The sequence below is a fragment of the Saccharothrix sp. DSM 118769 genome, assembly GCF_052936295.1.
Window position 1 is genome coordinate 1,470,859 of record NZ_CP193627.1, and the last position, 56,948, is coordinate 1,527,806.

Here is a 56,948-nt window from a genome sequence, read left to right on the forward strand (position 1 = left end):
CGGGGCCGGGCTCGACGTGCGGGTCGTCGACCTGGACATCGCCGTGGCGGGCTCCTCGCTGCACGCCGACGGCTACCGGGGCAAGGCGCGGGTGGTCGTGGACGAGCGCAAGCGGACCCTCGTCGGCGTCACGTTCGCCGGGCCGGACGTGGCCGAGATGCTGCACGCGGCGACCATCGCGATCGTCGGCGAGGTGACCGTGGACCGGCTGTGGCACGCGGTCCCCGCCTACCCGACGATCAGCGAGGTGTGGCTGCGGCTGCTGGAGGCGTACGGCCTCTAGCCGGAACCCGCTGTCACCGCAGGGGAAGCGCGCATATTCACCCGAACGGCCACAGCGGGTACACCGTGGGTCATCACACCGTGGTCGGGCTGCGCCGACTGCCGTACGAGCCTTGCCGCCATCCTGCGTCTCTTCCGCAGAAGTGCGACCCAGCGTCATTACACTGCGCTGGTGACCCGAGGAACCGTGGCTCTCGCGATCGGCGCGGTGCTCTGGTGCGCCTTCGTCATCGCCACGACGTTCCTGCCCGGCGGCCCCTCTTGGGCGCCGATCGCGGTCCACCTGCCGGGGTTCCTCGTCGTGCCGGTCGTGCTGCACACGCTGCTGCGCGCGCGGTCGCACGCCCTGCTGTGCCTCGCCCACGTGCCGCAGCCGGTGCTGCTCACCGGGTTCGCGGTGGCGGTCGGCGGGTGGCTGTTCTCGCTGGGCGCGCTGGCGGGGAAGCCGGGCACGGAGTCGGTGAGCGCGGTGGCGGGCCTGGTGATCGTGCTGCACGTGGCGTTCGGGCTGATCGCCGTCGGCATGGCCCGGACGGGCCGGTAGGGCCCCTACTGCTGGACGGCGGGCAGCCGCAGCGCCTGCTCGGCGAGCCGGCCCAGCTCGGCGTCCGCCGCGTCCGAGTCGCCCTCGACCCACACCGCCTGGGCGATGCGCACCTGCGCGCCCTTCGCCACCGCGCGGATCGCGGAGCGGTCGAACGACGCGGGACCGCCCGGCCACCCCCTGCCCTCCTTGACCAGCGCGGTGACGCCGCCCGCGCCCGCCGCCGAGGCCACCGCGTGCAGCTCGACCGCGCGCGAGGCGTCGGGCAGGCTCAGCTCGGCGAGCGCGACGCCGACCTTGCGGCCGTCCACCGAGGTCTCGTACTGGGCGCGCCGCAGCTGCATGCACACGTGCCCGCCCAGCCACGCCCGGACGTCGCCGAACGCGTGCGCGGCGCAGTCCTCGGCGCGGTCCGCGCCGCGCGGCGAGAAGCTGCGGCCGTCGACGACGACCGTGGTCGGCTGCGGCGTCCGGTCGGCGGGCCCGCTGTGCTCGGCGGCGTCGCCCGACGACAGCGTGACGACGAGGCCCGCGACCAGCAGCGCGACGACCACGACGGCGGCCGCGTAGGGCAGCCACCGGCGGCGCGGCGAGGCCGGCGCGATCCTCGGCAGCAGCATGGTGCTCGCCGAGGCGAGGTCGGCGGCGGCGTCGGAGAAGCCCTCGGCGACCAGGTCGCGGCGCGCGGGCGGCACGCCGGTCGGCGCGAGCACGGCGAGGAGCTTGGCCGCGTGGTCGGCCGAGCAGGGCCGGTCGCTGGTGGCCAGCTCGCGCGCGGCGGCCAGCAGGGTGGTGGGCTTGGGGTGCAGCACGCGCACGCCCCGGTTGAGGTCCGCGGACGGCTGCACGACGTGGCCGACGTACGGGCCGACGGCCACCACGGTGGTCACCGGCAGCGGCTCGCCGCGCATGTCCTGGATGCGCTTGGCGACGGCGGTGGTCGCGGCCAGGGCCTCGCCGGCCGGGCTGAGCACGCCGTCCGTGCGGGTCAGCTGCCAGCCGTCGATCGTCCACGGGCCGTTGAGCGGCGCCTCCAGGCGCACCGCCGGGTCGGGCAGGTCGACGCCGACCACCACGAGCACCCCGCGCGGCAGCACGACGACGGCGTCCAGCTCGCGCGGGCAGTCCGGGGGGCGCACGCCGAGCAGCGCGACGCCGCCGAGGACCGCGCCGCCCGTGCCCCACGTGCTCAGGGCGGCGCGCACGTCCGCGCCGACCGCGGACGGTTCGCTCCCGAGCCGGATCAGCCGCACAAGACCACACCGTTCCACACGGGCGGACACGGTAGCGCCGCAGGGGGCCGGCCGGCTGCGCGCGGACCGGGTGTCGGCCGTCCGTGACGGCCGTCACCGGGCGCCCGGTGATCACGCGGGCGTGTCGGGACGATCTCGGAAGGTGACCCCCGACGCCCCCGGAAGGGGCGCGGTGTCCGCGATTTAGGGTCGAAAGTCCTGTATCCGCACCGCCCGCACGAGGAACGGGCTGGTTCTTCTGGCGGACCGCCGCCGCACCGGGCAGAATGGCCGGGTCGGGAATTCACGAGATCACCACTGTTCTCGAGAGGTCGTAGGGGAAGACGTCCCTCGTCGAGTAGCGGAGGTCAGCTGTGAGCACCCGTGGCAGCACCAGTGGCGTGGTCTACGTCCACTCGTCGCCGTCTGCGGTCTGTCCGCACGTCGAGTGGGCTATCTCGGGCACCCTCGGTGAGCGAGCGGACCTCAAGTGGGCGGCGCAGCCCGCCGCACCAGGGCAGTTGCGCGCCGAATGCAACTGGACCGGCGACGCCGGCACCGGGGCCAGACTCGTGTCCGCCCTCAGGGCGTGGCCGATGCTCAGGTTCGAGGTGACGGAGGACCCGAGTCCGGGCGTGGACGGCGTGCGGTACTGCTTCGTGCCCGTGCTGGGCCTGTGGCACGCCCGCACGAGCGCCAACGGCGACATCGTCGTGTCCGAGGACCAGTTGCGCGCCCTGGCGGCGCGCAGCCGCGGTGGCGAGTCGTTCGCGCACGGCGTGGACGAGATCCTCGGCGCCGCCTGGGACGACGCGCTGGAGCCCTTCCGGCGCGCGGGGGACGGCGCCCCGGTCACCTGGCTGCACCGCGTCGGGTGAGCCGCCGGCTCGCGGCACCGCTCGCCCGGTGCCGCGAGGCCGGTCGTCCCCGCCCCGGCGGGACCCGTCCGGAGCAGCGCGCCCCCGGCCTTCCGGTCCTCTGTGGACGGAACGGCGGCTAGCCGGCCGCCGGTGCGGGCTGCCAGGCCGCCATCAGGTCCCGGTAGAGCGGCGAGGAGGCCATCAGCTCGTCGTGGCCGCCCAGCAGCGGCGGGCCGCCGTCCATCACCAGCACCCGCTCCGCCCGCAGCGCCGACGACAGCCGGTGCGCGATCACCACCAGCGTGCCGCCGCGCTCCGCGAAGGCCCGCTCCACCACGGCCTCCGCCGCCGGGTCCAGCGACGACGTCGCCTCGTCCAGGATCACCACGTCGGCCGCCGACGCGTGCACCCGCGCGGCGGCCAGCAGCTGCGCCTCGCCGGCCGACAGCCCGCCGCCCGCGTGCCCGACCTGGCCGGACAGCCCGCCCAGCCGGGCCAGCACGTCGGCGGCGCCGACCGCGGACACCGCCTCCAGCAGCGCGGCGTCCGACGCGTCCGGCGCGAGCAGCGCGAGGTTCTCCCGCACCGTGCCGGTGAACAGGTACGTCTCCTGCGGCACCAGGGCGATCCGCCGGTGCCGCACCTCCGCCACCACCGACCGCACGGGCGCGCCGCCGAAGAGGACCTCGCCCCCCTGCTGTTCGACGAGGCCGGTCACCAGGCCCGCCAGCGTCGACTTGCCGATGCCGCTCGGCCCCACCACCGCGAGGTGCGACCCCTCCGGCAGCACCAGGTCCAGCGAGCGCACTACGGGTTCGGCGCCGGCGCCCCAGCCGAACGTGACGCCGCGCAGCTCCACGGCGTGCCCGGCGGGTTCGGCGTCACCGCCCACCACCCGGGGCGGGGGGGCGGCCTCGGCCAGCCGCCGCAGCGCCACCACCAGCCGCAGCACCACCGTGCTCGTCGTGTCCGCCAACCGCCGCAGCGCGGGCTGCACGCTCGTGCTCAGGTACACGACCGCGGCCAGCACCCCGCCCGCCGTCAGCTCGCCCGAGCGCACCATGCCCGGCGCGACGACCAGCAGCAGCACCAGCGGCGCGAACCCGCCGAGCGCGATCACCACGCCGCGCAGCGCCGTCGACCACGCCATCCGCACGGTCGCCGCCGCCTGCCGGTCGACCTGCTCCACCACGTCGGCCAGCGCGTGCCGCGCGCCGTCGACCGCCACCACGTCCCGCACGCCCAGGAACACCGTGCCGGCCACCGTCGCGGCGGTCTCGTCGGCCATGACCAGCCGCCGCTGGCGGCGCGCCAGGGACGGCAGCAGCAGGCCGAACAGCACCAGCGCCGCCACCACCGGCAGCACCACGAGCCAGGCCAGGGACGACACCGTCGCGGCCAGCCCGACCAGCGCCGCCGTCGTCGTCACCAGCAGCGCGCGGGCCTGCACCAGCACGCCCGCGGTCGCGTCGCGCACCACCTCGACGTGCCGGGTGATCCGGGCGACGGCGCTCGCGTCCGGCTGCCGCGCGTGCGTGCCGCCGTGCAGGACGCCGCGCACCACCTGGCGCACCAGCGCGTCCCGCAGCGGCTCGACCACCGCGCCCAACCGGGTGAACACCTGCCGCAGCCCGAACCCGCCGAGCACCGCCAGCGCCGCGAACGCCAGCAGCCAGCCGACGCCCACCCACGGGCGCCCCGCCGCGAACCCGCGGTCCACGGCGAGCCCGACGAGCCGCCCGCCCAGCAGCGCCGGCACGCCCTCCAGCACCGACCAGCCGAGCAGCACCGCGATGCCGCGCCGCTGCTCGCGCAACGCCCGCAGGTAGGTCATCCGAACACCGCCCGGTACTCGTCGTCGTCCCACAGGTCCCGGTGGGCGCCCGTCGCGCGCACCCGACCGCCGTCCAGCCACACCACCAGGTCGGCCCGCCGCGCGGTCGACGCCCGGTGCGTCACCACGAACCGCGTCCGCCCCGGCAGCGCCGTCTCCACCGCCGTCTCCACGGCGTTCTCCGTCACCACGTCCAGGCTCGCCGTCGCGTCGTCCAGCACCAGCACCGCCGGGTCGCGGACGAACGCGCGGGCCAGGCCCAGCCGCTGCGCCTCGCCGCCGGACATCGGCGCGTCCGGCACCGGCGTCGCGTAGCCGGCGGGCAGCCGCACCACCACGTCGTGCACCTGGGCGGCGCGGCACGCGGCCTCCACCGCGCCGTCGTCGAGGTCCGTGCCGTAGCGGACCGCGTCGGCGACCGTCGCGCCGACCAGCGCGGGCCGCTCGAAGGCGTAGCCGACCGACCCGCCGCGCCGCACCTCGCCCGAGGACGGCGCGGCCAGCCCGCCGACCACCGCGGCCAGCGCCGACTTGCCCGCGCCCGACCGGCCCACCACGGCGACGAACGCGCCCGCCGGCACGGTCAGGTCCACGTCGTGCAGCGCGCCCGGCACGCAGACCCCGCGCAGCGACACCTCGCCGGGCGGCGCCGAGCCCGGCGGCCCGGCGGCCGGGACGGGCGTGTCGAGCACCTCCTCCAGGCGCGCCGCGGACGCCCGCGCCCGTTGCAGGGCGGTCAGCAGGGCGGTCTGCCCGACCACCGTCATCCCCAGCGCCACGTACCCGAGCGCGGCCAGCACGTCGCCGACGCTCAACCGGCCCGCGACCACGCCGAACCCGGCGGCGGTCAGCACGGCCAGCTCCACGGCGGGCAGCAGCAGCCCGGCCCGCCAGATCATCCGCGCCTGGGTGCGCCACATGCCGACGCCGGCGCCCGCCAGCCTCGGCAGGGGCCGCAGCACCCGCTCGGCCTCCTGGTCGGCGCGACCGGAGGCGGCGATCGTGCGCAGCCCGCCCACCGCGTCCACGAGCCGCGCGGACAGCTCGCCGGACACCTCCTGGTAGGTCGCCACGTCCTCGGCGGTCAGCCGCAGGTGCGAGCGCACCAGCAGCGCCGCCAGCGGCACGCTCAGCAGGAACACCGCGGCCAGCCGCCAGTCCAGCAGCGCCAGCGCGACGACCGCGCCGACCGCCGTGAACACCGAGATGCCCAGGTTCACCGCGAGCACCGGGACGCCGCCCGCGATGGCGCAGTCGCCGGTCACCCGGCTCACCGCGTCGCCCGCCTCGAACCGCGCGGGGTGCCCGATCGCCAGCAGGTGCCCGGTCAGCCTGGCCCGCAGCCACGCCGCGCCGCGCGCGGTGATCGAGGCCGCCAGCACCACGCCGATCGCGTCGCCCACGAGCTCCACGCCCGCCAGGCCGGCCAGCCGCAGCACCGTGCCGCCGTCGAGCCGCCCGGCCAGCGCCGCGTCCACCGCGGCGGCCAGCGCGGTCGGCAGCAGCAGCCCCGCCGCGGTGGCCAGCAGCGCGTTGAGCGCCAGCAGCAGCCAGCGCGGGTCGCGGCGCACGACCGAGGACAGCAGCATCCGGGTCTCCTTGGGAGGGCGCATCATGTGTGCGGGGGCCCGACGGCGCGAACCGTCGGACCCCCGCGGAGGAGAAGTCCGGTGAGCGGCGCACTTCGCCTGCGCCGCTCACCGGGCACCACGTGGTGGCGTGATCAGCAGAGGATCAGGCTCACGGTGGAGTGGCTGCACGGGAGCAGCAGCGAGGCGTTGGACGCCGTGGTCGAGCCGCCGCCGCTGCTGCCGCCGCTGGCCATCGCGTTGGACTGGGCCTCGGGGGTCTCGAGGTCCTGCATGTCGAGGATGAAGTCCATGACTTGCTCCTTGCTCTCGGGAGTTCGGGGACAGGGGTGGTGCTACCGACCCGCGAGGGCCGGGGCTGTGAGGAACGGCAGCACGGGGGTGCCGTCCAGTGCGGAGCCGAGCGCCAGCAGGACGCCCGCGCCGCCGGTGGCGAGGTCCATCGACAACCGGCGCAGCTGGATGCCGGGGAACGCCAGGCCCTCCTCGTAGGGCACGGCGTGCCACGCCAGCGCGGCCAGGTGCCGGTCCAGGGCGGTCCGCGAGCCGCCCGCGTGGGCGAGCGTGGCCAGCAGGCCCGCCCGGCCCAGCATCAGCGCCGGGTGGATCACGAACTCGCCGGTCGTGCCCGCGACCAGCTCGGGCAGCCGCTCGACGACGGGCAGGCCCGGCGCGGCGAGGCGGAACTCGTTGAGCACCAGCGCGATGCCGGCGCTGCCCACGCCCACGTAGGGCAGGGTGCGGAAGTTGCCGTCGCGGACCTGGGTGGAGCCGTCCAGCGCGGTCATCGTCTCGGCCAGGTCCCGTTCCAGCGCCCGCACGCCCGCGTCGAGCCAGCGGTCGTCGCCGGTGCGCTGGTGCAGCCGCAGGAAGAGCAGCGCCGGGCCGGACCACCCGTGCTCCAACCCGGCGCGGGCCTTCGGGCCGGGCGGCTCGGCGGAGGCGAGCGCCGCGTCCAGCCGTTCGCCCAGCTCCAGGGCCTGCGCGGCGAACGAGTCGTCGTCGCGGGTGGTCGCGAAGTGCAGCAGGTTGAGGCCGATGCCGGAGAGGCCGGCGCTGTAGCCGTGGTCCTCGGTGTCGGGCAGCACCTGCGCGTAGGAGCGGACCAGCTCGCCCGCCAGGTCGTGGTGGCCGAGGTTCTCCAGCACGTGCGCGACGCCGTGCGCGCCGGTGAGGAAACCGGGCTCCTTCGGCGGCTCGCGGCGCACCGCGTCCAGCAGCCAGCGCTCGTGCTCGGGGAACCGGCCCTCGCCGGTGACGTCGAGGGCGTGCAGCACGCCCGCCGCGCCGTAGGCGAACCCGGTGCCGCCGACCTCGAACTGCTCCACGTCGCCGGGGAACAGCCGGTCGCGGCGCTCCGGCGTGGCCGAGGCGAGGACGGCCGCGGCGATCATCTTGCGCACCACGGGCCAGTCCGGCTCGGGCACGTCCAGCGCGGTCGACGCGGGCCCGGCGGGGGCGCCCACCCGCGGCGCGAGCCCGTCGAGGATCTTCGCGCAGTACTCGTCGGGCAGGCCGAACCGCCGCCTGGCGAACTCCACGTGCGAGGCCAGCTTCACCGGCGACAGCTCGACCACGGCGTTGAGCGGCAGGAACACGTACAGCCGCAGCGCGGCCAGCGCGTGCTCGTCGATCTCGAACCCGGTGCGGTCCGGCGGGGCCTGGAAGCCGGGCGCGCCGAGCGTCGGCCGACCACCGGTTTCCACGCCGAACGCGAGCTCGAAGTCGATGAGCGACACCGAGTCGTCGTCGTCCACGAGCACGTTGAGCGGGTGCAGGTCGCAGAACACCACACCGCGCCCGTGCACCTGCTCCACGATGCGCTCGACCTCGGCGACGACCCGCAGCGCCCGCGCGGTGTACGCGGTGATCGCCTCGTCGGTCACCTCGTGGTGGGTGAGCGGGTAGTTGTGGCCGAGCCACTGGCCCAGCGGCACCCCGGGCACCTTGCCCATCGCGACGAACTCGTGCTCCCACGCCGTGAAGTGCTCGTGCACCTCCGGCACGCCCGGGATGCCCGCGACGCGGGTGAGGACCTCGTGCTCGCGGCGCAGCCTGGCCACCGCGTCCACGTTCTCCCGGTCCAGGCCGGCGTGCGGCCGGGCCTCCTTGAGCACGACCGGCCGGCCGTCGGACTTGCGCTCCGCCTCGTACACGCCGCCGCCGTTGGAGAAGTGCAGCGAGGAGGTGACCCGGTACGGGAACGAGTCGGCGTCGCCGGCGCGGCGCGCGGCCAGGTGCTCCTCCAGGCACGCCGGGAGGGCCACCCACTCCGGCGTCCAGAACGTCGGCTTGCGCTGGTCGGGCACGAGCGCCCCGTCCGGGCCCTTGATGGCCAGCACGCGCTTGCCGTCCCGCTCCAGCCACTGCTCGACGAACCCGCCGTAGCGGACGAACAGGGGGCCCGAGCCGTAGCGCAGGTCGCTGAGGATGTACGCGCCGGGCTGCCCGGCCAGGATTTCCGACAACTCGGCGAGGACGATCCCCAACTGGTCGTCGTCGGCCGGGTAGATCGTGATGAGCTTGCCGCTGCCCTCGCGCGGGGCGTACTTCGAGTTGCGCGCCAGCACGATCGACCGCGTGCGCAGGTATTTGAACGGGATGCGCCGCGCGGTCAGGTACCCGAAGGACTTCAGCAGCACTTCGCCCGCGTTCACCACGGTCGCCGAGACGTGGATCTTCCAGCCCTGTTCGGGCAGCTCCACGCCGTCCGGGTGCAGGTGGCGCCAGATGTTGCGGTCGCCCTGCGACCAGCCCGGGGGCAGCTCGGGGAGCGCCCGTGAGAAATCGTCGTCGGCGGTTTCCGCGTGGCTTTGCACGTCGTAGAACAGACGGTCCGCGAAGCAGTAAGCCTCGTAGCGGAGATCCACCGGAATTCGCCTCCCGGACGTTTCGTGAAGGTTTCTTCGACCGGCATATTCCCGCACGCTTGTCACCAGAGTGCCAATCCACCAGATCGGGGAGGTCGTGCGTCCGTTCGTGAAGGTCACTTCGGGCGCAGATGAACTGCGGGTGTCCATAGGGTGTCCAGGAACACCCGGACGCCATGTTTAGCTCTGGCCGGGTGAGTCGGCGCGGTGGTGCCGTCGCTAAACGGCACGCTCGCGTTCAAATGTCCGCCCGGCGTCCTACCAGGCGTTTCGAGGTGGTCCCGACTGAATCGCGGTGATCGTCACCGATCTTTGCGGAATGCTCCCAACGGGGGACGTCCGCGCAATTCCCGGGCTTGATCCGCCGATGGGGTGCGCGTGCTGCGGGAAATGTCCATCGGACTCGGACGGAGATCCGCACCGTCGCGTCCCAAACCGCAGAACGGGGGGTTCGCGCTGCGACGTCCGGGTGACGCCGGGAACCGTCGGCGCGGTGTGGCAGGCTCGGGACGTGTCCTGGCGCCTGCTGCTCCCCCTGGTACTCGTGGTCGCCGCCGCGACCGCCGGCGTCGGCGCGGCGGCGCGCGAGGTGTACCAGCGGCCCGAGGTCGTGCCGGCCGACCAGGTCGCCGCGCCCGGCACCGGGAGCTCCGGGCCGGTCCCGCGCAGCGCCCAGCCCGGCAGCGGCACCGTCCAGCTCAGCGTGGACGCCTACCAGCACCCCGAGGGCGAGCACGTCCGCGAGGTGCTCCAGCGGTTCTTCGACTCGATCAACAACCACGACTACGAGCAGTGGACGAGGACCGTCACCGCCCGGCGGGTCGGCGCGACGCTCCGCCCGCGCTGGACGGCGGACTACGAGACCTCCGCCGACGGCTCGATCCTCGTGCACCGCATCGAGTCGGGCGGCCCGGCCAGGCTGCGCGTGATGATGGCGTTCACCAGCACCCAGGACGTCACCAGCGCGCCCCTCGACCTCCCGGCGGACTGCATCAAGTGGCGCGTGGTGTACCCGCTGGCGCGGGAGGGCGGCGCGTGGCGCGTCGACCTGGGCACCGAGGGCTCCTCGTCCCAGTACGAGGCGTGCTGACCCCCGTCCGGCCCGCCCGGCCCCGGGCACGGCGATGGGGTCGCCCCCCGACGTGAGCGACCCCATCGACACCTGTGTTCCCCGCGCGCGGGCTCCCTAGAGCGGGATGTTGCCGTGCGCGCCCCGGCCGGCGGGCGCCGCCGCCAGGGCCTGCGCCAGCTTGCGCCGGGTCTTCGTGGGCTCCACGACCTCGTCCACCACGCCGATCGCGATGGCCCGGTCCACGCCGCCCGCGATGCGCTCGTGCTCCTCGACGAGCTTCGCGTGCAGCGCCTCGCGCTCCTCGTCCGGCACCGCCGCGAGCTTCTTGCGGTGCAGGATGCCGACCGCGGCCTTGGCGCCCATCACGGCCACCTCGGCGATCGGCCACGCGAACACCGCCGTCGCGCCCAGCGAGCGCGAGTTCATCGCGATGTACGCGCCGCCGTACGACTTGCGGGTCACCAGGGTCACCCGCGGCACCACGGCCTCGCCGAACGCGTGCAGCAGCTTCGCGCCGCGCCGCACCACGCCGTCCCACTCCTGGCCGACGCCCGGCAGGTAGCCCGGCACGTCCACCAGCACCAGCAGCGGCACGCCGAACGCGTCGCACATCCGCACGAACCGCGCCGCCTTCTCCGCCGACAGCGAGTCCAGGCAGCCGCCCTTGCGGATCGGGTTGTTCGCGATCACGCCGACCGTGCGCCCGCCGAGCCGGCCGAGGCCGACCACGACGTTCGGCGCCCACTTGGCCTGCAACTCCTCGAACGAGCCCTCGTCGAGGATCGCGTTGACCAGCGGCTTCACGTCGTAGGCCCGCTGCGGCTGCTCCGGCAGCAGCGCCCGCAGGTCGTCCCCGTCCGGCACCGAGTGCAGGTCGAACACGCCCGGCTGGGCGAACAGGCCGGTGATCCGGCGGGCACGGGCGTAGGCGTCCGGCTCGTCGGAGGCGATGACGTGCACCACGCCCGACTTGCGGCCGTGCGCCTCCGCGCCGCCCAGGCCGTCCATGTCGATCTGCTCGCCGGTCACCGAGCGCACCACGTCCGGGCCGGTCACGAAGACCTTGCCGGCCGGGGCCATGATCACCACGTCGGTCAGCGCGGGCCCGTAGGCGCCGCCGCCGGCCGCCGGGCCGACCACCACGGAGATCTGCGGCACCCGGCCGGACGCGCGGATCATCGCGGCGAACATCTGGCCCATGCCGTCGAGCGACTCCACGCCCTCCGGCAGCCGGGCGCCACCCGAGTGCCACACGCCGATCACCGGGGTGCGCTCGCGCACCGCGGTGTCGATCGCCTCCACGATGTGCCTGCACCCCTCGGACCCCAGCGCGCCGCCCATCCGGGTGGCGTCGCTGCAGTAGGCCACGACCTTCGCGCCGTTGACCCGGCCGCGCACGGCGAACATGCCGCTGCCGTCGCGGGGCCTCAACGGGGCGATGGAACCGGGGTCCAGCAGTTGCGCGAGCCTGACCTCCGGGTCGCGCGGGTCGGGTTCACCGTCCGCCTCCGGGTTCGCCGGTCGGGACGCAAGGGCAGTCATCGTGGTGCTCCTCGTGGATCAGCTCTGGTGGGCCGGCTCAGGCTTGGGTGAAGACGAGCGAGACGTTGTGCCCGCCGAAGCCGAACGAGTTGTTGACCGCCGCGACGAGGTCCACCTTGCGCGGCTCGCCGGTGACGACCTCCAGCTCGACCCGCGGGTCCTGGTCCTGGAGGTTCAGCGTCGGCGGCACGATGCCGTCGCGGACCGACAGCAGCGTGGTGATCGCCTCCACCGCGCCCGAGGCGCCCAGCAGGTGCCCGTGGTGGCCCTTCGGCGCGGTCAGCACCGGGTGGTCGCCGATCGCCCGGCGCACGGCCAGCGGCTCGATCACGTCGCCCACCGGGGTGGACGTCGCGTGGCAGTTCACGTGGCCCACGTCCGCCTTGTCGACGCCCGCCGTGCGGATCGCCGCCGCGATGGCGCGCGACTGGCCGATGCCCTCCGGGTCGGCCGCCGTGATGTGGTGGCCGTCGGAGCTGGTGCCGACGCCCGCGAGCTTGCCGTAGACCCGCGCGCCGCGGGCCCGGGCGAAGTCCTCGCGCTCCAGCACCAGGATGCCCGCGCCCTCGCCGAGCACGAACCCGTCCCGGTTGACGTCGAACGGTCGCGACGCGGCCGTCGGGTCGTCGTTGCGGGTGCTCATGGTCCGGGCCTGGATGAAGCCCGCCATGGTGATCGTGGTGATGCACGCCTCGGCGCCACCGGCCACGACCACGTCCGCCTCGCCGGACTTCAGCATCCGCCACGCCCAGGCCAGCGCCTCGGCGCCGGACGCGCAGGCCGACACCGGCGCGTGCACGCCCGCGCGGGCCTTCAGGTCCAGGCCCACGTGCGCGGCCGGGCCGTTGGGCATGAGCATGGGCACGGTCAGCGGCGAGACCTTGCGCAGGCCGGACTGCTCGATGAGGTCGTCCTGGTCCAGCAGCGTCATCGCGCCGCCGATGCCGGTGCCGATCACGACGCCCAGCCGTTCCAGGTCGACGTCGCCCTCGGCGATCCCCGCGTCGGCCCACGCCTGGCGGGCGGCCACCACGGCCACCTGCTCGCAGCGGTCCAGCCTGCGGGCCTCGACGCGGGGCAGCACCTCGGTCGGCTCGACCGCGAGCGGCGCGCCGATCTTGACGGGCAGGTCGAAGCGCTCCACGAAGCCGGCCGTCAGCGTGCGGACGCCGCTGCGCCCGGCCAGGAGAGCGTCCCAGGTGGAGGCGACGTCGCCACCGAGCGGGGTGGTGGCACCCAGCCCGGTGACGACGACGTCGTTGCTACCACTCATGCGTTGCTGGCGATGTAGTTGACCGCATCGCCCACGGTCTTGAGGTTGGCCAGCTCGTCGTCCGGGATCTTCACGCCGAACTTGTCCTCGGCCTGCACGGCGATCTCCACCATGGACAGCGAGTCGATGTCCAGGTCGTCCACAAAGGACTTGTCAGCCGTCACGTCGGCCGCCTCGACACCGGCGACCTCCTCGACGATCTCGGCGAGCCCCTTCTGGATGTCCACGTTGCTCACTGAAAAACCCTTCTTTCGTGCTCGGCCCGGCTGGTTTGCCCACCGGAGTTCTGGTTAGCGGTCACGGCAGCCGGACGACCTGACCGGCGTAGGACAGGCCGGCCCCGAAGCCGACGAGCAGCGCCACGTCACCGCTGCGCACCTCACCCGCCGCGCGCATGTGGTCCAGCGCGAGCGGGATCGACGCCGACGAGGTGTTGCCGGAGTCCACGATGTCACGGGCGATCACGAGGTCCTCGCGCGCACCCTTGGCGCGCAACCGCTTCGCGATGGCCTCGACGATCCGCAGGTTCGCCTGGTGCGGCACGAAGACGTCGACGTCCGACGGCTCCAGGCCCGCCACCTCGATCGCCCTCAGCGCGATCGGGGCGATCTGCGTGGTCGCCCAGCGGAAGACCGACTGGCCCTCCTGGAAGATGGACGAGTCGCGGTCGGCCACCTGGATCATGTCCGCCAGGTCGCCCGCGCTGCCCCACGTCACCGGGCCGATGCCCGGCTCGTCGGACGGGCCGACGACCGCCGCGCCCGCGCCGTCGGCGAAGATGATCGCGGTGGACCGGTCGTTCGGGTCCACCCAGTCGGTGAGCTTCTCCGCGCCGATGACCAGCACGTTCCGCGCGGTGCCCGCCCGGACCAGGTCCGAGGCGGTGCCCAGCGCGTAGCAGAAGCCGGCGCACGCGGCGTTCAGGTCGAACGCGGGCGCGGCCTTCACGCCGATCCGGTCGGCGACCTGCGCCGCCGCGTTCGGGATCTGGGACGGCATGGTGCAGGTGGCCACGATGACCGCGCCGATGTCGGACGGGGCGAGCCCGGCGTCCGCGACGGCCTTGGCGCCCGCCTCGACCGCCATGTCGGTCAGCTTCTCGTCGGGCTTGGCCACCCGGCGGTTGGCGATGCCGACGCGGTCGCGGATCCACTCGTCGGAGGTGTCCATGCGCTGCGCGAGGTCGTGGTTGCTGACCACGGTGTCCGGCTGGTAGCTGCCCAGGCCGGTGATGCGGGTGCCGACCGGGCCGGTGGGGAGGGAGAAGGTGGTCACCGCGACGCACCCGCTCCGGCCGACGCACCCGAGGGGGTCAGCAGTTCCACGACCTGGTCGAGCTGTGCGGGGGTCTTGAGGCCCAACGTCGGGGTGCCCTTCAGTTCGCGCTTGGCCAGGCCGGTCAACGCGCCCGCGGGCGGCAGTTCCACCACCGCGGTCACGCCGCGACCGGCCAGGGTTGCCTGGCAGGCGTCCCACCGCACCGGGCGGGTCACCTGGGAGATCAGTCGGCCCAGCACCTCGGCGCCGTCGGTCAGCACGGCCCCGTCGGCGTTGGACAGCAGCGGCAGCACCGGGTCGGTGGCGGTGATGCCGGCGGCCTCGGCGCGCAGCGCCTCCTCGGCGGACGCCATGTACCGCGTGTGGAACGCGCCCGCCACCTGGAGCCGGCGGACCTTCGCCCGACCGGGCGGTTCCGCCACCAGGGCGTCGAGGGCGTCGAGCGGGCCCGCGGCGACGACCTGGCCCGCGCCGTTGCGGTTCGCGCCGACGAGGCCCAGCTCGTCCAGGCGGGCCAGCACCTCGTCCTCCTCGCCGCCGAGCACCGCGACCATGCCGGTGGGGGTCCGCGCGCAGGCGGCGGCCATCTCGGCGCCGCGCACGGCGGCCAGCGCGACCGCGTCGTCGGCGCTCAGCACGCCCGCGACGGCGGCGGCGGCCAGCTCGCCGACGGAGTGGCCCGCGACGACGGTGTCGGCGGGCAGCTCGACGCGTCGGCGCAGCTCCTCGTGGGCCAGCAGCGCCAGCGCCACGACGAGCGGCTGGGTGATCGCGGTGTCCTTGATCTCCTCCGCGTCGGCGGTGGTGCCCAGGCGCTCCAGGTCCAGGCCGGTCGCCGCGGACCACGCCGCGACGCGCTCACGTGCCCCGTCGAGGTCGAGCCACGGGGTGAGCATGCCGGGTGTCTGGGACCCCTGTCCGGGGGCGAGGAGCGCGATCACCCGCTCACTGAACACTCTGCGGGCCGTTCGGGGGCATGCCGCCACGGACGAAACCCGGGACCCAGCGTTGTGGGGTTCCTACAAATGTGACTCGGAGATGACCGTCCAACGACGTCGCGTGTTGTATATGAAGACGCATACCACCCCAAATGGGATGTGCGTTTCCGATCACACCCGGTCGGGGGTCACCACAACCCGCGAGCGCGGGCCAGGCGCCCCACGGACAGGGCGATGCGCAGCACCAGCGCGTCACGGGGGTCGTTGGCGTTGCGCCCCGTGAGCTCGGTCGCGCGCCGCAGCCGGTAACGCACCGTGTTCGGGTGCACGAACAGCTTCCGCGCGCACGCCTCCAGCACGCCGCCCACCTCCAGGAAGGTGTCCACGGTCTCCAGCAGCGCGCCGCTCGCCTCCTCCAGGGGCCGCGCCACCCGGTCCACCAGCTGCCACTCGGCCTCCGGGTCGCCCGCCAGCGCCCGCTCCGGCAGCAGGTCGAGCGACCGCACCGGGCGGGGCGCCGCGGGCCAGCCCACCACCGCCCGCAGCCCGGACAGCGCGTCGCTCGCGCTGCGGTGCGAGTCGGCCAGGCTCGTCACCGTCGGCCCCGCCACCACCGGCCCAGGGCCGAACGCCTCGGACACGCGGGCCAGCGCGTCGGCCCGCTCGGTCTCCCCGCCCAGCACCACCACCAGCCGCGAGCCCTGCACGCTCAGCAGCACCGGCCGGCCGATCCGCGCGGCCCGGCTGCGCACCTCGAAGACCACCGCGGGCGGGTCGTCCGACGGCGGGTTGCCCACCAGCACGGTCGCCTCCGCCGCCGGGTCCCAGCCCAGCGCGGTGGCCCGGGAGAGCAGCGACTCCTCGGCGTCGCCGCGGACGATGCCGTCCACGACCAGCGCCTCCAACCGGGCGTCCCACGCGCCGCGCGCCTCGGCCGCCGCCGCGTACGAGGTGGCCGCGGAGAACGCGATCTCCCGCCCGTAGCGCAGCACGCCCTCGCTGAGCAGGGCGCGCTCGGCGTCGTTCCCGGCGAGCTGCGGGAGCTGCCGCTCGAACAGCTCCAGCGCGATCCGCACCAGCTCCACGGTCTGCCGCAGGCTCACCCACCGCGAGATGTCCTTCGGCGCGGCCCGGAACGCCTCGGCGGTCAGCCTGATCGCCTGCTGCGGGTCGTCCAGCCACGACACGAACCCGGCCACGCCGTTCTGGATCAGCAGCAGCACGCCCGCGCGCTGGTCGGCGGGCATCCGCCGGAACCACGGCAGGCGCTCCTCCATCTCGGCCACGCTCGCCGCGGCCAGGTCGCCCGACGCCCGGCGCAGGGTTCGCAACGTGGCCCGCGACAGCGCGGTGGGACTGCTCATGCGCCCACGATCGCACGCCGGCCGGGACCGCCCACGAAGGAGTGACTCGCCCTGACGGCGCACGCCGGCGGTCCTACGTTCGGTGGCAACCGGACCGGTGAGCGAAAGGGGTGTTCCCGTGCGCAGGTACGTGTCAGTCGGAGTGGTGGTCGCCGCGGTCCTGGCGACGACCGTGGTGCCGTCGTTCGGGACACCGTCGGGGACACCGGAGCCGCCGGGCGCGGCGGCCCCCGACCCGCTCGCCGAGTTCCACGCGCAGCGGCCGACGTGGTCGCCGTGCGAGCAGGTGCTGGAGTGCGCCGAGGTCGTGCTGCCGCTCGACTACCGCAACCCGCGCGGGGAGCGCATCTCGCTGGTGGTCAGCCGCAGCCGGGCGACGGAGCCCGCGCGGCGGCGCGGCGTGCTCGTGGTCAACCCCGGCGGACCGGGCGGCTCCGGCCTGGCCATGCCCGCCTACCTGCTCAGGACCGAGCTGGCGCGCGCCTACGACATCATCGGCTTCGACCCGCGCGGCGTGGGCGGCTCGACCGCGCTGAACTGCCGCACCGTCCCGTCGATCGCCTCGGTCGACAGCCGCCCGGGGGACGGCGAGTTCCCCAAGTGGGCCGCCGAGGCGCGTGCCGCCGAGGACGCCTGCCGCGAGGCCGCGGGCGGCATCCGGCCGTTCGTCAACACCCCGAACACGGCCCGGGACGTGGACGTCATCCGGGCCGTGCTGGGCGAGGAGAAGATCAACTACCTCGGGTACTCGTACGGCACCTACCTGGGCGCGGTCTACGGCACGCTGTTCCCGGACCGGCTCGACCGCAGCGTGCTCGACTCGGCCGTGCACCCGGAGTGGATCTGGCGCGAGCAGTTCCGCGCCCAGGCGGTCGCCCTGCGGCGCAACGTCGAGGCGTGGGCGGGCTGGGTGGCCGGGCACCACGACCGCTTCGGGCTCGGCACGACCGCGGAGCAGGTGCTCGTCGGCCTGGAGGGCGTGGCCGAGTCCCTCGCCGCCACCCCGGCGGGCGTGCAGGCGCGCACCCACTTCGACGCCGCGGTCGGCGTCGGCACCCGCTACCGTCCACTGTGGGCGGACATGGCCGACTCGGTCGCGCGGCTCAAGGCGGGCGAGCCGGCCGCGGCCATCGAGCCGATGACCCGCAGCGCCGAGGACGACCTCGTGTCCGGCGTGTTCACCACGGTGCTCTGCGAGGCCGACTGGCCGACCGACCTGGAGACCTACTACGAGGACATGCGCGTCTTCCGCGACCGCTACCCGTACGGCTTCGGCGTGGTGCGCGCGGCACCGATGAACTGCACGTTCCGCAGCTTCACCCCGCCCGAGCGGCCGGTGCGCCTCCACCGCGACGGCTACCCGGTGGGCGTGGTCGTGCAGGCCGAGGGCGACACGCAGACCCAGTACGAGAGCGGCCCGGCGATGGCCGAGGCCCTGCGGCACAACCTCGTCACCGTCGTCGACGAGGGCCGGCACGGCATCTACGGCACCGGCAACGCCTGCGTGAACCGGGTCGTCGACCGCTACCTGCTCGACGGCGTGCTGCCGGCCAGCAGCTCCACCTGCCCGGGTGCCCCGCGACCGGACCCGGCCGCCGCCGTGGCGCCGCAGCACGCCCAGGACTACCTCGACGCGCTCGCGCTGGGCCCCGCCCGCCGCTGATCGGACGAGGCCCCACGCGAAAACCCCCGGCGCGAGAACCTCGCGCCGGGGGTTTCCCTCTCCCCGGTCCCCACCGGTGACTCCACTCTGGACCGTTCCGGCGGAAAACGCCACGTCAGTCACTCTTTCGTGCCACCACTTCAGGTTGCCGGGTGAACGTGACCGGACGCGTTCCCGGAACGGACGACCGGAGGCCGGTCCCGGCACTCCCGGTCACGTGACGCGTCCGACCGTGTGGTTTTCCCCGCCGGGGGAACAGGCACGCCCCCGGCGGTGTTCACGCGGGTGAGAAGACATGCGCTCCGGGGCTCGGTGGAAGTCCGAACCGGCGGTGACAGCCCGCGACCCGCCCACCAGGGCGGTTGACCCGGTGGGATTCCGGGGCCGACGGTGAAAGTCCGGATGGTAGGCGCGCGTGCCGTCGGCGTGCCCGCGCGCCGTCGCCCCGGACCGGCCTGTCGGGGATGGAGGACGCGGTGCACGTCTTGTTGGAGCACGGCTTCACTGTGTTCGGCCAGAAGGTCTCCTGGGCCGAGTTCACCGGGCAGGTGTTCGCGCTGGTCGTGGTCTACCTGGCGCAGCGCCGCACGATCTGGACCTGGCCCGTGCAGCTGGTGTCGGTCTCCCTGCTGTTCGTGGTCTACCTGTCCGCCCAGCTCGGCGGCACGGCCGCGCGGCAGGTCGTCATCGCGCTGATCACCCTCTACGGCTGGTGGGCGTGGACCCGCCGGCGCGACCCCGTGTTCGGCGTCGTCGTCCGCAGGGGCACCGTCCGCGAGCGGGTCGCCGTGGGCGTCGCGTTCGTCGTCGGCACGACCGCGTTCGCGCTGGTCCTCGACGCCCTGGACGCCAGCTGGGCGCCGTGGCCGGACGCCGCGATCTTCGTCGGCACGGTGCTGGCCTTCACCCTCCAGGGCCTCGGCATGGTCGAGTTCTGGCTGGTCTGGCTCGTGGTGGACGCGATCGGCGTGCCGCTGCAACTGGGCTCGGGCCTGTACTTCAGCGCCTTCGTCTACACGATCTTCGCCGTCCTGGTGGTCCGCGGCTGGCTCGACTGGAACCGCGCCGCCAAGCAGACCGCGGCGCGGGCCGTGAAGACCGCCTAACGGCCCTCCTGCACCCCGCGGACCTCCTCGGCGAGCCCGTCGAGGAGGCTGTCCACGGCGGTGGGGTTCTGGAGCGCGAGCCGGAACCGCTGGCGCATCACGCTGGTCAGCTCGTCGTAGCGCGCCGAGGTGGGGCGGCTCCTCGCGTCCCGCACCGCCTCGGCGACCAGGCCCGTGTCCTCCTCCCGGTACAGCGCCTCCAGGCTGGGCGCCCACCCGGCGGCGCGGTAGAGCATGCGCTGGGTGGGCGTGCCGGTGAGGAACCGGATGAACGCCCGCGCGGTCGCCTGGTTCGCCGAGCAGCGCGACACCGCCAGGTTCCAGCCACCCAGCGCGCTGGGCCCCGGCAGTCGCGTGACCTCCCACTTGCCGACCACCGCCGAGTCCCGGCCGTCGTCCAGCCGGGGCCGCACGTAGGGCCAGTTGCGCATGAACAGCGCCCGGCCGGACTGGAACGCGACGCGGCTCGCCTCCTCCCGGTAGTCCAGGGCCTCGCGCGGTATCCAGCCCTCCGCGAACCCGCGCGCCAGGACGTCGACGCCCTGCTTCGCGCCGGGCCCGTCGGGCCGCAGCGGGTCGCCCCCGTGCGCCCAGACGGCCTCCAGCGCGTTGACCGTCACGCCCTCGTACTCGGCGAACTGGCCCACGTAGCCCGCCAGGCCGTGCTTCGGCCCCAGCTCCGACGCCAACCGCTCCAGCTCGGCCCACGTGCGCGGCGGCTCCTCGCCCTCCCGGTCCAGCACGTCCTTCCGGTAGTACAGGAGCCCGGCGTCCACCCGCCACGGCACCGCCCACAGCCGGTCCCCGTCGCCCCGCGCGCTCACCAGCGCCTGCTCCAGCATCCCGTCCGCGCCGAACTCGTCGGCGGGCAGCGGTTCGAGGTAGCCGGACCCGCCGAACGCCGCGGTCCACACCGAGTCCAGGTTCATCACGTCGTAGCACTGGGCGTCGTAGCGCGGGTCGCGCACGCCCGCGAGGTCCTGGGACCGCGCCATCAGCTGGGCCCGGTGCACGTCGGTGGACTGCGCCATCTCCTTGAACGTCACCGGCTCCAGCGGGTGGGCGGCGTTCCACGCCGCCACCAGCCCGGTGACCTGCTCGCCGGCCGAGGTGTCCAGGCCGTCGACGAACGTGATCGCGCCCCGGCCGCCCCGCGGCTCGCCGGAAGGGCCCGTGCAGGCCGTCAGGAGCAGCACCAGGGCCACGAGCGACCTGATCACGTCACACCCCCCAAATCCCCCGTGCGACGGTCTCCAGGGCGCTCTGGGGGTCCGCCGAGGCGTCCACCTCGGCGCAGTCCCCGTCGTGGGCCTTCGCGGCGGCGTAGAGCGCCGTGGAGACGTCGCAGGCCCCGTCGCCGAACCCGACCGCGACGACCCGGACCGGCGCGCTGGTCCCCGGTGCCTGCCGCGGCGCCGGGGAGGCCGCCAACAGCACCACCGCGCCCGCCTCCCGCCGCACCGCCTCCTCCAGGGAGCCCGGCCCCGGCGCGACCGCGTCCAGGCGGTCCCCCGGGCCGAGCAGGCCCTCCAGCGAGGCCGCGAACGCCACCGCGTCCGGCGAGCCGTCCGAGACCACCGCCACCGCCACCGGCGCCACCGCGGCCGCCCACGCCCGCCGCAAAGCCTCGCCGTCGCCCACCTCGACCACGTCCGGGGGCGGTCCGGGCCGCGGTTCGCCCACCAGCCCCGGCGCGCCGTTCGCGTCGCGGAACCCCTCGCGCCGGAACGCGGCCTGCGCCCCGTCGTCGCGCAGGTGGGCCTCGAACAGGTCCACCACGCGCTGCCTGCGGGGGTTCTCGGGCAGCGCCGCCCACCTCACCGCGACGAACGGGTGGTCGAGCACCACCAGCCCGCCGCCCGGGTAGAGCAGCCGGCAGCCGCGGGTGCCCGCCACCTCCTGCTCCGGCGCGACCAGGACCACGTCCCCCGTGCACGGCGGCGTGCCCGCCGCGCCGCGCCGGACCAGCCCGCGCAGCGCCAGCGCCGCACCGGGCGCGGTGGGGGGGACGCCGCCCAGCCGCCCGTGCACCAGCGCCGCGACCGCCGCCACGCCCGCGCCCTCCGACGCGTCCGGCGCGGCGACCCGGTCGACGGCGGACCACCGCACGTCCCGGTCGCCCTCGCCGATCCGCTCGGCCAGCTCGGGGGAGGCGCCGACCACCACGGGCGAGCGGGCGATCGGGGGCCGCCGGTCCAGTCGGACGCGCACGTCCGGGGAGCGTTCCAGCGCGGCCAGCACCCGGTCGACCTCGAACGACGCGTCCGGCAGCCACACGTGGGGCTGCGCGCCCTGCTCGGTGAGGTCCTGCCCGCCCTCCCAGCCGCCGGCCAGCGCCGCCGCCGCGCCGTGCGCCGACGAACCGGTCGTGACCTGCACGCTCGCGCCCTTGCAGCCGCGCTCGGTGAACCCGCGCGACTGCTCCTCGAACTCCACCGCGGTGTTCGTGACCGCCGGTTCCTTGTCCCGCGAGGTCAGCACGACCAGCTGCACCGGCGCCGGGCACGGCGGCACGACCGGCGGCGCCGCCGCGGACGCGTCCGTGACGGCGATCCCCAGCAGCACCGCGACCAGCCCCGCGGCGGCCCGGCGCGGGGTCGGCCGCCTGCGGCGGTGCCGGGAGCGGTGGCGGGACCCCGGTGCGGCGACCGGCGCGGCCACCGGCCCGGTGACCCGCAGCCAGGCGTGGTCGCGGACCTCCTTCACCCGGACCTCGACCCGCCGGAACGACCCGGCCGGCACCGCCGGGTCGTCGCGCACCACGTCCTCGTGGAAGCGGCGCGACAGGATCAGGGCCAGCACGTCGTCGGTGCGCTCCAGGGCCCGGCGCAGCGGCTCGGCGTCCAGCAGCCGGAACGCCAGGTTCACGTCGCCGCCGACCACGCCGTGCTCGTCGTGCCGCACCTCGCCCGCGGTGATCGCCACGCGCAGCCGGATCGAGGCGTCCTCGTGGTGCGTCGCGTTGTGCCGGCGCAGCTCGCCCGCCAGCGCCTCGGGGAGCAGCCGCACCAGGCGGCTCTTGGCCACGTCCGGCGGGATCAGCACCAGCACGCCGTCGCCGCGGTCCTCGTGGTGCGTCGCCGCGAAGTCCAGGCCGCACGCGTCGAAGGCGCCGACGAGCGCGGCGTAGAGGCCGCGCCTGGTCTCGCCCTGGCCGTTGGACGCGCGCCGCCCGAAGGAGGACACGTCGACGGCCAGCACGGTGCGGTGCAGGGCGTGCTGCGGCGTCCCCATCAGCCCCCTCGTCGGATGCCGGCGAACCCGCGCAGTCTATGGGGTTGGTCACACCGATCGCGGGAGGTTCGCGGTGGTCCGCTGGTCGGCCGCATTAATGCGGTGCGGGGACGCCGGAGGGGCGGGGACGCCGGAGGGGCGGCCCCGCGCGGGACCGCCCCTCCGTTCGTCGTGCCGCCCGGTCAGGCCAGGCCGGCGTCCGAGGTGGACGGGCCCGCCGCGGCCACGTCGTCGATGCGGTACTTGCGCGCCGCCTCCACGACCACGTCCCGGGACACCTCGCCGCGCCTCGCCAGCGCGGCCAGGGTGGCGACCACGATCGACTCGGCGTCGACCAGGAAGTGCCGGCGCGCCGCCGGGCGGGTGTCGGAGAAGCCGAACCCGTCCGTGCCCAGCGTCGTCATGTCCGTCGGCACGTAAGGCCGGATCAGGTCCGGCACGGCCGTCATCCAGTCCGACACCGCCACGACCGGGCCCTCGGCGTCGGCCAGCGCCCGCGTCACGTACGGCACGCGCGGCTCCCGGTCGGGGTGCAGCAGGTTGTGCCGGTCCGCCTCGACCGCGTCGCGGCGCAGCTCCGAGTACGACGTCGCCGACCACACGTCGGCCCGCACGCCCCACTCCTCGGCCAGCATCCGCTGCGCCCGCACGGCCCACGGCCCGGCCACGCCCGAGGACAGCAGCTGCGCCCGCGGCCCGTCGCCGCCCTCCGCGACCCGGTACCGGTAGAGGCCCTTGAGCAGGCCGTCCACGTCCAGGTCCGCCGGCTCGGCCGGCTGCTGGTAGGGCTCGTTGTAGACGGTCATGTAGTAGAAGACGTTCTCGGCGTCCTCGCCGTACATCCGCCGCAGGCCGTCCTTGACGATGTGCGCCACCTCGAACGACCACGCCGGGTCGTACGCCACCACGGCCGGGTTGGTGTGCGCGAGCAGCAGCGAGTGGCCGTCGGCGTGCTGGAGGCCCTCGCCGGTCAGCGTCGTGCGGCCCGCCGTGGCGCCCAGCACGAAACCCCGCGCCATCTGGTCCGCCGCCGCCCACAGGCCGTCACCGGTCCGCTGGAACCCGAACATCGAGTAGAAGATGTAGATCGGGATCATCGGCTCGCCGTGCGTCGAGTACGACGTGCCGGCGGCGGTGAACGACGAGGTCGAGCCCGCCTCGTTGATGCCCTCGTGCAGGATCTGGCCCTGCTCCGACTCCTTGTACGCCAGCATCAGCTGGGCGTCCACGGAGGTGTACATCTGCCCGTTCGGGTTGTAGATCTTCTGCGCCGGGAACATCGAGTCCATGCCGAACGTGCGCGCCTCGTCCGGGATGATCGGCACGATCCGGTTGCCGATCTCCGAGTCCTTGGCCAGGTCGCGGACCAGCCGGACGAACGCCATCGTGGTGGCGACCTCCTGCTTGCCCGAACCCCTGCGGATCACGTCGTAGACCTTGTCGCCCGGCAGCACCAGCGCCTTGGACTTGGTGCGCCGCTCCGGCACGAACCCGCCGAGCTGCTTGCGCCGCTCCAGCAGGTACTGGATCTCCGGGGAGTCCTTGCCGGGGTGGTAGTACGGCGGCAGGTACGGGTCGAGGTCCTTGTCCTCGATCGGGATGCGCAGGCTGTCCCGGAAGAGCTTGAGGTCCTCGTGGGTCATCTTCTTCATCTGGTGCGTGGCGTTGCGCGCCGCGAAGTGCGGGCCCAGGCCGTAGCCCTTGATGGTCTTGGCGAGGATGACCGTCGGCTGGCCGTGGTGCTCGACCGCCGCCTTGTAGGCCGCGTAGACCTTGCGGTAGTCGTGGCCGCCGCGCTTGAGGTTCCACACCTCGTCGTCCGACATCGGCGTGACCAGGTCCTTCGTCCGCGGGTCGCGGCCGAAGAAGTGCTCGCGGACGTACGCGCCGTCGTTGGCCTTGTACGTCTGGTAGTCGCCGTCCGGCGTGGTGTTCATCAGGTTGACGAGCGCGCCGTCGCGGTCGGCGTGCAGCAGCGAGTCCCACTCGCGGCCCCAGATGACCTTGATGACGTTCCAGCCCGCGCCGCGGAAGAACGACTCCAGCTCCTGGATGATCTTGCCGTTGCCGCGCACCGGGCCGTCGAGGCGCTGGAGGTTGCAGTTCACCACGAACGTGAGGTTGTCGAGCTGCTCGTTCGCGGCGATCTGGAGCAGGCCGCGCGACTCCGGCTCGTCCATCTCGCCGTCGCCGAGGAACGCCCAGACGTGCTGGTCGGACGTGTCCTTGATGCCGCGGTCGCGCAGGTAGCGGTTGAACCGGGCCTGGTAGATCGCGTTCATCGGGCCGAGGCCCATGGACACGGTCGGGAACTCCCAGAAGTCCGGCATCAGCCGCGGGTGCGGGTACGACGGCAGGCCGCCGCCCGGTCCGGCGTGCGAGAACTCCTGGCGGAAGCCGTCCAGCTGGTTCTCGGAGAGCCTGCCCTCCAGGAACGCGCGGGCGTAGACGCCGGGGGAGGCGTGGCCCTGGATGAACACGTGGTCGCCGCCGCCGGGGTGGTCCTTGCCCCGGAAGAAGTGGTTGAAGCCGACCTCGTAGAGGCTCGCGGAGGACGCGTAGGTCGAGATGTGACCGCCGACGCCCACGCCGGGGCGCTGGGCGCGGTGGACCGTCATCGCCGCGTTCCACCTGATCCACGCGCGGTAGCGGCGTTCCACCTCCTCGTCACCGGGGAACCACGGCTCGCGCTCGGTGGGGATGGTGTTGACGTAGTCCGTGCTGGTCAGCGAGGGGACGCCGACGTGGCTCTCCCTGGCCCGTTCGAGCAGGCGCAGCATCAGGTAGCGGGCGCGCTGCTGCCCGCCGCCCTTGAGCGCGGCGTCGAACGACTCCAGCCACTCCGCGGTCTCCTCCGGGTCGATGTCCGGGAGGTGGGCGGCCAGACCGTCACGGATGACGCGTACCCGCTCGGGGGGGTTCTGCGGGGCCAAGGGATCTCCTCGTTCCGATGTCTTCTCGGCTCCCATCGTCGTCTCGTGGACACGCTCCCGTCACCGCTACCGGTGAGTAGTTCTGGATCGTGTCCCTCGCGCGCGCGAATAGGAGGTATGTAGAGCGTGCCTCATGGGGTGAGGGGCCCGCACCCTGGGGTACCCGATGCGGCGTGTCTTCGCCCTTACGGTTGCGCGTGGCGGGGCTGACAGTGTTCGCTGTCCGCGACTGGTAGTGACATCCGCGCGGCAGTCGTACCCCGACTGCCGCTGTTGTGTACTTGGAGGAGTGGAAGCCGTGGTCGCCGCGGAAGACGCCGGCAAGATCGGTGTCGCCGACAGGCTCGGGATCGAACCGGGCACCGTTGTCCAGGAGATCGGCTGGGACGAGGACGTCGACGACGACCTCCGTGCGGCGGTCGAAGAGCGGGTCGGGAGTGATCTGCTCGACGAAGAGGCCGACGAGGTCGTGGACGTGGTCCTGCTGTGGTGGCGCGAGAGCGACGGCGACCTGGCGGACGCCCTGATCAACGCGACGACACCGCTGGCGGACGAGGGCCTGATCTGGGTGCTCACGCCGAAGACCGGCAGGTCCGGGCACGTCGAGCCGAGCGACATCGCCGAGGCGGCGTCCACCGCCGGCCTCGCGCAGACCTCCAACATCAACCTCAGCGGCGACTGGTCGGCCACTCGCCTCGTGACGCCGAAGTCGGTCAAGGTCAAGCGCTGAGACCCGCATGACCTAGGCTCGTGGACGGGCTCCCGTGCGTTCGGGGGGCCCGTTGCCGGGGTTCTGCCGAGGAAGGGGCCGACGTGGTCGAGGTGGGTGGACCCGCGCCCGACTTCACGCTGAACGACCAGAACAGGCAGCGGGTCGCGCTGTCGTCGTTCCGCGGGTCCAAGCACGTCCTGCTCGTGTTCTACCCGTTCGCGTTCAGCGGCACGTGCACCGGCGAACTGTGCCGGCTGCGCGACGACCTGGCCGCCTACGAGGGGGAGGACGTGCAGGTGCTGGGTGTGTCGGTGGACACACCGTTCAGCCTGAAGGCGTGGTCGGCGGAACAGGGCTACGGCTTCCCGCTGCTGTCCGACTTCTGGCCGCACGGGGAGGTCGCCCGCGCGTACGGCGTGTTCGACGAGAAGTCCGGCATGGCGGTCCGCGGCACGTTCCTCGTGGACGTCGCCGGGGTGGTCCGCTACACCCAGGTGAACGCCCCGGGCGAACCCCGCGACCAGGAGGCGTGGAAGAGGGCCGTGGCGGCCTTGCCCTAGGCTCCAGGACCGCCCGGGTGGGCATCCGGCCGCTCCGGGGCACCCCGGGGGTCGGGAAGGGCGCGTAGCTCAGCGGAAGAGCACTCGGTTTACACCCGAGCGGTCGCAGGTTCGAATCCTGCCGCGCCCACCACGTCGGTACGGGGTGCACCCCCGAGGCACGCCCTCGGTTCCGCTCCCCTCGTCGGCGGCTTCGTACCGCAGCGCTGTCGCGCTCGTGCTTCGCAGCCCACCTGTCCCCCCGGTGGGCGGTGGGTCCACGAAAGTTCCCCGCACATCTGCGGAGGAACGGCGTTGTCCGGTGGTGCACCATTCGCATGCGGTCGTGTCGGGTGCGGAACGGCTCCTCCGTCGAGGACGAACGCCGGGCAAGCGCCTGCCCGTGCATCATGCGCGATGACCCGGAATCGTATTCCGTCGACTATGCACCTGTTCGTGCAAAAATGCGGAAGTAACGTTCGGCGGAAGTGTCTCGACAGTCCAGCGAAATCAACGCCGATCATGCGGGGATGCGTGTGTTACGAGGCTTCTTCAAGTTGGCGTCGGCCGGGGTGCTGCTGGCCCTGGTGCTGATCGACGCGGTGATGGTGGCGTCGGTGGTCCGCCACGGCGGCCACGGTGCCCAGGACCTCATCCTGCTCGTCCTGCTGACCGCCGTTTGCCTGGTCTTCTACACGGCGTGGTTCCACGTGCGCCCTTTCAGGGCCGGGCCGGAGGAGCCGTTCGAGTTGCACGAGGTGCCGCAAAGCAGGGCGACGGTGTTGTTGGAACAGGCCGAGCAGTCCACTGACGTCACCGCGAACCAGGCGAAGATATTCGCGTCGGCCATCATCCGGCCGGCGACGTTCCGCCGACGGGTCGTCGAGGAGTTCACCCCGGATCGGCGGACCCTGCGCAAGGCGGCCACCGTCGACCTCGACATCCCGAAAAGACTGGGGAGCATGGATGGCACCGTCTACGTCCCGGTCGTGCTGAACCAGAAAGGGGAACTCCTGGACGACTTCCACATCCTGCACGCCAATGACGAGGAGACGCAGTGGTTGTCGTACCGGCAGTACCTGAGCCTGGCCACCAAGGTCCTCCACATCTTGCTGCTGTCCGCGCACGGGTTCCACCAGGGGCAGGTGCTGCCCAACGGTGCCCGGCAGGCGGAACTGCTGGCCGTGCAGGCGATCGTCAGGCGCCGGGACACGAGGTCCGACACGCCCCCGGACCTCAGCGCCGCCGAGGAGATCCTGAAACTGCCCGTCGCGAACGAGAAGGTCCGTCACATCGCCGTGCTCTTCGTGCAACAGCTGATCACGCACTTCGCGATCGTGGCGTGCATCGACGAGGCGGGGGAGATGCGGCGGCACCGCTTCAAGTACACCTTGACGCTCACCCCCGGTGTGAAGTTCGGGAGCGACAAGTCGAAGCGGCGTTGGTCGTTCTCGGGATTCGTCCGCATCGTGTTCGGCGCGCGTCCCGTGGAGTTGAACCTGGACATCGCGAACGCGGCGACCTGCGAGAGTTACCACCTGCACGTCCACGCTCCCGATGACCTGTACCTGGCCCACCAGAGGATCGAGGGCGCGGGTGACATCCTGAAGCGTTCGGCGGACTCCGCGCCCACCCGGCCGCACTGCCGCTTCCGTCGTCGTCTCGGTCAACCGCACGCCCACTTCTACACCCGCTACATGCCGACCTTCAGGGAGGACGAGAGGCCGGTCGTGCGGTTGCGGTTCTTCGAGGTGCCGCCGGGGTCGATCCTGAGGGCGACCATCACGGCACTGGCGGGATTGGTGATCCTGTGGCTCGTCGGCTTCGTCAACTCCCGGTTCCCGGACCCCGGCACCGACGCGCCCGCCTTCCTGCTCGCGTTCCCGGCCATCGCCGCCACGTGGCTCGGCTTCGACGCCCCCTCTCGGAAGCTGCTGGAGGGAACCCTGTCGGCTCGCGTGTCGCTGGTCGTGACAGCGGCGCTCTCGATCGCCGGCACGGCCGTGTTCATGCTCCACAAAAGTTTCGGGTCCACGCGTGAGTGGCCGCGGGTGTTCGGCGGCAACTCCATCTTCTGGGTCACCGATCTCGGGTGGGCGATCATCGTCTGTCTGGCTCTGGCGAACGCAGTCCGGATCACCTACCAGTGCGTCATCCGAACGTGGGAATATTCTTATCTACTTACGAAAAAAGCGGAGTAGTGTATACAAATGACAACTTTCGTGTTACGATCGCGCCGAAGTTCCGGGAAAAATCCTGTCGGGGGGATGGGAAGGGATGTGATGGAAAGCAAGGCGACGCACAGTGGCGAAAATGAATCGGTCTCACGATTTATCGAACCGGTGAGGTGGCTCATGCTGCAGTTCTCCCGATTAATCAGCGCGGGTGCCCAGTCCGATCACCAACCGTCAGGCTATTTCGTGCCGGCGCACACGTGGACGTCCCCTCCTGGTGTTCCGACCCTGTCGGCCAGTGACATGTACCAAGGGCTCGATGAGATCGACGACGTCTACCGGTCGTCTCCCGAGGCGTCCCCGACCCCGACGCAGACACCGGCGAGTTGACGGACCGCAGTCCGGGCGCGAAGGCGCGCGGACGCTGAAGACGGTTGTCGGCGGTCGTGGGGATGCGCACCTCCCGCTGCCGAGATCGGCGGCGCGGTACCGGTCGAGCGTGGTTTTCCGACGACTCCCGCTGAGCCGCGCCCTCCACATGCTTCGGCTCTTGATCCGTCCGACCCCGGGAAGTGGCGGTTGGCGGCATCACCCCCGGACCGGCGCGCCGCAGGTTCGGGTGTCGGCACGTCTTGCCCTGCCGGCGGTCGGGTTGTGTCGAAGACCTGTTCGGGAGTCACCCGAACGATTGATCATTGAGTCCGATCCCGCTGTTCCTGCGGACCACCGGTCCTCCGGGAGAGGTGTTCCGCGCACCTCCGGCCGGCTCATCCGACGGGCCCCGTGCCGATCGCGAGCACCCTTACCTCGGGAATCTCCGTCGAACGGGTCCTGCCCGCGTCGCGGGCTCCGGGACGGTCCGGGCCCCGGTGGGGCTTCGGGTGCCGATCGCCCTACCATCCGGGACTTACGCGGACCGCGGGCGCCACGTGATGATCCACGGCCATGTGCTCATTCGAGATCCGCGCCGAACTGCCGGTCGGGTTGCCCCGCGACACCGGTGAGGGGATTCGCCGCGCGGTCGTCAGCCTGTTGGAGCTGTGGGGCGTGGGTGGTCGCGAGGACGACTCGCACGTCCTGCTCGTCGAGGTCGGCGTGCCCGCCGGGGTGGTCCGGTGAACGGTCGGGTGCTGCTCCCCGTCACCATCCGGCTCTCCGGGGAGGCGGGGGTGAGCGCGGTCGAGCTGGCGCTCGTCGACGTGCTCGACGCGTTCGGCCTGGACGTCGTCGGTGCCGTGCCGACGCCGGTCGGGGCGTTCAGGGTGGCGCGGTGCCGGCGGCCCGGGTCGGGGGTCCAGGCCCGCGCCGCGGTGGAGCGGATCGGGTGCGCGGTGCGCGGGGTGGTGGCGGGGGTGCCGGGGCTCGGTCGGGTCGTGCGGCTGGTGGAGGAGCTGGCGCGGTCGGAGAGCGGGTGCGTGCGGGTGGGGGAGTTGGTCGTGCTGAACGCCGGCGGGACGTTCGTGGCCCGTTCCGCGTGGTCCCGCGTGTCCGTTCGGCGCGGCTGAGGCTGCATCGGGCGCAGCGGAGGGTGCCCGCCGTTCCCCATTTGTGACATTCCCCTGTACCGGGGTGTTCCTAGCCCGTAACTTGTCGCCATGTCGCCCAGGGTCGTCGCCGCGGTGATCGGTGTTGCGTTCTTCCTGGCCGGGCTCCTGATCATGCTGCTGCCCCTCGACACCGACGCGCCCTCGGGCTTCCCGGTCTCCTGCGGCAACAGCGTGGGCATGGCCTACGACGAGGTCGCGGTCGAGGCCGAGGGGGCCGCGTTCGTCGAGATCTGCTCCCGGCTCCGGGTGGAGCGGTTGGCGTGGGCCGCGCCCGTGACCGTCGTGGGGCTGCTGCTGGTCGTGGGGGCGGCGGTGGTGCGTCGGCGGCGCTTGTAGCTACCCGTTGGTAGGGTCCGACCCGTGACGTGGATGGTGTACGGGGTCAGCGGTTTCACCGGGACGTTGGTCGCCGAGCTCGCGGTGGCGCGCGGGGAACAGCCGGTGCTCGCCGGGCGCTCGGCGGACAGGGTCCGGCCCGTCGCCGAGCGGCTGGGGCTGGAGTACCGGGTCTTCGACCTGGCGGAGGCCGCCGGGGCGCTGGGGGACGTCGACGTCGTCGCGCACTGCGCCGGGCCGTTCTCGGCCACCTCCGCGCCGATGGTGGACGCGTGCCTGGCCACCGGGACCCACTACCTCGACATCACCGGCGAGATCGACGTCTTCGAGGCCGTGGCCGCCCGGCACGAGGAGGCCCGGGAGGCCGGGGTGGTGCTGCTGCCCGGCGTCGGGTTCGACGTCGTGCCCACCGACTGCGCCGCGGCGATGCTCAAGCAGGCCCTGCCGTCCGCCACGCACCTCGACCTCGCGTTCGTCGTCCAGGGCGGGGCCAGCGCGGGCACGGCGCTGACCGCCGTCGAGGGCTCGGGCGGCGGCGGGCGGGCGCGGGTGGACGGGGTGATCCGGGGCGTGCCGCTCGGCCACCGCAGGCGCACGGCCCACTTCCGGGACCGGGCGCGGGACGTCGGGGCGATCCCGTGGGGCGACGTGAGCACCGCCCACCGCTCGACCGGCATCCCGAACGTCACCACGTTCACGACGGTGCCCAGCCTGCTCGGCAAGCTCCAGCCGTTCACCGCGCCGCTGCTGCGCACGCCGGTGGCGCAGAAGCTCGGCAAGGCGCTGGCGAAGCGGATCGGCGGACCGGACGCGGGCACGCGGGCGCGCACGCGCAGCGAGGTGTTCGGCGAGGCGTGGGACGACGACGGCAACCGGGTGCGCGTGGCGCTCACCGGGCCCAACGCCTACGACCTCACCGCCGACTCGGTGGTCACGGCGGCCCGGCGCGTCTCCACCGTCCCGGCGGGCGCGCACACGCCGTCCAGCGCCTTCGGTGCGGACTACGTCCGGGGGCTGGACGGCGTGGTGGTCGACGGCCCTACGGGCGGGACGACAGCAGCGAGGTGATCTCCTGCGCCGCGCCGCCCGCGTCGAGCAGGTGGCGCAGGTTGTCCGGCAGCACGTCGCCGCGCTTCTGCACGGCCTGCGCGTACAGCCGCCCCGCGCGGTAGGAGGAGCGGACCAGCGGGCCCGCCATGACGCCGGAGAAGCCGATCGACTCGGCGGTCTCCTTGTGCGTCACGAACTCCTCCGGCTTGACCCACCGCTCGACCGGGTGGTGGCGCGGCGAGGGCCGCAGGTACTGCGTGATCGTGATGATCTCGCAGCCCGCGTCGTGCAGGTCGGACAGCGCCTCGGTGACCTCGTCGGGCGTCTCGCCCATGCCGAGGATCAGGTTGGACTTGGTGACCAGGCCGGCCTCGCGGGCGGCCGTGATGACCTCCAGCGACCGCTCGTAGCGGAACGCCGGGCGGATGCGCTTGAAGATCCGCGGCACGGTCTCCAGGTTGTGCGCGAGCACCTCGGGGCGCGAGGAGAACACCTCGGCCAGCTGCTCGGGCACCGCGTTGAAGTCGGGGATGAGCAGCTCGACGCCCGTGCCGGGGTTCAGCGCGTGGATCTGCCGCACGGTCTCCGCGTACAGCCAGGCGCCGCCGTCCTCCAGGTCGTCCCGCGCCACGCCGGTCACGGTCGAGTAGCGCAGGCCCATGGCCTGCACGGACTCGGCCACGCGCCGGGGCTCGTCGCGGTCCAGGTCGGCCGGCTTGCCCGTGTCGATCTGGCAGAAGTCGCAGCGGCGGGTGCACTGCTCGCCACCGATCAGGAAGGTGGCCTCGCGGTCTTCCCAGCACTCGTAGATGTTGGGACAACCGGCTTCCTCGCACACCGTGTGCAGGCCCTCGCGTTTGACCAGACCCTTGAGCTCCCGGTACTCGGGGCCCATCTTCGCCTTGGTCTTGATCCAGGAGGGCTTCTTCTCGATGGGCGTTTGGCTGTTGCGGACTTCGAGCCGCAGCAGCTTCCGACCTTCAGGTACGACGGTCACGTCACCGACCTTACGTCACGAGGGATCGGGCGCCACGCCCGTGAGCTCGGCCGTCAGGTCCCACAACCGGCTGGCCGCGAGGTCGTCGCGGGCCGCCGCGGTGGAGCCGACGCGGGTGGGGTGGCCGCGGGTGCCGCGGAACCCGTCGGGGCCGTAGTAGGCACCGGGTTCCACGTCGGGCGACGTCGCCGCGAAGAGCTGCGGCAACGCCCCCATCGCGACCGACTGGGCGAAGAGGTCGCCGATCTTGGCACCGACGCCGACGAACCGGTTGCGGTGCGCGCGGGCCATGTTGGCGCTCAGCTCGGTGGCGGTGAAGCCGGGGTGCGCGGCGACGGACGTCACGTCCACGCCCGCGGTGCGGGTGCGGCGGTCCAGCTCGCGCGCGAACAGCAGGTTCGCCAGCTTCGACTGCCCGTAGGCGCCCCACGCGGTGTACGGGCGGACCTCGTAGTTCGGGTCCGCCAGGTCGACCGAGCCCATGGCGTGCGCCAGGCTCGACACGGTGACGACGCGCGCGCCGGGCCGGGTGCTCAGGGCGGGCATCAGCAGCCACGTCAGGGCGGCGTGCCCGAGGTGGTTGGTGCCGAGCTGGCGCTCGAAGCCGTCGGCGGTGCGGCCCAGCGGCACGGCCATCACGCCGGCGTTGTTGACCAGCACGTCCAGCGCGTCACCGGTGCGCTCGCGGACGAGCGCGGCGGCCGAGCGGACCGAGGCCAGGTCGGCCAGGTCGAGCGGGACGAGTTCGGCCGCGCCGTCGGACGAGAGCACGCGATCCAGCGCGCGTCGTCCCCGTTCGGGTGAGCGGCAGGCGAGCAGGACGCGGGCGCCCTTCGCGCCGAGCACCTCGGCGGTGCGCAGGCCCAGGCCCGAGTTCGCGCCGGTCACCAGCACGGTGCGCCCGCTCTGGTCGGGGATGTCGGCTTCCGTCCACTTCGCCATGCGCACTTTCCTACTCGTGTTCAGGCGCTCTTGGCGAGCCCGCGGTGCCGGCCTGGCACGACGGCTCGCGACGGCGCGGTGCGGATCAGCCGGGCGAACGCCCGCCCGACGCGCGCGATCTCCGCGGCGGGTTCGGACAGGTCGGCCAGGCCCGAGGTGAGGGCCAGCACCCGGTCCTCCCGCTCCAGGGCCTCGGCGGAGGTCAGGTGCTCGTCGAGCACGGCGCGCAGCACCGGTTCCTCGGCGGCCAGCGCGCGCCACGTCCGCGAGACGGTCTCCACGCGGTCGTCGTCGGCCTCCAGGGCGACGCCCAGGCGGCCGGTCAGCCGCTGCATCCAGCGGTGGTGGAGGGCCAGGAGCAGCTCGTCCCGGGTGGCGAACACGTCCCGGTCGAAGACCAGCGGCGCCGCCGGGTCGGCCGCCGCGGCGGTGAGCACGGCGTCCAGAGCGTCGCGCCGTCGGTAGAAGTCGGTCCAACCCATGATCACGCCTCCCTCTTCGTGGTGACCGGCGTCATACCCCAGGTCTTCCACATACCCTCGGTATGACCGATGAGGCGAACATACCACGAGTACGTACCGCCGGTATGTCGTACGGTTGTGAACGTGGTGACAGTGAGGTCGAGGCGGTTGGAGTACTCCGAGTCCACGAGGCAGGCCCTCGTGGACAGTGCCGTGGAGCTGTTCACCAAACGCGGGTACGCGGGCACCTCGCTCGACGAGGTCGCCAAGCGGGCGCGGCTCACCAAGGGCGCGCTCTACCACCACTTCAGCGGCAAGCAGGCGCTGTTCGAGGCGGCCTTCGACTCGGTCGAGAACGCGTTCATGCGCAAGCTCACCGAGATCGTCAGCGCGCCCGGCGACCCGTGGGACACCGCCGTCGCGGGCCTGCGCGCCTACGTGCGGGTGTGCCTGGAGCCGCCCTACCAGCGCATCGTCGTCCACGAGGCGCCGGTCGTGATGGGCTGGGAGCGCTGGCGCGAGGCCGAGGAGCACTTCAGCTACGGCCTGCTGCGCTCCACGATCGAGGTGCTCGTCGAGTCCGGCGAGCTGGAGCAGCTGCCGGTGGAGACGATGTCGCGGCTGCTGTTCGGCGCGCTGTCGGCGGGCGCCAGCACGATCGCGGGCGCGTCCGACCCGCGCAAGGCCAGCGCCGAGGTGGAGCGGACCATCGTGCGCGTGGTCGAGGGGCTGCGGGTGCGCCCGGACCTGCCCGCCGGGCCGCCGCCGCGCGAGGACCGCCGCTCCTCCCGCTCCCGCCGGCACTGAGGTCGCCGGCGCTGAGGCCGCCGGCACTGAGGTCGTCGGTCCGGGCCGCGGGCACTAGCGTGGCGCGGGTGGAACTCCGCATCTTCACCGAGCCCCAGCAGGGGGCCTCCTACGACGACCTGCTGGCCGTCGCGCGGACCGCCGAGGCCGCCGGCTACGGCGCCTTCTTCCGGTCCGACCACTACCTGGCGATGAGCGGTGACGGGCTGCCCGGCCCCACCGACGCCTGGATCACCCTCGCCGGCCTGGCGCGCGACACCGAGCGGATCCGCCTCGGCACGCTGATGACCGCGGCGACGTTCCGGCACCCCGGCCCGCTGGCGATCAGCGTCGCCCAGGTCGACGCGATGTCCGGCGGTCGCGTCGAGTTCGGCCTCGGCGCGGGCTGGTTCGAGGCCGAGCACACCGCCTACGGCCTGCCGTTCCCGTCGACCAAGGAGCGCTTCGAGCGCTACGCCGAGCAGCTGGAGGTCGTCACCGGCCTGTGGGGCACGCCCGTCGGCGAGAAGTTCTCGTTCGGGGGAACGCACTACCGGGTCGAGGACTCGCCCGCCCTGCCCAAGCCCGCCCAGGCGAAGATCCCGGTGCTCATCGGCGGCATGGGCCCGAAGCGCACGCCCGCGCTGGCCGCGAGGTTCGCCGACGAGTTCAACCTGCCGTTCGCGGGCGTGGACGCCGCCACCGAGCAGTTCGCCCGCGTCGACGCGGCGTGCGAGGCCGTCGGGCGCGACCCGGGGGAGATCACCCGGTCCGTGGCGCTCGTGGTGTGCGTCGGCCGCGACGGCGCCGAGGTCGCCCGGCGCGCGGCGCGCATCGGCCGCGAGGAGGCCGAGCTGCGGGAGAACGGCCTGGCCGGCACGCCCGCCGAGGTCGTCGACAAGCTCGGCGCGTGGCGGGAGAGGACCGGCGTGAGCCGGGTCTACCTCCAGGTGCTCGACCTGGCCGACCTCGACCACGTGGAGCTCGTCGCCGCCGAGGTCGCGCCGCAGCTCTGACCCGCGTCAGGCCCTCAGCTGGCCCGCCACGTCCGACGCGGCGGTGAGCAGGACGAGCACGGGAACCGCGGCCTCGCTCCGCAGCCGGTAGCTCCCGCGCTTGTCCTGCTCCACCACGCCGGACGCGGTCAACGCCTTCAGGTGGTGGTACAGCTGCCCGGTCGACCCGAGCCGCGCCGCCTCCTGGAGCGCCGTCGCGGGCTGCGCGCCCTGCCCCAGCAGGGTCCGCACGATCTCCACCCGCACCGGGTGCGCCAGCGCGGCCAGCACCTCGATGCGCGGCCGGTCCGCCAGCGCCAGCGCGTGCTCCGGCGTCACGTCGATCCGCCACGACACGCGCCCGTCGCCGACCGCGACCCGGCCGCCGTACCCCACCTCGCCGCCGCCTACCTCGTGCCCGCCGGCCCCGCCACCGACCTCACGTTCGCCGGGCTCGTGCCCGCCGGCCTCGCGCTCACCGGTCCTGCCGCCAACCCCGTGCCCGCCAACCCCGTGCCCGCCGGCCTGGTGCCCGCCGTCCCCGGTGCCCGGTCGCGCGGTGGCACCCCGCTCGTCGCCCTCCAGCGCGGCCACGCGCTGCTCCAGCTCGGCAAGTCGCTGCACCAGGTCCACCGCTGCCATCCTAGGAGAGGCTGACCTGGAATTCGCGCAGCGCGGCGGGGTCGAGCAGGGACCCCTGCACCAGCGCGAGCAGGTCGCCCACGGCGGCGAACCGCTCCTCGTCGACCTCCCGGAGCAGCACCGCGGCCGAGCCGAGCCGGCCGTCCTCCCAGCGGACCGTCGTGCCGACCGTGACGACGCCGGGCAGCGACCCGCCCTTGACCCCGATGCCGGCCACGCCGGGCGGCGTCTCCCACCCGCGTTCCAGGTGGGTGCGGGCGACCTCGTCGGAGCTCAGCGAGCGGTGCGCGCGGTGCAGGCCCGCCGCGGTCCCGGACCACGTCGTGCGCGCCCACGGCCGCTGGCCCTCGTAGGTCGCGGGGATGTCGGGCAACCTCCCGATCACCTCCAGCTGGAGCCGGGGGTCCTCCAGGTACCGCCGGACGTCGACCCGCCTGCCCAGGATGAACGCCAGGAACTCGCCGAGGATCTCCGGCACGGGCGCGCCGGGCCAGCCGTGCCGGGCGGCGGCGGCGCGCAGCGGCCCTTCGCCGAGCCGGTACCGCAGGTGGTCGGTGGCCGCGTTGTCGCTGAACCGGATCATGCACATGGCCAGGTCGTCCAGGGTGACCAGGTGGTTCGGGTCGTCGGCGGTGAGGCCGTTGGTCGACCGGATGCCCAGCGCGCGCAGGGACGCCGGGTGCGCGCCCCCGTCGAGGCCCAGGTAGTACCGCTCCCAGTCGCCGACGCGGACCGGCTCGTCCGCGCGGGCCCGGCCGGTGCGCAGGGCGGCCGAGTACCCCGCGAGGTGCACGACCTTGACGGCCGAGGCGAGCGGTTGGCGCTCGTGCGGCCGGTGCGCGACCCGCCCGCCCCGCCCGTCGTCCACGACCGCGGCCACGTGCCGCCGGTTCGCCCGGAACCAGGCGAGCCAGTCGTCCGGCCGGGTCCGGGCCCCCGCGGTGGCCGTGGGCAGCAGGGCGGCTGCGCCCGCGGCGGCGCAGGCGCAGAGCAGGTGCCGTCGGGTCAGGAGCACGACGAATCTCCCCTCTGGTAGTCCGTAATTCCGGAATACTAGAGGGGAGGGGATCGTCTTGTCAGCCCGTCCGCACCGCGAACGTCACGCCCGCGGCCGCGGGTTCTTGACGCGCCAGCGTGCGGTCGGTCAACGGCAGGTCGCCGTTCAGCGCGTCGATCACCGCCCGCCGGGCGAGCGGCAGCACCTCGGCCACCGACACGTCCCGGCCCAGCTCGTGCGACAGCGACGCGACGCCCGCGTCCCGGATGCCGCACGGGATGATGTCGCCGAACGCGCCCAGGTCCGCGTCGCAGTTGATCTCGAAGCCGTGCATGGTCACGCCCCGCTGCACGCGGATGCCGATCGCGGCGACCTTGCGCTCGCCGCCCCGGTCGTCGGCCGCGATCCACACGCCGCTGCGCCCCTCGACGCGGCCCGTGGGCACGCCGAGCTGGTCGCACACGTGGATCAGGGCCTGCTCCAGGCGGCGCACGTACTGCACGACGTCCAGCGGCTCGGCGAGCCCCACGATCGGGTAGCCCACGAGCTGGCCCGGCCCGTGCCAGGTGATCTTGCCGCCCCGGTCGACGTCGATGACCGGGGTGTCGCCGCCCTTCGGGCGCTCCTCGGGCTCGGTGCGCCGACCGCAGGTGTAGACCGGCGGGTGCTCCAGCAGCAGCAGCGTGTCGCCGACGTCGCCCGCGGCGCGGCGCTCGGCCAGCTCGCGCTGCAGGTCCCAGGCGGCCAGGTAGTCGATGGTGCCCAGCTCGCGCACGTCGACCGGGTCGGTCGAGGCGCGGCAGGAGGGGTCAGGACTGCTCACGTCTCGACCCTACGCCCAGCGGCAGCAGGCGCAGGGCGTGGGCGACGAGCAGGCCGACCCCGGTCACGGCGAGGATCGCGCCCGCCGTGTCGGTGAACCAGTGCATCTCCAGCACGACCCGGCTCACCGCCGTGGCGGCGACGGCGGCGGCGGCCAGCGCGATGGCCGTGCCCAGGTGCCGGCGGGCCAGGTGGGCGGTCAGCACGACGGCGGTGAACGCGACCGCCGTGACGGCCGTGACGTGCCCGCTCGGGTAGCTCCACTTCGGGAAGTCGATCGGCCGCACCCGCTGGTAGGCGTGGCGGGCGAGGACCGTCGACCAGCACGCGCCGAGGAGCGCGGCGGCCCTGAGGACGAACGGGTCCCGCGCGAGCGCGGCCCGCGCGAGCAGGGACAGCAGGGCGATCGTCGCCAGGCCGGGGCTCAGCACGAAGCTGATCACCGCCGCCGAGTGCGTGAACCCCGGCCCCAGGTCCGCCGCGGCCAGGTGCAGGCCGCGGTCCACCGCCGGCACCTCCCGGTGCACGGAGAAGCCCAGGACCAGTGAGGCCAGCGCGAGGGCCGCGCCGACCGGGACCGCGATCACCGCGTCGCGGCCGCCGCCACGGCCGCCCCGAGCGCCGGGTGCAGGAACGGGAAGCCGTGCCGCTCCAGCACGCGGGGCACGGCCCGCTGACCGGCCAGCACGCCCTCCTCGGCGAGGTCGCCCAGCACCGCCTTGAGCACGAAGCCCGGCACGACCCACGGCGTCGGGCGGTGCAGCGCGTGCCCGACCGTGCGGGTGAACTCGGTGTTGGTGACCGGCGTCGGCGAGGTCAGGTTCACCGGGCCGCGCACGTCGTCGTGCTCCAGGGCGAACCGGACGGCCGACACGGCGTCGTCCAGGGAGATCCACGGCATGTACTGCCGCCCGCTGCCGAGGCGCCCGCCGAGGAAGAACGAGAACAGGGGCTTGACCACGCCGAACAGGCCGCCGGAGGGGCTGATCACCAGGCCGGTGCGCAGCCGCACCACGCGGGCGCCCGCCTCGGCGGCCCCGGTCGCGGCCTCCCACTGGCGGCACAGGTCGGCCAGGAAGCCCGCGCCCGAGGGCGTGTCCTCGGTGACCACCTCGTCGCCGGTGTCGCCGTAGTAGCCGACGGCGCTGGAGTTCACCAGGACGGGCACGCCGTGCTCCGCGACGGCGGCGGCGAGCACCTCGGTCGGCACCGTGCGGCTGTCGAGCAGCACCTGCTTGCGCGCGTCGGTCCACCGCTTGTCGGCCACGCCGACGCCGCACAGGTTGACCACCGCGTCCGCGCCGTCGAGGGCGCCGGGGTCGATCCGCCCGGCGGGCGGGTCCCAGCCGCGTTCGTCGGGGGCCGCCGGGGGCCGCCGGACCAGCCGCACGACCTCGTGCCCGGCGCCGCGCAGGGCGGCCACCAGACTGGTGCCGATCAGACCCGAGGAACCCGCAACGACCACCCGCATGACGTGATCGTCCCGCAGCCGGCGGCGCGTTGCACAGCGGCTCGGGAGTCGCCCATATCACCCGAACCGGTGGTTATCGCCCGACTGGGTGACGGGCGGGGCCGCGGGCCGCCCGCCCCGGCCCGCCGCGCCCGGTCGCGCGAACGGCGAGGGCCGCCCCCGCGCGGAGCGGGAGCGGCCCTCGGTGCTGCTGCCGTCAGAGGCCCAGGTCGGCCTCGAACGCGCCCTCTTCCAGGCGGTTCTTCACGGTGGTGAGGAAGCGGCCCGCGTCGGCGCCGTCCACCAGGCGGTGGTCGTAGGTCAGGGCCAGGTAGGCCATCGAACGGATGGCGATGGTGTCGTCGCCGTTCTCGTCCGTGATCACGACCGGGCGCTTCTTGACCACGCCGACACCCAGGATGCCGACCTGCGGCTGCTGGATGATCGGGGTGTCGAACAGCGCGCCGTTGCTGCCCAGGTTGGTCAGCGAGAACGTGCCGCCGGTCAGCTCGTCCGGCGTCAACTTGTTCGCGCGCGCCCGCGAGGCCAGGTCGCCGATCTTGTGCGACAGGCCCGCCAGGTTGAGGTCGCCCGCGTTCGCGATCACCGCGTTGAGCAGGCCGCGCTCGGTGTCGATCGCGATGCCCAGGTGCTCGGCGCCGTGGTAGACGACCTCCTTCTTCTCCTCGTCGATGGAGGCGTTCAGCACCGGGTGCTGCTTCAGCGCCTCCACGGCGGCCTTGGCGAAGAAGGGCAGGAACGTCAGCTTCGTGCCCTCGCGCTGCTCGAACGCGGCCTTGGCGCGGTTGCGCAGCCGGGCGATCTTGGTGACGTCCACCTCGAACACCTGGGTGAGCTGGGCCGACACCTGGAGCGACTCGCGCGTCCGCTGGGCCACGATCTGGCGCAGCCGGGGCAGCTTCTGCACGGTGCCGCGCTTGCCGCTGTTGTCGGCGGCCGGGGCGGCGGTGCGCTGCGCCGGGGCAGACGGGGCGGCGGCGGGGGCGGCCGGCGCGGGGGCCGGGGCCTTCTTCGCCTCGACGGCGGCCAGCACGTCCTGCTTGCGGATGCGACCGCCGACGCCGGTGCCCTTGAGGCTGTTCAGGTCGATGTCGTTCTCCGACGCCAGCTTGCGCACCAGCGGGGTGACGTACGGCGCGCCGTTGGCCTCGCCCGACTCGGCCTCCTGCTTCGGGGCCTCGGCCTTAGGGGCCTCCTGCTTCGGGGCCTCCGGCTCGGGCTCCTCGGCCTTGGGCTCGGCCTTCGGCGCCTCCTGCTTCGGCGCCTCCTGCTTCGGGGCCTCCGCCTTCGGCGCGGGGGAGCCGGAGCCGACCACGGCCAGCCGGCCGCCGACCTCGACGGTCTCGTCCTCGCCCGCGGTGATCTCCAGCAGGGTGCCGGCCACCGGCGACGGGATCTCGGTGTCGACCTTGTCGGTCGAGACCTCCAGCAGCGGCTCGTCGACCTCGACCGAGTCGCCGACCGACTTCAGCCACCGGGTCACGGTGCCCTCGGTGACGCTCTCGCCCAGGGCGGGCATGGTCACCGGCGTGCCCTCGGCCGGACCGGAACCGGAGTCGGAGCCACCGGACTGCGCCGGGGCGGGCTCGCCGGCCGGGGCCTCGGACTGCTCGGCCTCGGGCTCGGGCTGCTCGGCCTCGGGCTGCGCCTCCTCGGCGGGCGCTGCGCCGCCGCCGGAGGACGAGTCGGAGGACCCCTGGTCGGAACCGTCGCCGATCACGGCCAGCTCGGCGCCGACCTCGACGGTCTCGTCCTCCTGGGCGACGATCTTCTGGAGCACGCCGGCGGCGGGCGAGGGGATCTCGGTGTCGACCTTGTCGGTCGAGACCTCCAGCAACGGCTCGTCGACCTCGACGCGGTCACCCTCCTGCTTCAACCAGCGGGTGACCGTGCCCTCGGTGACGCTTTCGCCGAGTGCGGGCATTTGGACGGAGAAGGCCATCTTTTCGCTGACTCCTCGTGCGTGGGTCGAAGTTCGGCTGACTGGGGTGCGACGGTCAGCCGTGCACGTGCAGCGGCTTGCCGGCCAAGGCGAGGAAGGCTTCGCCGAGGGCTTCTGTCTGGGTCGGGTGGGCGTGGATCAGGGGGGCCACGTCCTCGGGGTACGCCTCCCAGCTGTAGATCAGCTGGGCCTCACCGATCAGCTCGCCGACCCGCTCGCCGACCATGGTGACACCGACCACCGGGCCATCGGGCGCCTTCACGAGCTTGACGCCACCGGCGGTCTTCAGGATCTGGCTCTTGCCGTTGCCCGCGAGGTCGTAGACGAACGTCTCGACGGAGCCGTACTTCTCCTTGGCCGCGGCCTCGGAGAGGCCCACCGAGGCGACCTCCGGCTTGCAGTAGGTGACGCGCGGGATGCCCGCCTCGTCGATGACCTTCGGGCTCAGGCCCGCGATCTCCTCGGCCACGAAGATGCCCTGCTGGAAACCGCGGTGCGCGAGCTGGAGGCCGCGCACGATGTCGCCGACGGCGTACACGCCGGGCAGCGAGGTCTCCAGGCGCTCGTTCGTGGTGACGAAACCGCGCTCGACCGCGACGCCCGCCTCCTCGTAGCCGTGGCCCGCCGAGTTGGGGCCGCGGCCGACGGCCACCAGCAGCAGGTCGGCGTCGAGCACGTCGCCGGACTCCAGGGTCACCGAGACGCCCGCCTCGGTCTGGGTGGCGCCGGTGAACTTCACGCCGGTCTTGAACTTGATGCCGCGGCGGCGGAACGCGCGCTCCAGCTGCTTGGACGCGTACTCGTCCTCGGCGGGGACCAGGCGGGGCAGTGCCTCCACGATGGTCACGTCCGCGCCGAAGGAGGCCCACACGCTGGCGAACTCGACGCCGATGACGCCGCCGCCGAGCACCACGACCTTCTCCGGGACGAAGTCCAGGTTCAGCGCCTGGTCGCTGGTGATGATCCGGCCGCCGATCTCCAGGCCGGGCAGGCTGCGGGCGTACGAGCCGGTGGCCAGCACGACGTTCTTGCCGGTGTACCGGTCGCCGTTCACCTCGACGGTCTTGTTGCCGACGAACGTGCCCGCGCCCTCGACCAGGGTGACCTTGTTGGCCTTGGCCAGACCCTGGAGGCCCTTGTAGAGCCGGCTGACCACGCCGTCCTTGTAGGAGTTCACACCCGCGATGTCGATGCCCTCCAGCGAGGACTTCACGCCGAACTGGTCGCCCTCGCGCGCGTTGTCCGCGACCTCCGCCGCGTGCAGCAGCGCCTTGGTCGGGATGCAGCCGCGGTGCAGGCAGGTGCCACCGAGCTTGTCCTTCTCGACCAGGACGACGGACAGGCCGAGCTCCGCGGCGCGGAACGCGCAGGCGTAGCCGCCCGAGCCGCCACCGAGGATCACGAGGTCGGCGGACGTGTCGGTCACGGGATCTCCCTGAAGAGCTTGATGCCTTACTCCGCGCGGGTGCGCGCGTGTGGCTGCCATCTTGTCACTACCTCGCGAACGGCGGCGACGCGGTGTCCTGTTCGGAGGATTTGGCCTTGCCTTCACCCCCGCGCCGGCACGATGGGCGGCAGGAGTCGTGACAGGAGGTGCCCTGGTGGGCCTGTTCGACCGTTTTCGCAGGAAGCAGCGCCCGGGCGTGCTGCGCGAGTCCACGTCCGCGGACACCGGCCACCTGGAGAAGTGGGCGGCGGCCCGGCGCGGGGTCGAGGCGTACGTCGAGCCCAAGACCACCGTGACGGAGACCACGGTCGTGCTCGTCGCGCACGACGGCGAGTGGACGCGCCGGCGCATCGACGGCACGGACGGCGCGAAGAAGCTGGCGAAGAAGCTCGGCATCCCGATCTACGACGCGGGGATCGTCGGCTACCCGAAGCGGATGCGCGAGTACTCGCGCCGCAAGGGCCAGGGCAACTAGGCCGGGGCGACCGGGCCGGGGCGACCGGGCCGGGACGCCCAGGTCAGGACGGCCGAGCCGGGAGCGACCCGGTCGGTGGACGGGCGGAGGCCCCGGTCCGGGTGGACCGGGGCCCCGCGCTCAGCCGTTGGCGGCGATGTCCGCCAGCACCGCGGCCAGGGTGCGCACCGGCACGCCCGTGCCGCCCTTGGTGGTGTAGCCGTACGGGCCGCCGCTGTGGAACGACGGACCGGCCACGTCGAGGTGCGCCCAGGTGACGCCCTCGGCGACGAACTCCCGCAGGAACACGCCCGCGGTGAGCATGCCGCCGAACCGGTGCCCGGACACGTTGGCGATGTCCGCCACCCGCGAGTCCAGGTCGCCGCGCAGCTCGTCGGGGAGCGGCATGGCCCACGCCTGCTCGCCCACCGCGCGGCCCAGCTCGGCGATCCGGTCGCGGAACGCCTCGGTGCCCATGACGCCCGACGTGCGCTTGCCCAGCGACACGACCTGCGCGCCGGTCAGCGTGGACGTCTCGATCAGGTAGTCCGGGGCGTCCTCGCAGGCCCGCACGATCGCGTCGGACAGGATCAGCCTGCCCTCGGCGTCGGTGTTGAGCACCTCGACGGTCTTGCCGCCGTACATGGTGAGCACGTCACCGGGCCGGTAGGCGGTGCCGGACGGCATGTTCTCCGCCATCGGCGCCCACGCGGTGACCTCCAGCGGGTACTTCAGCTTCGCCGCCAGCACGACGGTGGCGATGACCGCCGCCGCGCCGCCCATGTCGGAGGTCATCTCGTCCATGCCCGCGGCCGGCTTGATGGAGATGCCGCCGGTGTCGAACGTGATGCCCTTGCCGACCAGCGCCACCTTCTTGGTCGCCTTCGCGCCGCGGTAGGTGATGCGCACCAGGCGCGGGGGGCGGCTGGAGCCGCCGCCGACGCCGAGGATGCCGCCGAAGCCCTGCTTGCGCAGCGCCTTCTCGTCGAGGACCTCCACCTCCAGGCCCTCGGCCTTGGCCAGGGCGGTGGCGCGCTCGGCGAACGAGGCCGGGTACAGGTCGTTCGGCGGGGTGTTCACGAGGTCGCGCACGGCGGCGACGGCCTCGGCGATGGCGGTGGACGCCTTCACGGTGGCGTTGTGGGCGCGCTTGGTGCCCTCGGCCGGTGCCACGAGGTCGACGCGGGCCACCGGGCCGTCGCCCTTGGCGGACTTGTACTCGGTGAAGGTGTAGCCGCCCAGCAGCGTGCCCTCCACGGCCGGGCCGAGGTGCAGCGCCGAGAGCGTGGTGACGGCGCGCTTGCGGCCCGCCAGGGCGCGGGCGACCGCGCCGGACGCCTTGCGCACCTGGTCCTCGGACGCGGAGCCGTCGGCGGCGGGCTTGCCCAGGCCGACCGCCAGCACGACCGGCGCGGCCAGCCTGCCGAACGTCGGGACGCTCACGACCTCCTCGGCCTTGCCGGTGGCCCCCAGGGTCTCCAGCACGCCGAGCAGGCCGCCCTCGAACGCGGCGTCGACCGCTTCGGAGGCGCCCGCGAGGGCCGGGCCGTCGGGGCCCTGGATGGTCCCGATCACCACGGCGTCGGTGGCGGTGGTGCTCAGGTCACTGTCGGTGATGGCCAGCTTCGGCGCGATCACGGCGGCTCCTCGATGCGGTCCTCCCGGCACTTCCTGGTCGTGCGGCGGGAACGGGGGTTGATCGTGACGAATGCTAAAGGTCCCGTTCACGCACCCGGTCGCCGCACTCGTGATTGCACCGAGTAACAATTAACACGTTCGGGGGTAAACCGAGCGGGGGTCACCACTCGTGCGGTCTTTTTCTGCGATTGTGTACCGGTGACAATCACGCCCCGTGCCGGGGCCGTGGCGCTCGCGCTCGGCGCGACGCTGGGCGCCGGTGTGCTCACCGGGTTCGCCCCGGCTGCGGCGGTCGCCGGCCCGTGGTTCCTCCCCGCCCTGCTCCTCGCCGCCGTGGCGGCCCTGTGCTGCGCGTTCTCCACCGCGGACCAGCACCGCGCCTACCCGGACGCGCCCGGCGGCTACGGCTACACGCACAACCAGCTCGGCCCGTGGCCCGCCCGGATCACGGGCAGCGCCCACCTGGTCGGGCGGGCCGGGGTGGCCGCCGCCCTGGCCGGCGCGTTCGGCGCGTACGTCGTGCCGGATCACCGGGTCGTGGCGGCCCTGGGGCTCCTCGCGGTGACGGCGGCGCTGGGCACGGCGGGCGTGCGGTGGACGGCCCGGCTGTCCGCGGCCTCCGCGGTCGTGGTGGTCGGCGTCCTGCTGCTGGTGGTCCTGGTGTGCTTCTCCGTCGCCCCGCCGGGCGACCCGGTCGGGCCGCCGGCGATGGCCGCGGCACCGGGCTTCGACGGCGTGATGGCCGCGGCGGCGGTGCTGTTCGCGGCGTTCACCGGCTTCGAGCGGATCACCGCGCCGCACCCCGGCGACCCCGTCTTCACCCCCCGCGCGCTGCGCGTCGCGGTGCCCGTCGTGGTCGGCCTCGTGCTGGTGCTCATGGTCGCGGTCGGCGCGGCGCTGCTGCGCCAGCTCGGCCCGGACCGCCTGGCCCTGTCCCCGGCGCCGCTGCGCGACGCCCTGGTCACCGCCGACGGCCGCTGGCTGCTGCCCGTCCTCGGGTTCGGCGCCGCGGTGGCCGCGGTGACCGCGCTGCACGCCGTGCTCGCCTCCGCCCGGCGCACGCTCGACGGCCTCGTCGAGACCGGCGACCTGCCCCGCGTCCGCGCCGGCTGGCCGCTGGACGTGGTGGGCGCCGCGACGGCCGCCCTCGCCGTCGTCGCCCTGCCCCCGTCGACCGCGCTCGCCGTGGGCGCGTGCGGCACGGCTTTCTACTACGGCTTCACGAACGCCTCGGCCCGCGTGCTGCTCCAGGAGGACCGCACGTGGCCCATGCGCACCGCGTGCCTGGGGCTGGGGCTGTCGGTCCTGCTGGCCATGAGCGCGCCCACGGGGGCGCTCCTCGTCACGCTCGTCGCGCTCGCGGTCGGTACCGGTCTGCTCGCGCTCGGTCGGGTCCGGCACGCCGTGGCGTAGCCCGACCGGATGGTCGGACGTCCGAGCGTCGGGACGGCGATTTTCCGACGTCCTCGCGGCGGCTATCGTGCTGTCATGACGACAGCGTTGCCTTTCACCCGGACCCCCCACCCGCAGCCGGCGACCCCGGAGCGCGTCGCGGGGGTACTCGCCGGGCCGGGCTTCGGTCAGCACTTCACCGACCACATGGTGACGATCCGCTGGAACCGCGAACAGGGCTGGCACGACGCGGTCGTCGGGCCCTACCGCGCGTTGGAGCTGGACCCGGCGGCGATGGTGCTGCACTACGGCCAGGCGATCTTCGAAGGGCTCAAGGCGTACCGCCAGCCCGACGGCACGGTCGCGTCCTTCCGCCCGGAGGCCAACGCCGAGCGGTTCCGCGCCTCCGCGCGCCGCATGGCGATGCCCGAGCTGCCGGACGAGCTGTTCCTCGGCGCGGTCCGGGAGCTGCTGGCCGTCGACGGGCGCTGGGTGCCGTCCGTGCCCGAGGAGTCGCTGTACCTGCGGCCCTTCATGATCTCCACGGAGAAGGGCCTGGGCGTGCGGCCCTCGTCGGAGTACCTCTTCGTGCTCATCGCCTCGCCCGCCGGCTCGTACTTCACGGGCGGCCTGAAGCCGGTGACGGTGTGGCTGTCCACCGAGTACGTGCGCGCCTCGCCCGGCGGCACCGGCGCGGCCAAGTTCGCGGGCAACTACGCGGCGTCCCTGGTGGCGCAGGCGCAGGCCGCCGAGCAGGGCTGCGACCAGGTCGTGTGGCTGGACGCGGTGGAGCGCCGGTGGGTCGAGGAGATGGGCGGGATGAACCTGTTCTTCGTCCTCGGCTCCGGTGACGACGCGCGCGTGGTCACGCCCGAGCTGTCCGGCGCGCTGCTGCCGGGCATCACCCGCGACTCGCTGCTGCGCGTGGCGCGGGACTTCGGCCTCGGCGTCGAGGAGCGCAAGTTCTCCACCGAGGAGTGGGAGAAGAAGGCCGGGACGGGCGAGCTGACCGAGGTCTTCGCCTGCGGCACGGCCGCCGTCATCACCCCGGTGGGCCACGTGAAGCACGCGAGCGGCGAGTTCGACATCGCCGGCGGCGCCACCGGCGAGGTGACCACGCGGCTGCGCGACCACCTGACCGGCATCCAGCAGGGCCGCGTCGAGGACCCGCACGGCTGGATGAAGACGATCAGCTGAGCGCGCACACCGCGAGCACGGCGAGGGTCGCCGCCTCGCACGCCGCGCCGAGCACGTCGCCGGTGATCCCGCCGAAGCGCCGGCGCACGTGCGCGACCAGCAGCAGCACCAGCCCGGCCGCCAGCAGCACGGCGGCCGGGCCGCGCAGCGGGTGCACGAGGACCGACGCCGCGACCAGCGCCGTCCACCACAGCGCCACCACCCACGCGGGCTGGCTGCCCGCCACCAGCGCGCCCAGCCCCTCCGGCCGGGCCGCGGGCACCCCGCGCAGGCAGCACAGCAGGAACGCCGCGCGGCCCGCCGTGAGCGCGAGCAGCACCGCGGGCCACGGCACGACCGGGAGCGCGGCGGCCTCCGCGCCCAGCACCACGACCAGCGCGACCACCGCGAACGGACCCGCGCCGCCGTCCTTCATCACCGCCAGGGCGCGTTCCGGCGGGCCGTAGCAGCCCAGGCCGTCGGCGGTGTCGGCCAGCCCGTCCAGGTGCATCCCGCGGGTGGCCAGGGCCAGCATGCCCACCGCGAGGAACCCGCCGAGCAGGCCGGGCACGACCGCGAGCACGCCCAGGACGGCCGCGCCCAGCAGCAGCCCCACGAGCGGCGCGCACGCGATGGCCCGCCGCGCCGCCCGCGCGTCGACGTCACCGACGACGCGCACGGGCAGCACGGTCAACCAGGACAGCGCCAACCGCATCAGGCGGGTCCGGAGACGCCCGCGCCGTCGAAGGTCGCCATCTCGGCCAGCACGCGGGTCGCCATCACCACCAGCGGCAGCGCCGCCACCGCGCCCGAGCCCTCGCCGAGCCGCATGTCGAACTCCAGCAGCGGCTCCAGGCCCAGGTGGTTCAGCGCCAGCGCGTGCGCCGGCTCCGCCGACCGGTGCCCGGCCACCCACCAGTCGCGCGCGCCCGGCGCCAGCTCCTCGGCGACCACGGCCGCCGCGCCGACGACCACGCCGTCCAGGATCACCGGGGTGCGCCGCACGGCCGCCTGCGCCAGGAACCCGGCCATCGCGGCGACGTCCGCGCCCGACGCCACCCCGAGCAGCGCCAGCGGGTCGTTGATCACCGGTCGGGCGCGGCGCAGCGCGTCGCGGATCGCGGCGGTCTTGCGCATCCACCCCCGGTCGTCCACGCCCGTGCCGCGGCCCACCACGGCCACCGGCTCCGAGCCCGTCAGGGCGGCGATCAGCACGGCGGCGGGCGTCGTGTTGCCGATGCCCATGTCGCCCGCGATGAGCAGGTCCGCGCCGCCGTCGACCTCGTCGTCCGCGAGCTTGCGGCCGACCTCGACCGCCTTGACCGCCTCCTCGGGCGTCAGGGCGTCCTCGCGGTCGATCGACCCGGAACCCCGGCGCACCTTCAGGTCGCCGACGGCCGTGTCGGAGTCGACCGACACGTCCACCACGCGCACGGTCGCGCCGGCCACGTTCGCCAGCACGTTCACCGCCGCGCCGCCCGCGAGGAAGTTCGCCACCATCTGCCCGGTGACCTCGCTCGGGTACGCGGACACGCCGTGCTTCGCGACGCCGTGGTCACCCGCGAACACCACGACCCGGGGCCGGGTGAACGGCCGCGGCGGGCACTCGCCCTGGCACGCCGCGACCCAGGCGCCCAGCTCCTCCAGCCTGCCCAGCGACCCCGCGGGTTTCGTGAGCACGGCGTGGCGGGCGACGGCCTCGCGGCGCGTCACCTCGCTGGGTGGCTCGACGGGCGGGAACTCGATGGTCACCGACTACCTCCGGCTTCGCGCAGTCGCAGTGGGATTCCGGCGACGACCAGGAGAACCTCGTCGCAGACCTCGGCCAGCCGCGCGTTGAGCGAGCCGAGGTGATCGCGGAAGAGCCTGCCAGAGCGGGTGCCGGGCACGACGCCGAGCCCGACCTCGGCGGACACCAGGACCAGCCGGGCGCGCGCGCCGGCCACCGCCCGGACCAGCGCGGCGCACTCGTCCTCGACCCGGCCCGGGTCCCCGCCCGCGTCCCACGCGCCCGCGTCGTCCATCACCCCCGCGAGCCACGTGGCCAGGTCGTCCACCAGGATCGGCGGGTCCGTGCCGACGGTCGCGGTGAGCACCGCGGGCAGGTCGCCGGCCCCGGACGCCTCGACCGTCGTCCAGGTGGTCGGGCGGCGGGCGACGTGCCGGGCGATCCGCAGGTCCCAGTCCGCGTCGTCGGCGTAGCGGCGGGCGGTCGCGACGTAGGTCACGACGTCGTCGGTGAGCAACCCCTCGGCGTGCGCGGACTTCCCCGACCGCGCGCCGCCGAGCACCAGTGTCCGACGCGTCACACCGCACCCCATCCGTTCCACGAGGACATAGCCTGACCGGGAACGTTACCCGCAGGACGGCACGAGGAGGCCGGCGTGGAGTACCGCTGGCGGTACCAGGACGAGCAGGGTCGGGAGGTCGACGGCCCGGTCGTGGCGTTCGCCGACCAGGGCGAGGCCGAGGACTGGTTCGGCTCGTCGTGGGAGGAGCTGCGCGAGACCGGCGTCGCGCAGGTGACGCTGCTGCGCAGCGAGTCCGAGGTCTACGGCCCGATGTCCCTGTCCCCGGCCGAGTAGCCGGCCGGGGACGGGGCGCGCGTCACGGGGTGACGGTCAGCCGCGGGTCGGTCTCGACCGCGTCGCCGAGCACCTCGTCGATCTTCTCCAGCAGCTCGGCCTCCAGCGTCACGCCGGCCGCCTTCACGTTCTCGTGCACCTGCTCCGGACGGGACGCGCCGATGATCGCGCTCGCCACGTTCGGGTTCTGGAGCACCCAGGCGACGGCGAGCTGGGCCAGCGACAGCCCGACCTCGTCGGCCAGCGGCTTGAGCTTCTGCACCCGCTCCAGGACGTCGTCCTTGAGGAAGCGGGAGATGAACTTGGAGCCGTTGGCGTCGGTCGCGCGGGAGCCCTCGGGCACCGGCTGACCCGGCAGGTACTTGCCGGTCAGCACGCCCTGCGCGATCGGGGACCACACGATCTGGCTGACGCCCTCGCGCTCGGAGGTCGGCACGACCTGCGACTCGATGACGCGCCACAGCATCGAGTACTGCGGCTGGTTGGAGATGAACGGCACCTTCAGCTCGCGCGCCAGCTCCGCGCCGCGCGCGATCTGCTCGGCGTTCCACTCGGAGACGCCGATGTAGAGCACCTTGCCCTGCCGCACCAGGTCGGCGAAGGCGAGCATCGTCTCCTCCAGCGGCACCGTCCGGTCGAACCGGTGGGCCTGGTAGAGGTCGACGTAGTCGGTCTGGAGGCGCTTGAGCGAGCCGTTGATCGACTCGGTGATGTGCTTGCGGCCCAGGCCCTTGTCGTTGGGGCCGCCGGGGCCGGTCGGCCAGAAGACCTTGGTGAAGATCTCCAGCGACTCGCGGCGCTCCCCCTTGAGGGCGCGGCCGAGCACCTCCTCGGCCTTCGTGTTGGCGTACACGTCGGCCGTGTCGAACGTGGTGATGCCCGCGTCGAGCGCCGCGCGGACGCAAGCGGTCGCCTGGTCCTCCTCGACCTGGGAACCGTGGGTGAGCCAGTTGCCGTACGAGATCTCGCTGATGTTCAGGCCACTGCGGCCGAGGCGTCGGAACTCCATGCGGCCAAGCCTAGTACCGGGTCGTTCGGGTTGCTAATGAACTGCCGGTGCGCCCCGCTGCGCGGGACGGCGAGGCACCCGCCGGACCCTCCCCGCGCTTCCCGGGCACCGCCTTCGGCGCGTTCCCGGACCAGGTGGTCCGGGGACGGTTCGACCGGCCCCGAGGTCAGACCTTCGCGCCCGGCGCCACGCGCGGCTTCGGGACGCGGAGGCGGCGGAGCTGGCTGGCGCGGATGAACGAGTACCAGCCGATCGACAGGCCGCGCGTGGTGTCGCTCGGGAACTTCAGGCGCACCCGGCGGGTGACCAGGCGGCCCAGCACGAAGCCCTCCACGATCATCGCCAGCAGCATGAACGTGGTCAGCAGCGTCGCGTACTGCTGGATCGCCGGTGACGGCACCAGCAGCGCCACGAACACCAGGATCGCCAGCGGCATGAAGAGGCCCATGAGGTTGCGGCGCGAGTCGACCACGTCGCGGATGTACGCCTTCACCGGGCCGCGGTCGCGGGGGAGCAGGTACTTCTCGTCACCCGCCATCATCCGCTGCCGCCGCTCGACGGCCGCGGCGCGGCGCTCCTCCTTCGACACCTTGTTGCCCCGGGCGCGCTTGAGCGCCTCGCGCTGCGTGCGCGGCGGCGGCGGCACGGGGCCGCGGCGCTTGCCCTCGGCCTCGCGGCGCTTCGGCGTCGGCCGGCCCTTGCCGGGTGTGCGCGACGGGTCCCCGGCGGTCACCTCCGAGTCGGTGCTGACGTCCTCGGGGGCGGTCTCGGCGGCTTCGTCGGCGTTGCGGCGCAGGAACCTCACCTCACCAGAGTAGGAGATGCCCCGATAAGTACTGTTCGCGAGGTGCGAGTTGTCATAGCGCCCGACTGCTTCGGCGGCACCCTGACCGCCCGCGAGGCCGCCCGCGCGATCGCCGACGGCTGGCTGCGCGCCGCCCCCGGCGACCACCCGGACCTCCGCCCGCTCGCCGACGGCGGCCCGGGGTTCGTGGACGTCCTGCACGCCGCCCTGGGCGGTGACCTGCGCGTGACGACCGTCACCGGCCCGCTCGGCACGCCCGTGGAGGCGACCTGGCTGGAGCACGGCGGCACCGCGTACGTCGAGTCCGCGCAGGCGTGCGGCCTGCACCTCGTCCCGGCCGACCGGCGCGCGGAGGCCGCCGAGACGGCCACCACCAGGGGCGTCGGCGAACTCCTCAACGCCGCCCGCGACGCGGACGCGATCGTCGTCGGCCTCGGCGGCTCGGGCACCACGGACGGCGGCGCGGGGCTGCGCGAGGTGGTGCTGCCGGTCACCGCCCGCCTCGTCGCCGCCGTGGACGTGGAGAACCCCCTCCTCGGGCCGCACGGGGCCGCCCGCACGTTCGGCCCGCAGAAGGGCGCGTCACCGGAGGCGGTGGAGCGGCTGGAGGCGCGGCTGGCCGCCGTGGACGAGCTGGCCGCCGTGCGGGACCTGCCCGGCGCGGCGCTGATGGCCCTCGGCGCGACCGCGGAGTCCGGCGCGGGCCTGGTCCGGTCGCTCACCGGCCTCGACGCGGCGCTCGACCGGGCCGACCTGGTCGTCACCGGCGAGGGCAGCTTCGACTGGCAGTCGCTGCGCGGCAAGCTGGTCACCGCCGTGGCCCGGGGCGCGGCCGAGCGCGGGCTGCCGTGCCTGGTGCTCGCGGGCCGGGTCGAGGTGGGCAGGCGCGAGGCCGCCGCGGCGGGGGTGGCCGACAGCTACGCCGTCGCCGACCACGCCGGTTCGGTCGGGGCGAGCCTGGCCGACCCGGCCGGCACCCTCGCCGACCTGGCCGAGCACGTCGCGAGGCAGTGGTCACACCCCCGTCCCCGGTAGCTGTGCGACCATGGGGGGAGGAACAAAGCGGGTACTGCCCGTGTTGTTGGGAAAGACGCCCGCAAAGGACCTCTGAGGGAGAGCCATGACGACCGCTCAGGACGCTGCCACCACTCCTGACGCTCCGCCCACCCACGGCGTGAAGCTCACCGACGCGGCGGCCGTGAAGGCCAAGGCGCTGCTGGACCAGGAGGGGCGCGACGACATGCACCTGCGCATCGCCGTCCAGCCCGGTGGCTGCGCGGGGCTGCGCTACCAGCTGTTCTTCGACGAGCGCACGCTCGACGGCGACGCCCTGCGCGACTTCGGCGGCCTCAAGGTGGCCGTCGACCGCATGAGCGCCCCCTACGTCGAGGGCGCCGTGATCGACTTCGTGGACACCATCGAGAAGCAGGGGTTCACGATCGACAACCCCAACGCGGGCGGCTCCTGCGCCTGCGGCGACTCGTTCCACTGATCGAACGCGCACCGACGGAGAAGGCCCCCGCCTCGGCGGGGGCCTTCTCCGTTCCCGGCTGGTCCCGGGCTCCGTCCCGGACGAGTCGGTCAGACGTAGGCGTCCAGCTCCGCGACCTGCGCGTAGTGGGCGTCGTCCACCTCCCACGGCGCCGCCGCGCGGGGCTCCGGGGACGCCGCCGCGGGCGTCACCAGCCCCTCGGGCAGCGCGGTGCAGTCGTCGATCAGCTGGGCCAGCGTGTCCGCCTCGGTGTTCCTCACACCATCGACCGTATGCGCGTGAAACGCTTGACGAAAGCCCTACCGGGTGGTACTACCGCCCGGTAGGGCTTGTCGCTGCTCACGTCCCGGCGTTCCCGCGGGTCAGAGCTTCACGGGGTAGTGCGGCTCCGGCACGACCGGCCGGATGCGCCCCTCGACGAAGATGCCGTGCCAGATCATGAACACCAGCAGCGCCCAGATGCGGCGGCTGTTGTCCGCCACGCCCGACCGGTGCTCCTCGATGACCCGCAGCACCGCGTTCTTGTCGAGGTAGCGGTCGGTCTGCGACTGGCGCACGTGGTCCACGGCCCACTCGTGCATCTCGTCCTTCAGCCAGTGCCGGATCGGCACCGGGAAGCCCAGCTTGCGCCGGTTGAGCACGTGCGCGGGCACGATGTCGCGGATCGCGCGGCGCAGCGCGTGCTTGGTCGTCTCCCGGGTCAGCTTCAGCTCCGACGGCACCTGCGAGGCGATCTTGAAGACCTCGGGGTCCAGGAACGGCACCCGCAGCTCCAGCGAGTTCGCCATCGTCATCTTGTCGGCCTTGACCAGGATGTCGCCGCGCAGCCAGGTGAACAGGTCGACGTGCTGCATCCGGGTGACCGGGTCCCAGCTCGCCGACTCGCGGTACGGCTGGGCCGTCACGTCCTGGTGCGACACGTTCGGGTCGTAGGTGCGCAGCACCTGCCGCAGCTGGTCGTCCATGAAGATCCGGGCGTTGCCGTAGTAGCGCTCCTCCAGGGTGAGCGCACCCCGGCGCAGCAGGTCCTTGCCGCGCACGCCCTGCGGGATCTTCGTCGACACCTTGCCCATGGCCTTGCGCAGCGCGCCCGGCACCTTCTCGAACGGCGCCAGCGACAGCGGCTCGCGGTAGATCGTGTACCCGCCGAACAGCTCGTCCGCGCCCTCGCCCGACAGCACGACCTTCACGTGCTCGCGCGCCTCGCGGGCGATGAACCACAGCGGCACCAGCGCCGGGTCCGCCACCGGGTCGTCCAGGTACCAGGTGATCAGCGGCAGCGCGTCCATCATCTCCTGCGCCGTCACCGCCCTGACCACGTGCTTCACCCCGATCGCGGCGGCCGACTCGGCGGCCACGTCGATCTCGGAGTAGCCCTGCCGGTGGAACCCGGTGGTGAACGTGATCAGGTCCGGGTTGTGCTCCTTGGCCAGCGCCGCGACGACCGTCGAGTCGATGCCGCCGGACAGGAACGAGCCGACCGTCACGTCCGCGCGCATGTGCTTGGCCACCGAGTCGCGCAGCGCCTCGGTGATCTCGTCGTACAGGCGGTCCTCGTCGGCCTGCCCGCGCACCGCGCGCGGCCGGAACGTCGCCGGGAAGTACCGCTCCACGACCGGGCGGCCACCCGGCGTGAGCGTGAACGAGGTGCCGGACTCGATGCGGTGAACGTGCGTCTGGAGCGACTCCGGCTCCGGCACGTACTGGAGGATGAAGTAGTGCTGGAGCGCCTTCTCGTCGACCTCCGGCCGGATGCCGACGGCCGGGGCCAGCTCCAGCACGGACTTCTTCTCGCTGGAGAACGCCACGCCGCCCGGGCCGGCCGCGTAGTACAGCGGCTTGATGCCGAACGGGTCGCGCGCGCCGAACACGACGCGCCGCGCCTTGTCCCAGATCAGGAACGCGAACATGCCGCGCAACCGCGCCACCGCGGACGGGCCCCAGTAGTGGTAGGCCGCCACGATGGTCTCGGTGTCGCCGTCGGTGGCGAACACCGCGCCGAACTGCTTGGTCAGCTCCGCGCGCAGTTCCACGTAGTTGTAGATCTCGCCGTTGAACAGGATCGCGTACCGGCCCTGCGCCTCGGGGGGACCCCAGTGCAGCGGCTGGTGCGAGTGCTCGATGTCGATGATCGACAGTCGGTTGAAGCCGAAGACGACCTCACCGCCCTGCCAGGTGCCGCTCTCGTCAGGGCCGCGGTGCCGCATGCAGCGCAGGGCCCCCGCCACCGCCGAACGCGCCCGCTCGGCCTCGTGCTCACTAGGGCAAACCAGTCCTACCAGGCCACACACGCGGTAGACACCTTTCGAGTCGTGTGGAGAAGCTCCCAGTATGCCGGGGGGCCTCTGTGTGACCGAAACTGCACCGCGCGGGTGCCGCCCCCGGCGGGTGACCTGCCGTGCGCTGGGCTACGCTCCCGCATGATCCGGCAAGGGGAAGTTCCGCCCTTGCCTGCGAGCTTTCAGCGAGGAGGCGGCGAGCAGTGGGCCTGAAGGAGGGCACCAGGGCAGCGCGGCTGGCGAAGGTCGTCGGGCTGGTCGGCCTGGTCGGCGTCGGGGCCACGGGTTGCTCCACGGAAGAGGTGCTGCGCTTCGGCTGGCCGGTGGCCGTGACGCCGCAGGCCGAGGCGATGCGCGAGCTGTGGACCTGGTCGGTCGTCGCGGCTCTCGCCGTCGGCGTGATCGTGTGGGGCCTGATCCTCTGGTCGGTCGCGTTCCACCGCAAGAAGAGCGAGGAACTGCCCCGCCAGGTCGCCTACAACCTGCCGCTGGAGCTGGTCCTGCTCGTCGTGCCGACGGTCATCGTGGCGGTGTTGTTCTACTTCACCGCGGTGACGCAGAACTACGTCAACGACCAGAGCGAGGACCCGGACGTCACGGTCGACGTGGTCGCGTTCCAGTGGAACTGGGAGTTCCGCTACCCC

General features: G+C 73.6%; 54 protein-coding genes, 1 tRNA gene and 1 riboswitch (2 of these 56 only partly in view). Of the genes, 23 read left to right on the forward strand and 32 right to left on the reverse strand.

Features of this window, described 5'->3' with window-relative positions; translation table 11 throughout:
• On the forward strand, positions 1-283 hold the final stretch of the coding sequence (locus ACRAKJ_RS07090) for an FAD-dependent oxidoreductase (RefSeq protein WP_438920711.1). It extends 1,073 nt beyond the left edge of the window; the window shows 283 of its 1,356 coding nt (coding positions 1,074-1,356); its start codon lies off the left edge, out of view; it ends in the stop codon at positions 281-283.
• A 171-nt stretch (positions 284-454) separates the two neighbouring features.
• Positions 455-826 (forward strand): hypothetical protein, encoded by a 372-nt coding sequence (locus tag ACRAKJ_RS07095; protein WP_438920681.1) that lies wholly within the window; start codon positions 455-457, stop codon positions 824-826.
• A gap of 5 nt (positions 827-831) precedes the next feature.
• On the opposite strand, the gene ACRAKJ_RS07100 is transcribed toward ACRAKJ_RS07095, so the two are convergent.
• Positions 832-2,079: a hypothetical protein gene (locus tag ACRAKJ_RS07100; RefSeq protein WP_438920680.1), complete on the reverse strand. Its 1,248-nt coding sequence runs from the start codon at positions 2,077-2,079 to the stop codon at positions 832-834.
• Positions 2,080-2,432: 353 nt separating this feature from the next.
• Between ACRAKJ_RS07100 and ACRAKJ_RS07105 the strand changes: the two genes are divergently transcribed.
• Complete coding sequence (locus ACRAKJ_RS07105) at positions 2,433-2,936, forward strand: DUF3145 domain-containing protein (RefSeq protein ID WP_438920679.1); 504 nt, start codon at positions 2,433-2,435, stop codon at positions 2,934-2,936.
• Between the two features lie 118 nt (positions 2,937-3,054).
• Here ACRAKJ_RS07105 and ACRAKJ_RS07110 read toward each other — a convergent pair whose 3' ends face one another.
• The 4 genes from ACRAKJ_RS07110 to lanKC all read right to left on the reverse strand — a co-directional run bounded on the left by ACRAKJ_RS07110 (position 3,055) and on the right by lanKC (position 9,211).
• Positions 3,055-4,752 (reverse strand): ATP-binding cassette domain-containing protein, encoded by a 1,698-nt coding sequence (locus ACRAKJ_RS07110; RefSeq protein ID WP_438920678.1) that lies wholly within the window; start codon positions 4,750-4,752, stop codon positions 3,055-3,057.
• Complete coding sequence (locus ACRAKJ_RS07115) at positions 4,749-6,341, reverse strand: ATP-binding cassette domain-containing protein (protein ID WP_438920677.1); 1,593 nt, start codon at positions 6,339-6,341, stop codon at positions 4,749-4,751. Before ACRAKJ_RS07115 ends, ACRAKJ_RS07110 begins: the two co-directional genes overlap by 4 nt.
• A gap of 134 nt (positions 6,342-6,475) precedes the next feature.
• The gene (locus ACRAKJ_RS07120; RefSeq protein WP_438920676.1) at positions 6,476-6,634 is read right to left on the reverse strand and encodes a SapB/AmfS family lanthipeptide; all 159 of its coding nucleotides are present in this window, start codon (positions 6,632-6,634) and stop codon (positions 6,476-6,478) included.
• A 42-nt stretch (positions 6,635-6,676) separates the two neighbouring features.
• A complete protein-coding gene (lanKC, locus tag ACRAKJ_RS07125; protein WP_438920675.1) occupies positions 6,677-9,211 on the reverse strand; it encodes a class III lanthionine synthetase LanKC in 2,535 nt (844 codons plus the stop codon).
• 511 nt (positions 9,212-9,722) lie between these two features.
• On the opposite strand from lanKC, the gene ACRAKJ_RS07130 reads away from it, so the two are divergent.
• Positions 9,723-10,301, forward strand: a complete 579-nt coding sequence (locus ACRAKJ_RS07130) for a hypothetical protein (protein WP_438920674.1) — start codon at positions 9,723-9,725, stop codon at positions 10,299-10,301.
• A gap of 96 nt (positions 10,302-10,397) precedes the next feature.
• Here the strand turns inward: ACRAKJ_RS07130 and ACRAKJ_RS07135 are convergent, their stop codons facing one another.
• The 6 genes from ACRAKJ_RS07135 to ACRAKJ_RS07160 all read right to left on the reverse strand — a co-directional run bounded on the left by ACRAKJ_RS07135 (position 10,398) and on the right by ACRAKJ_RS07160 (position 16,678).
• Positions 10,398-11,825, reverse strand: coding sequence for a carboxyl transferase domain-containing protein (locus tag ACRAKJ_RS07135; RefSeq protein ID WP_438920673.1), 1,428 nt, complete (start codon positions 11,823-11,825; stop codon positions 10,398-10,400).
• A gap of 37 nt (positions 11,826-11,862) precedes the next feature.
• Positions 11,863-13,098, reverse strand: a complete 1,236-nt coding sequence (locus ACRAKJ_RS07140) for a beta-ketoacyl-ACP synthase II (protein WP_438920672.1) — start codon at positions 13,096-13,098, stop codon at positions 11,863-11,865.
• Positions 13,095-13,334 (reverse strand): acyl carrier protein, encoded by a 240-nt coding sequence (locus ACRAKJ_RS07145; protein WP_438920671.1) that lies wholly within the window; start codon positions 13,332-13,334, stop codon positions 13,095-13,097. Before ACRAKJ_RS07145 ends, ACRAKJ_RS07140 begins: the two co-directional genes overlap by 4 nt.
• A gap of 61 nt (positions 13,335-13,395) precedes the next feature.
• The gene (locus ACRAKJ_RS07150; protein WP_438920670.1) at positions 13,396-14,373 is read right to left on the reverse strand and encodes a beta-ketoacyl-ACP synthase 3; all 978 of its coding nucleotides are present in this window, start codon (positions 14,371-14,373) and stop codon (positions 13,396-13,398) included.
• Positions 14,370-15,332 (reverse strand): acyltransferase domain-containing protein, encoded by a 963-nt coding sequence (locus ACRAKJ_RS07155; protein WP_438920669.1) that lies wholly within the window; start codon positions 15,330-15,332, stop codon positions 14,370-14,372. Before ACRAKJ_RS07155 ends, ACRAKJ_RS07150 begins: the two co-directional genes overlap by 4 nt.
• 170 nt (positions 15,333-15,502) lie before the next feature.
• On the reverse strand, positions 15,503-16,678 hold the full coding sequence (locus ACRAKJ_RS07160) for a helix-turn-helix domain-containing protein (protein ID WP_438920668.1): 1,176 nt from the start codon (positions 16,676-16,678) through the stop codon (positions 15,503-15,505).
• 118 nt (positions 16,679-16,796) lie between these two features.
• On the opposite strand from ACRAKJ_RS07160, the gene ACRAKJ_RS07165 reads away from it, so the two are divergent.
• Positions 16,797-18,341 (forward strand): alpha/beta fold hydrolase, encoded by a 1,545-nt coding sequence (locus ACRAKJ_RS07165; RefSeq protein WP_438920667.1) that lies wholly within the window; start codon positions 16,797-16,799, stop codon positions 18,339-18,341.
• Between the two features lie 294 nt (positions 18,342-18,635).
• A riboswitch (FMN riboswitch) is annotated at positions 18,636-18,759 on the forward strand.
• A gap of 58 nt (positions 18,760-18,817) precedes the next feature.
• A complete protein-coding gene (pnuC, locus tag ACRAKJ_RS07170; RefSeq protein WP_438920666.1) occupies positions 18,818-19,447 on the forward strand; it encodes a nicotinamide riboside transporter PnuC in 630 nt (209 codons plus the stop codon).
• Here pnuC and ACRAKJ_RS07175 read toward each other — a convergent pair.
• The 3 genes from ACRAKJ_RS07175 to aceE all read right to left on the reverse strand — a co-directional run bounded on the left by ACRAKJ_RS07175 (position 19,444) and on the right by aceE (position 25,614).
• Complete coding sequence (locus ACRAKJ_RS07175) at positions 19,444-20,667, reverse strand: extracellular solute-binding protein (protein WP_438920665.1); 1,224 nt, start codon at positions 20,665-20,667, stop codon at positions 19,444-19,446. The genes pnuC and ACRAKJ_RS07175 overlap by 4 nt on opposite strands.
• Position 20,668: 1 nt before the next feature.
• Complete coding sequence (locus ACRAKJ_RS07180) at positions 20,669-22,681, reverse strand: substrate-binding domain-containing protein (protein ID WP_438920664.1); 2,013 nt, start codon at positions 22,679-22,681, stop codon at positions 20,669-20,671.
• Between the two features lie 182 nt (positions 22,682-22,863).
• Positions 22,864-25,614: a pyruvate dehydrogenase (acetyl-transferring), homodimeric type gene (gene aceE, locus ACRAKJ_RS07185; protein ID WP_447008897.1), complete on the reverse strand. Its 2,751-nt coding sequence runs from the start codon at positions 25,612-25,614 to the stop codon at positions 22,864-22,866.
• Between the two features lie 298 nt (positions 25,615-25,912).
• Here aceE and ACRAKJ_RS07190 point away from each other — a divergent pair, with 298 nt between their 5' ends.
• From ACRAKJ_RS07190 to ACRAKJ_RS07225, 8 genes are all read left to right on the forward strand, one after another.
• The gene (locus tag ACRAKJ_RS07190; RefSeq protein WP_438920662.1) at positions 25,913-26,344 is read left to right on the forward strand and encodes a DUF3052 domain-containing protein; all 432 of its coding nucleotides are present in this window, start codon (positions 25,913-25,915) and stop codon (positions 26,342-26,344) included.
• A gap of 83 nt (positions 26,345-26,427) precedes the next feature.
• A complete protein-coding gene (locus tag ACRAKJ_RS07195) occupies positions 26,428-26,886 on the forward strand; it encodes a redoxin domain-containing protein (RefSeq protein ID WP_438920661.1) in 459 nt (152 codons plus the stop codon).
• 58 nt (positions 26,887-26,944) lie between these two features.
• A tRNA-Val gene (locus ACRAKJ_RS07200) sits at positions 26,945-27,019 on the forward strand.
• Positions 27,020-27,353: 334 nt separating this feature from the next.
• A complete protein-coding gene (locus ACRAKJ_RS07205; protein ID WP_438920660.1) occupies positions 27,354-29,066 on the forward strand; it encodes a hypothetical protein in 1,713 nt (570 codons plus the stop codon).
• A gap of 918 nt (positions 29,067-29,984) precedes the next feature.
• A complete protein-coding gene (locus ACRAKJ_RS07210; RefSeq protein ID WP_438920659.1) occupies positions 29,985-30,158 on the forward strand; it encodes a hypothetical protein in 174 nt (57 codons plus the stop codon).
• Positions 30,155-30,544: a hypothetical protein gene (locus tag ACRAKJ_RS07215; protein WP_438920658.1), complete on the forward strand. Its 390-nt coding sequence runs from the start codon at positions 30,155-30,157 to the stop codon at positions 30,542-30,544. Before ACRAKJ_RS07210 ends, ACRAKJ_RS07215 begins: the two co-directional genes overlap by 4 nt.
• 90 nt (positions 30,545-30,634) lie before the next feature.
• Positions 30,635-30,922, forward strand: coding sequence for a PEP-CTERM sorting domain-containing protein (locus ACRAKJ_RS07220; RefSeq protein WP_438920657.1), 288 nt, complete (start codon positions 30,635-30,637; stop codon positions 30,920-30,922).
• Positions 30,923-30,955: 33 nt separating this feature from the next.
• Complete coding sequence (locus ACRAKJ_RS07225; protein ID WP_438920710.1) at positions 30,956-31,990, forward strand: saccharopine dehydrogenase NADP-binding domain-containing protein; 1,035 nt, start codon at positions 30,956-30,958, stop codon at positions 31,988-31,990.
• Here the strand turns inward: ACRAKJ_RS07225 and lipA are convergent.
• From lipA to ACRAKJ_RS07240, 3 genes are read right to left on the reverse strand one after another with little or no spacing between them, the layout of a single operon-like run.
• The gene (gene lipA, locus ACRAKJ_RS07230; protein ID WP_438920656.1) at positions 31,962-32,969 is read right to left on the reverse strand and encodes a lipoyl synthase; all 1,008 of its coding nucleotides are present in this window, start codon (positions 32,967-32,969) and stop codon (positions 31,962-31,964) included. The genes ACRAKJ_RS07225 and lipA overlap by 29 nt on opposite strands.
• A 15-nt stretch (positions 32,970-32,984) precedes the next feature.
• Positions 32,985-33,911, reverse strand: coding sequence for an oxidoreductase (locus ACRAKJ_RS07235; protein ID WP_438920655.1), 927 nt, complete (start codon positions 33,909-33,911; stop codon positions 32,985-32,987).
• 20 nt (positions 33,912-33,931) lie between these two features.
• Complete coding sequence (locus ACRAKJ_RS07240; RefSeq protein ID WP_438920654.1) at positions 33,932-34,393, reverse strand: hypothetical protein; 462 nt, start codon at positions 34,391-34,393, stop codon at positions 33,932-33,934.
• Between the two features lie 132 nt (positions 34,394-34,525).
• Between ACRAKJ_RS07240 and ACRAKJ_RS07245 the strand changes: the two genes are divergently transcribed.
• The gene (locus ACRAKJ_RS07245; RefSeq protein WP_438920709.1) at positions 34,526-35,179 is read left to right on the forward strand and encodes a TetR family transcriptional regulator; all 654 of its coding nucleotides are present in this window, start codon (positions 34,526-34,528) and stop codon (positions 35,177-35,179) included.
• Positions 35,180-35,247: 68 nt separating this feature from the next.
• Positions 35,248-36,174: a TIGR03560 family F420-dependent LLM class oxidoreductase gene (locus ACRAKJ_RS07250; protein WP_438920653.1), complete on the forward strand. Its 927-nt coding sequence runs from the start codon at positions 35,248-35,250 to the stop codon at positions 36,172-36,174.
• A gap of 6 nt (positions 36,175-36,180) precedes the next feature.
• On the opposite strand, the gene ACRAKJ_RS07255 is transcribed toward ACRAKJ_RS07250, so the two are convergent.
• The 7 genes from ACRAKJ_RS07255 to lpdA form a co-directional block, all read right to left on the reverse strand.
• Entirely contained in the window at positions 36,181-36,786 is a 606-nt protein-coding gene (locus ACRAKJ_RS07255) for an ArsR/SmtB family transcription factor (RefSeq protein ID WP_447008898.1), read from the reverse strand.
• A 10-nt stretch (positions 36,787-36,796) separates the two neighbouring features.
• A complete protein-coding gene (locus ACRAKJ_RS07260; RefSeq protein WP_438920651.1) occupies positions 36,797-37,810 on the reverse strand; it encodes a serine hydrolase in 1,014 nt (337 codons plus the stop codon).
• 61 nt (positions 37,811-37,871) lie between these two features.
• A complete protein-coding gene (gene lipB / locus ACRAKJ_RS07265) occupies positions 37,872-38,615 on the reverse strand; it encodes a lipoyl(octanoyl) transferase LipB (protein ID WP_438920650.1) in 744 nt (247 codons plus the stop codon).
• Positions 38,602-39,201 (reverse strand): phosphatase PAP2 family protein, encoded by a 600-nt coding sequence (locus ACRAKJ_RS07270; RefSeq protein WP_438920649.1) that lies wholly within the window; start codon positions 39,199-39,201, stop codon positions 38,602-38,604. Before ACRAKJ_RS07270 ends, lipB begins: the two co-directional genes overlap by 14 nt.
• The gene (locus ACRAKJ_RS07275) at positions 39,198-40,085 is read right to left on the reverse strand and encodes a TIGR01777 family oxidoreductase (RefSeq protein ID WP_438920648.1); all 888 of its coding nucleotides are present in this window, start codon (positions 40,083-40,085) and stop codon (positions 39,198-39,200) included. The genes ACRAKJ_RS07270 and ACRAKJ_RS07275 overlap by 4 nt, the downstream gene beginning before the upstream one ends.
• A 196-nt stretch (positions 40,086-40,281) precedes the next feature.
• The gene (sucB, locus tag ACRAKJ_RS07280; RefSeq protein WP_438920647.1) at positions 40,282-42,027 is read right to left on the reverse strand and encodes a 2-oxoglutarate dehydrogenase, E2 component, dihydrolipoamide succinyltransferase; all 1,746 of its coding nucleotides are present in this window, start codon (positions 42,025-42,027) and stop codon (positions 40,282-40,284) included.
• A 55-nt stretch (positions 42,028-42,082) separates the two neighbouring features.
• Positions 42,083-43,453 (reverse strand): dihydrolipoyl dehydrogenase, encoded by a 1,371-nt coding sequence (gene lpdA, locus ACRAKJ_RS07285; RefSeq protein ID WP_438920646.1) that lies wholly within the window; start codon positions 43,451-43,453, stop codon positions 42,083-42,085.
• 175 nt (positions 43,454-43,628) lie between these two features.
• Here lpdA and ACRAKJ_RS07290 point away from each other — a divergent pair, with 175 nt between their 5' ends.
• Positions 43,629-43,949, forward strand: a complete 321-nt coding sequence (locus tag ACRAKJ_RS07290) for an oxidoreductase (protein WP_438920708.1) — start codon at positions 43,629-43,631, stop codon at positions 43,947-43,949.
• A gap of 120 nt (positions 43,950-44,069) precedes the next feature.
• On the opposite strand, the gene ACRAKJ_RS07295 is transcribed toward ACRAKJ_RS07290, so the two are convergent.
• Positions 44,070-45,566, reverse strand: coding sequence for a leucyl aminopeptidase (locus ACRAKJ_RS07295; protein ID WP_438920645.1), 1,497 nt, complete (start codon positions 45,564-45,566; stop codon positions 44,070-44,072).
• Positions 45,567-45,764: 198 nt separating this feature from the next.
• Here ACRAKJ_RS07295 and ACRAKJ_RS07300 point away from each other — a divergent pair, with 198 nt between their 5' ends.
• Positions 45,765-46,979: an amino acid permease gene (locus ACRAKJ_RS07300; RefSeq protein ID WP_438920644.1), complete on the forward strand. Its 1,215-nt coding sequence runs from the start codon at positions 45,765-45,767 to the stop codon at positions 46,977-46,979.
• A gap of 75 nt (positions 46,980-47,054) precedes the next feature.
• Positions 47,055-48,155: a branched-chain amino acid aminotransferase gene (locus tag ACRAKJ_RS07305; protein ID WP_438920643.1), complete on the forward strand. Its 1,101-nt coding sequence runs from the start codon at positions 47,055-47,057 to the stop codon at positions 48,153-48,155.
• Here ACRAKJ_RS07305 and ACRAKJ_RS07310 read toward each other — a convergent pair.
• Genes ACRAKJ_RS07310 through cobU form a run of 3 tightly spaced genes read right to left on the reverse strand, consistent with a single transcriptional unit; the run spans position 48,148 to position 50,443 of the window.
• Positions 48,148-48,849: an adenosylcobinamide-GDP ribazoletransferase gene (locus ACRAKJ_RS07310; RefSeq protein WP_438920642.1), complete on the reverse strand. Its 702-nt coding sequence runs from the start codon at positions 48,847-48,849 to the stop codon at positions 48,148-48,150. The genes ACRAKJ_RS07305 and ACRAKJ_RS07310 overlap by 8 nt on opposite strands.
• A complete protein-coding gene (cobT, locus tag ACRAKJ_RS07315; RefSeq protein ID WP_438920641.1) occupies positions 48,849-49,886 on the reverse strand; it encodes a nicotinate-nucleotide--dimethylbenzimidazole phosphoribosyltransferase in 1,038 nt (345 codons plus the stop codon). The genes ACRAKJ_RS07310 and cobT overlap by 1 nt, the downstream gene beginning before the upstream one ends.
• Positions 49,883-50,443 carry a bifunctional adenosylcobinamide kinase/adenosylcobinamide-phosphate guanylyltransferase gene (cobU, locus tag ACRAKJ_RS07320; protein WP_438920640.1) on the reverse strand — a complete coding sequence of 187 codons (561 nt, stop codon included), beginning with the start codon at positions 50,441-50,443 and terminating at the stop codon, positions 49,883-49,885. Before cobU ends, cobT begins: the two co-directional genes overlap by 4 nt.
• Before the next feature lie 75 nt (positions 50,444-50,518).
• Between cobU and ACRAKJ_RS07325 the strand changes: the two genes are divergently transcribed.
• Complete coding sequence (locus ACRAKJ_RS07325) at positions 50,519-50,719, forward strand: hypothetical protein (protein ID WP_438920639.1); 201 nt, start codon at positions 50,519-50,521, stop codon at positions 50,717-50,719.
• Positions 50,720-50,741: 22 nt separating this feature from the next.
• Here ACRAKJ_RS07325 and ACRAKJ_RS07330 read toward each other — a convergent pair whose 3' ends face one another.
• Together ACRAKJ_RS07330 and ACRAKJ_RS07335 are read right to left on the reverse strand one after the other, a co-directional pair.
• Positions 50,742-51,728 (reverse strand): aldo/keto reductase family protein, encoded by a 987-nt coding sequence (locus tag ACRAKJ_RS07330; RefSeq protein WP_438920638.1) that lies wholly within the window; start codon positions 51,726-51,728, stop codon positions 50,742-50,744.
• Positions 51,729-51,894: 166 nt separating this feature from the next.
• Positions 51,895-52,533 (reverse strand): DUF3043 domain-containing protein, encoded by a 639-nt coding sequence (locus ACRAKJ_RS07335; RefSeq protein WP_438920637.1) that lies wholly within the window; start codon positions 52,531-52,533, stop codon positions 51,895-51,897.
• Positions 52,534-52,575: 42 nt separating this feature from the next.
• Here ACRAKJ_RS07335 and ACRAKJ_RS07340 point away from each other — a divergent pair, with 42 nt between their 5' ends.
• On the forward strand, positions 52,576-53,568 hold the full coding sequence (locus ACRAKJ_RS07340) for a glycerate kinase (protein WP_438920636.1): 993 nt from the start codon (positions 52,576-52,578) through the stop codon (positions 53,566-53,568).
• 85 nt (positions 53,569-53,653) lie between these two features.
• Positions 53,654-54,025: an iron-sulfur cluster assembly accessory protein gene (locus ACRAKJ_RS07345; RefSeq protein ID WP_438920635.1), complete on the forward strand. Its 372-nt coding sequence runs from the start codon at positions 53,654-53,656 to the stop codon at positions 54,023-54,025.
• An 89-nt stretch (positions 54,026-54,114) separates the two neighbouring features.
• Here ACRAKJ_RS07345 and ACRAKJ_RS07350 read toward each other — a convergent pair whose 3' ends face one another.
• Complete coding sequence (locus ACRAKJ_RS07350; RefSeq protein ID WP_438920634.1) at positions 54,115-54,285, reverse strand: hypothetical protein; 171 nt, start codon at positions 54,283-54,285, stop codon at positions 54,115-54,117.
• Positions 54,286-54,387: 102 nt separating this feature from the next.
• On the reverse strand, positions 54,388-56,316 hold the full coding sequence (gene asnB / locus ACRAKJ_RS07355) for an asparagine synthase (glutamine-hydrolyzing) (protein ID WP_438920633.1): 1,929 nt from the start codon (positions 56,314-56,316) through the stop codon (positions 54,388-54,390).
• Between the two features lie 191 nt (positions 56,317-56,507).
• Between asnB and ctaC the strand changes: the two genes are divergently transcribed.
• A protein-coding gene (gene ctaC / locus ACRAKJ_RS07360; protein ID WP_438920632.1) for an aa3-type cytochrome oxidase subunit II crosses the window boundary here: on the forward strand, positions 56,508-56,948 show its beginning. The gene runs 495 nt beyond the window's last position; only the first 441 of its 936 coding nucleotides appear in the window; it begins with the start codon at positions 56,508-56,510; its stop codon lies beyond the right edge, outside the window.

Bases quoted from the DNA above. Each gene is read 5' to 3' on its own strand.
- ACRAKJ_RS07110 (WP_438920678.1), bottom strand. From the start codon at position 4,752: ATGACCTACCTGCGGGCGTTGCGCGAGCAGCGGCGCGGCATCGCGGTG.
- ACRAKJ_RS07115 (WP_438920677.1), bottom strand. From the start codon at position 6,341: ATGCTGCTGTCCTCGGTCGTGCGCCGCGACCCGCGCTGGCTGCTGCTG.
- ACRAKJ_RS07120 (WP_438920676.1), bottom strand. From the start codon at position 6,634: ATGGACTTCATCCTCGACATGCAGGACCTCGAGACCCCCGAGGCCCAG.
- ACRAKJ_RS07135 (WP_438920673.1), bottom strand. From the start codon at position 11,825: ATGACTGCCCTTGCGTCCCGACCGGCGAACCCGGAGGCGGACGGTGAA.
- ACRAKJ_RS07140 (WP_438920672.1), bottom strand. From the start codon at position 13,098: ATGAGTGGTAGCAACGACGTCGTCGTCACCGGGCTGGGTGCCACCACC.
- ACRAKJ_RS07160 (WP_438920668.1), bottom strand. From the start codon at position 16,678: ATGAGCAGTCCCACCGCGCTGTCGCGGGCCACGTTGCGAACCCTGCGC.
- ACRAKJ_RS07180 (WP_438920664.1), bottom strand. From the start codon at position 22,681: ATGGGGACGCCGCAGCACGCCCTGCACCGCACCGTGCTGGCCGTCGAC.
- ACRAKJ_RS07210 (WP_438920659.1), top strand. From the start codon at position 29,985: ATGTGCTCATTCGAGATCCGCGCCGAACTGCCGGTCGGGTTGCCCCGC.
- ACRAKJ_RS07220 (WP_438920657.1), top strand. From the start codon at position 30,635: ATGTCGCCCAGGGTCGTCGCCGCGGTGATCGGTGTTGCGTTCTTCCTG.
- ACRAKJ_RS07225 (WP_438920710.1), top strand. From the start codon at position 30,956: ATGGTGTACGGGGTCAGCGGTTTCACCGGGACGTTGGTCGCCGAGCTC.
- ACRAKJ_RS07235 (WP_438920655.1), bottom strand. From the start codon at position 33,911: ATGGCGAAGTGGACGGAAGCCGACATCCCCGACCAGAGCGGGCGCACC.
- ACRAKJ_RS07240 (WP_438920654.1), bottom strand. From the start codon at position 34,393: ATGGGTTGGACCGACTTCTACCGACGGCGCGACGCTCTGGACGCCGTG.
- ACRAKJ_RS07275 (WP_438920648.1), bottom strand. From the start codon at position 40,085: ATGCGGGTGGTCGTTGCGGGTTCCTCGGGTCTGATCGGCACCAGTCTG.
- sucB (WP_438920647.1), bottom strand. From the start codon at position 42,027: ATGGCCTTCTCCGTCCAAATGCCCGCACTCGGCGAAAGCGTCACCGAG.
- ACRAKJ_RS07305 (WP_438920643.1), top strand. From the start codon at position 47,055: ATGACGACAGCGTTGCCTTTCACCCGGACCCCCCACCCGCAGCCGGCG.
- ACRAKJ_RS07310 (WP_438920642.1), bottom strand. From the start codon at position 48,849: ATGCGGTTGGCGCTGTCCTGGTTGACCGTGCTGCCCGTGCGCGTCGTC.
- ACRAKJ_RS07330 (WP_438920638.1), bottom strand. From the start codon at position 51,728: ATGGAGTTCCGACGCCTCGGCCGCAGTGGCCTGAACATCAGCGAGATC.
- ACRAKJ_RS07345 (WP_438920635.1), top strand. From the start codon at position 53,654: ATGACGACCGCTCAGGACGCTGCCACCACTCCTGACGCTCCGCCCACC.